The organism is Sphingomonas sp. OK281, assembly GCF_900115295.1.
Classification (GTDB): Bacteria; Pseudomonadota; Alphaproteobacteria; order Sphingomonadales; family Sphingomonadaceae; genus Sphingomonas.
Window position 1 is genome coordinate 56520 of the sequence record NZ_FOVZ01000004.1, and the last position, 55547, is coordinate 112066.

A 55547-nucleotide genomic window follows, 5' to 3' on the forward strand; every position below is an offset into this window, starting at 1 on the left:
TAACGATGCGGATTTTTCAGTCGAACGTGGAACTATCGAGATGCTATTTGGTTTCATGCTCATCTTTCGCGAGCGTCGAGCCGGATACCCGAGGGTTCGGCCGTCCTCATCGTCACTTGATTGGTTTGCGTCGTGTAGCGCGCAGGGGGAAGTTTTGAGTTTGGGCCACGATACGGAGAAGACAGTGCCTGCCACGAAGCCCGCCAAGATCCAGAACAGGGATCAGCAGATGGGCTCGGCGCTGCGCTCGGTGTATCAGAAGACCGTCGATGAGGTTGTTCCCGACGATCTGCTCGATCTTCTTGGCAAGCTAGACTGACGACGGGCCGGATGGCTTCGTCATCCGATCCAATCCCAACCCCGATCCACACATTGCAGGCGAACATCGTGGCCGAACGCCGTTTCATCTCGGCGATGGGCCGCCTGCCAACCGGCGCCAAACTGTTCCTCATCCTGAGTGCCGCGCTGTTGCCGCTGGCGCTTATCGCAGTTTTCGCGACGCTGCAGACCACGCGCCTTGCCGACGAGGAAGCTCGTGCTCGCCTGAGGGTTACGGCCAACGAAAGTGCGCGCGCGATCGCGATCGAACTCGTGGGCGACATGACGGCGTTGCGAGTTGCCGTGAACGCGCTCGGGACCGATCCGGCCGACGCGCCGAGCTGTGCTCGTGCGCAAGGCGTGTTCGCCCAGCAATCCTCGGCAGGAACGCGCTTCATCATTACGGACCGGACGGGCCACGTCCTGTGCGGCGTCCCGTTGCCGAACCCCGTGACGCTCCGACAGGACGACATGCCGATCGCTGCGGCGATCGTTCCCGAAAACGGCTTGCTGCTGGCGATTTCGGGCCCTGGCGGCGACACGTCCGCCCGCGCCTATTTCCCGCGCCCGTTCCTGGAAAAGATCGGACGGCCCTCGACCCGCGCTTCGGCCTTCAGCAGTGCGATCGTGCTCGACGAGGATTCGCTGCACCTCGAAACGATCCCGGACGAACGGCCGCTCGATCGCATGGAGACGATGCGGACTGAACTCGGCGTGGCCGGACTTGCGCTCCGCACCAGCATTCGCAGTGCTCCCGTCACGTCGTCGCTCATCGTGGCGATGTTGCTCCCCCTGCTGATGTGGATCGCCGCAGCGAGCATCGCATGGTTCGTCGTCGATCGCCTGCTGATACGCCCCTTGCAGCGCCTGCGAAGCGCGGTTGCGGCGTTCACGCCGGGCGAAGAACTTGATTTCGGCACGGTGCATACGCTGCCAGCACAGGAGATTCGCGGACTTGGCGAGACGTTCCAGGCGATCAGCCGGACCGTCGCCCTGCACGAAGCCGGCTTGGCCGAGGGATTGGTCCGCCAGACCAAGCTGACGCGCGAAGTGCATCACCGGGTCAAGAACAACCTCCAGGTCATCTCCAGCCTGATAAACTTCCATGCGCGCAGCGCGCCGAGCGCCGACGCAACCGCGGCCTATTCGTCGATCCAGCGCCGTGTCGATGCGCTGGCGGTCGTCCACCGTAATCATTTTGCCGAACTCGAGGAGAATCGCGGGCTCAATCTGCGGACGATGATCGGCGAGCTCTCTGCCAACATCCGCGCCACCGCCTCCGATCGCTCGCATGGGCTGGGCATCACGCTCGACGTCGATCCGTATCTCGTCAACCAGGACGTGGCGGTGGCAATCGCCTTCCTGGTCACGGAGACGATCGAACTGGCGATGAGCTGCGATCCGGTCGCGCAAATCCGTATCGTCGTGAAACCCGCCGACAAACTCGCTGACAAGCCCGATCGCGCGCTGCTCCGCGTCGTGTCGCGCGCGCTGGTGGAGAGCGATGCGTTTCGCGAGGCCGTGTTGCGCTACGGCCGGGTCATGGAGGGTCTATCGCGCCAGTTGCGGTCGCCGCTGCATCACGATCCGCTCGTCGGCGCCTATGAGATCGCCTTCGCGATTACCGGTCGCGACTGAGCCCGCCGTAGACCGGCGGGGATCCGGACACAAAGCGACATTCAAAACGAGAATCTTCGAAAACTTGGGAACCGACCTTGTGCAGTGCCGTTCTACACTTCGGATAGCGACTTTATGCCCCCCCGCTCTCGCTATCCAGAACACAGGCCCGGTAGCATCACCCTCCCCCCCGGTGATGCTGCCGGGCCTTTATTGTTTCGGCAGTTCAGCGATCAATCCCGCCAAATAGTAACCGGTCTGGTTTCGCGATCGGAACGAATGCGGTGCCCGAACATTTCACCTCCGGTGGCATTCAAGCCCTTCTTGGAGGAAGTATTATGCGTAAGTTGGTTGGACTGGCGATTGTTGCCGGCGCGTTGATGGTGTCGGCATGCAACACGGTCGAAGGCGCAGGCAAGGACGTGGCATCGGCAGGCAAGACCGTCGCAAAGACCGCGGACAACGCCAAGTAAGCCTTTGCGCTTATGGGAACGAAACGGGGCCCGGTGCATATGCACCGGGCCCCGTTTTCGTATCAGCGGTGTCGCGCGGTCAGCGTTAGACGATATCGGTAGCCTCGCCCTCGACCGCCTTGGCCTTCGCCCGGCTGCGTTCGGTGAACCAGATGCCGATCAGCGCGAGTTCGTACAGGATCACGAGCGGGATCGCGAGCAGCAGTTGCGACCCGATGTCCGGCGGCGTCAGTACCGCGGCGATCGCGAACGCTGCAACGATCGCATAGCGCCTTGCCCCGATCAGTTGCTTGCGCGTGACAATCCCTGCCCGCTCCAGCAGCATCAGCAGGACCGGCAGCAGGAACGAGATGCCGAAGCCGAACAGGAACTGCATCGTGAACGAGAGGTAGTTGCCGATCGCCGGCAGCGCTTCGCGATGGATACCACCGACCATCCCGTCGAACCCGAGCAGGAAGTGCAGCGCCATCGGGATCGCGACGTAATAGGCCATCGCCGCGCCCGTCAGGAACAGGACCGGCGTGGCGAGGATGAACGGCAACAGCGCGCCGCGTTCCTTCTTGTACAGGCCTGGCGCGACGAACTGCCACACCTGGTTCGCGATCACCGGGAACGACAGCATCATCGCGGCGAAGAACGCTACCTTGATCTGGACGAAGAACGCCTCGAAGATCTCGGTGTAGATGACCTTGTTCTGACCGGCCGCAAGCAGCGGGTGAACCAGGAAGCCGAAGATATTCTCGGCGAAATACATCGCCACCGCGAACGTCACGACCAGCGCGGCGATGCAATAGAGCAGCCGCCGCCGCAGCTCGATCAGATGGTCGAGCAACGGTGCCCGGCTTTCGTCGATCTCGCTCATGTCTGGCTTTCGGCGTTATGAAGAATAGTCACGGCCGCTGCGCTCATGCCCGTTTCGCTCATGCCCGTTTCGCTCACGAGGGCGCCACGTCGGACTTACCGGACTTGTCGTCAGGATGGGGCACCGTCGGAGCCGGCGTATCCAGCGGCCCGTCGAACAGGTCCGGACCGCGATCCGCAATCGGAGCGTGCTCCTGCTCGGACGGTACGGGCGAAGCATGCGCCGGAGCGGCAGCCACGACCGGCTTCTCGACCATCACCGGCTCGTCGGTATGATCGACGGACCGATAATCGCGGCGGTGCTCCTCCGTTTCCGGGGAATGCACGACCTGCGCGGTATCGGCCGACGTCGCGTCCGTATGCGGGTGCTCGCGCATGATGCGCTCGTTTTCCGACGCCCAGCGCTTTTCCATCTCTTCGAGTTCGGCCTCGCGGACCATCGAATCGAAGCCCGAGCGGAACTGCCGCGCGACGCCGCGCGCCTTGCCGACCCAATAGCCGACCACGCGCATCGCCTTGGGCAGATCCTTCGGACCGATCACGACGAGCGCGACGAAGGCCACGAGCAGAAACTCGGAGGGCGCGATATCGAACATTCAGCCGCGCCTATCTAGGGTCTTCAACTCTGCCGGCTTCAGGCAGGACGGTCGTCGCGGACGCGATTGCCATCGCGATCGAACGCGGGATCGGCAGTCTTCTGCGCTTCGATCCGGGCCGATGGCTTGGCCGGCGTCTCGTCGTCGTTCTCGGACATGCCCTTCTTGAAGTTCTTCACGCCCTTGGCGACGTCGCCCATCAGGTTCGAGAATCGGCCACCGCCGAGAAGGAGGATCGCGACGACCGCGAGAACGAGCAAGTGAATCGGGCTAAAACCGCCCATGGCAATTCTCCTGGAAACTGAACCCTATCTAAGCCTCATCCTGCCGCTTTGCCAGCGATCTCACCATCCTCGACGCCGTCGCCCTCACGATCGTCGCCATCTTCGAGGCGATCGAAGGCCAGATCGACCGGATCGAGAAGGCCAGCAGCGCGCAGATCGTCGATTCCGGGCAGGTCGCGGCGGCTCTGGAGGCCGAAATGGACGAGGAAGGCAGGGGTCGTCGCGAACATCAGCGGGCGTCCCGGCACTTCGCGCCGCCCGGCCGGCTTCACCCAGCCCGCTTCCATCAGGACGTCGAGCGTCCCCTTCGAGATCTGCACCCCGCGAATCGCCTCGATTTCCGCGCGGGTCACGGGCTCGTGGTAAGCGATGATCGCCAGCGTCTCGATCCCGGCGCGGCTGAGCTTGCGCGGTTCCTCGCGGTCGCGGCGGAGCATGTGCGCCATGTCCGGTGCGGTCTGGAACTGCCAGCGCTCGCCGCGTCGGACGATGGCGATGCCGCGACCGGCATAGTCGGCCGTTAGCTGATCGAGCGCGGCGCGGACGTCGCCGCTGCCGACATGCGCGCGAATCGCGTCGAGCGTCAGCGGAGTCTCGGCCGCGAACAGCACCGCCTCGACGGCGCGGGTGAAATCGTCGGGCGGGGTCACGCGCGGGCTCTCAGATACAGCGGCGCGAAGGGCGACGCCTGGCGCAGTTCGATCTTCCCCTGCCGCGCGAGTTCGAGTGCCGCGACGAAGCTCGACGCGAGCGCCGATCTCCGCAACCGCTCGCCCGCCTCCGGGAGGAAGCTTTCGATCACGCTCCAGTCGATCCGCTCGCCGACCAGCATCGACACGCGCTCCAGCGCCGTCTCCAGCGTCATCACCTCGCGATCGGCGACGACGTGCATCACCGGCCGCGTCCGCGCGGAAATGCGGCCGTACGCGGCGATCACGTCGAAGATCTCGGCCTGCCATGCGGCCTTGCGCACCGTCCGCAGCCCCTCAGGTGCGCCGCGCAGGAACACGTCGCGCCCGGTCCGGTCCCGCGCCATCAGCCGCGCACCGGCCTCGCGCATCGCACTCAGGCGTTCGAGCCTCAGTTGGAGCCGCAGCGCGAGTTCCTCGGGATCGGGCTCGGCGAGAGGGTCGCGCGGCAGGAGCAATGCCGACTTCAGATAGGCGAGCCATGCCGCCATCACGAGATAGTCCGCGGCGAGTTCGAGCTTCAACGCACGGGCGGAGTCGACGTACGCCAGATACTGCTCGACCAGTGCGAGGATCGAGATCTTGCGCAGATCGACCTTCTGCCCCCGCGCGAGCGAGAGCAGCAGATCGAGCGGCCCCTCCCATCCGTCGAGATCCAGGGTCAGTTGCACGTCGTCCATCGCCGGACGCTACAGCGCGCGCTGCCGGGCATCCACCCTCCACGTTTGACGACGGACCATATGAACCATATACGTTTCATATGACGAAGGTGAATGCGAAGCTTGCATGGGTATCGTGAAGATCGACGACGCGCTGCACGAGGATGCGCGGCGGGCGAGCCAGGTGCTGTGCCGGTCGATCAATGCGCAGGCGGAGTTCTGGATGAAGATCGGCATGCTCGCCGAGGCCAACCCGACGCTGTCGTTCAACGATATCGTCACCGCGCAACTCGCCGCCGCGTCGGTGCGCGTTGCCGACAAAACGGCAGCCTGAGATGGTGAAGACGCCGGCAGAGCTGGCACTGATGCGCGTATCGGGCGCCTTGCTGGCGTCGGTGTTCGAGATGCTTGACGAGCAGGAGCTGGCGGGGCTGTCGACGTTGCAGGTCAACGACATGGTCGATCGCTACATTACCGAAGACCTCGCCGCCCGGCCCGCGAGCAAGGGGCAATATGGCTTCGAATACGTCCTGAACAGCTCGATCAACCACGTCGTCTGCCACGGAGTACCCAACGCTCGCGACGTCATCCGCAACGGCGACATCGTCAATCTGGACATCACGCTGGAAAAGAACGGCTTCATCGCCGATTCGAGCAAGACGTATATGGTAGGCACCGTTCCGCCCGCTGCGAAGCGCCTCGTGCGGGTCGCGCAGGAGGCGGTGTGGCAGGGTATCCGGCAGGTCCGGGCGGGCGCGCATCTCGGCGATATCGGCTTCGCGATCGAGCGCCACGCAAAGAAGCACGGCTATGCGGTGGTACGCGACTATTGCGGGCACGGCATCGGTCGGGAGATGCACGAGGAGCCGCAGGTGCTCAATTTCGGGCGCGCGGGGACCGGCATGACGCTGCGCGAGGGGATGGTGTTCACGATCGAGCCGATGATCAACCAAGGGACGCGCAAGGTGTCGACCGAGGATGACGGGTGGACGGTGGTCACCGACGACGGCAAGCTTTCGGCGCAGTTCGAGCATACGGTGGCAGTGACGCGCGGCGGGGTCGAGGTGCTGACGTTGGGCAGGGATGAGCGGGCTCGGGGGTTGGGGTGACGGGGGAACTCGTGACCGTTCGCATCCCCATTCCGTTCGTGCTGAGTAGCGACTGAGTAGGCTCGCAGAGCCGTACCGAAGGGGCGTATCGAAGCACAGGTTCCCCGCGCCAACCTGTCCTTCGATACGCCGCTTCGACAAGCTCAGCAGCTACTCAGGACGAACGGAAGTTCGGGAGTTAAGCGCTGGCGAGTAGCGCGTCTCGCGTAGCGATCAGTTCCGCGAAGTCACCCTTGGACCCGCCGACCGACGCCATCGCCCGATCGAGCCTCGCGCGCGACGCCTCCGAGATTTCCCCCAGTCGCCCGGCGATCTCGACCATCTCGTCCATCCGCGCCCAGCAATCGAGTACCAGATCACACCCGGCAGCGATCGCGCCCGCCGCCTTGTCGCTGGCGGTGCCGGACAACGCCTTCATGTCGATGTCGTCGGTCATCAGGAGGCCGTCGAAGCCGATCCGTCGACGGATGATCTCGTCGATCACGATCGGCGACAGCGTCGCGGGGCGGTCGGCATCCCAGGCGTCGAAGACGATGTGCGACGTCATGCCCATCGGCGCGTGGTTGAGCGTGCGGAACGGTTCGATGTCGATTTCGAGGTCAGCGTCGGTCGCGGTGACGGTCGGGAGGTGGTGGTGCGTGTCGACCTTGGCGCGGCCGTGGCCGGGCATGTGCTTGACGACACCGACCACGCCGCCTTCCGCCAGCCCTTCCAGCGTTGCGCGGCCGAGGGCTGCGACGCGCATCGGATCGGAGCCGAACGTGCGTGAGGCGACGGCTTCGGTGGTATCGGGCTGCGACACGTCGAGCAGCGGGAGACAGTCGACGGTGATCCCAACCTCGCTGAGCATTACGCCAAGCGCCTGCGCATTCGCTCGTGCCGCCTGGATCGCGGTCATCGGTGCGCGTTCATAGGCTGCATCGAACACCGGGCCAGCGGGGAATGCGAGCCATTCGGGCGACCCCATCCGCGCGACGCGGCCGCCCTCCTGGTCGATCAGGATCGCCAGGTCGTCGCGTCCGGCAAGCGCACGAAGCGAATCCGTCAGCGCCCGGACTTGGGTGCGATCGACGATGTTGCGCTTGAACAGGATGTAGCCGGCGGGTTCGCACTCGGCGAAGAACGCGCATTCGGCAGGGGTGAGGACAGGGCCGGACAGGCCGAAGATGACGGGCTTCATGGGTTCTTCCTAGCGAAACCGGCGTGCGCGATCATCCTTCAATAATCTTTCGAGACACGGACGTTAGCGCTCTGCCGGCCGAGCGTGGAGATGCTCGACAGCAATGACAGCCAGCGCGTGACCTGGAACTCGACCTGCGTGGCGGAATAGCCCTGACCGTCGGTGACGATCTCCGCATACAGGCGCCGCGTGACGTATTTGCCCGCCGCGATCGAGGTGCCCTGTCCGGTCTGCGGATCGGCGGGGAGGATGCGCAGGCGGTCGAGCCCGGCGGCGCGGCGCACCGCGTTGATCGGGTTTAGGCCGCTGCCGCCGCCCTGCAACGCCGCGACTGCCGCTGCGAGTTGCAACGCTTCGGGCGCGGACAGGTTCGTAATCGAGGTGCCGAACAGCAGCCGCGAGAGCAGTTCGTCCTCGGGCAAGGCTGGCGTGCTGGTGAAGCCGATCTCGGGTTTCAGCGCGTAGCCGGTGACGCGGATCGATGCGCTCAGGCCCGTCGAGTCCGCATTCGCCTCGATATCCAAAGCCGGGTTCGCCGGGACTTGCCCGTCGAAGCGGATCACGCCGCGCGCCAACTCGAACTGCCGCCCGGCGAACTCGTAGTCGCCGCGGATCAGCGTCGCGCGGCCGGTGATCGCCGGGTTCTCGGGCTGGCCGGCGATCTGAAGGTTGGCGGACCATTCGCTGGTGAGGCCGAGGCCGCTGACCATCACCTGGTTTGGGGCGCGGGCCTTGATTGCGAGTGTCCAGGGCTTGGTTCGAGCGACGGTCTCCTCGCCGCCGTCGGGCAGGTTGATTTCGCGGATGTTGAGCTGGGGGACGGCACTGGCAGCGGTGGCCTGGCCGAGGCGGTAGCGGCTCTTGTCGAGCACGACATCGCCCGCGATCGTGCCGCCCGAGCCGTTCGACTTGAACGTCAGCGGGCCGGAGACGGTCGCGCCGATGTCGTCGCGGTTGATCATCACCGCCTTGTCGGCCTGCAGCGTGAGGTCGAGTCCGATCCCGGCGGCGGCGGCGAACTCGAACTGGCCACTACCGGTGACGCGCCCGCCCTTGCCCGCGTCCGCGCCGAACCGGTCGATCACGAGCCGCGAGCCGCCGAACCGGCCGGTCGCCTGGACGTTGGTGAGGACGGTGCCGGTGGTGGCGCTCTCGATCCGCGCGCCGTTGGCCTGGACGACGCCGCGCAAGGTCGGGTTGGCGAGCGTGCCGACGACGTCCGCACCGATCGCGACCGGGCCGGACAGGTCGAACAGCTCGACCCCGGTGAGGCGCCAGAGTGTGTCGGCCGGGCCGCTGTAGCGAAGTTGTCCGAACAGGCGTGCGTTGCTGATCCGGGCCGCCAAGTCCCCCTGCCCCAGTGGCGCAAGCTGCGCCTGAGCACGGCCGATCGTCTTGCCGGCGGAAGCAATCACCGCGCGCAGGCCGAGCTTGTCGGGCGACAGCACCGCCGCGACGCCGACGTCGATCGGGCGCGAAGACAGGACGAGGCCGGCGCGACTGAGCCCGCGGATCGTCACGTTCGCCTTGCCGGTCGGGGCTGCACCATTCGCGGTCGCGATAGTGAAGCTGCCCGAGGCGCTGCCGCTGAGACCGAGTCCGGGATAGGCGATGTCGAGGATCGCGAGCGGCATCCGGGTCAAGCTGGCGTCGATCGCGGTGCTGGCGGCGGTGAAGCGGCCGCCGACCTGGGCCTCGCCGCCCGAGAAGCTGAGCTTGGTCAGCGCGAGATGCCAACCGTCGTCTTCTTGGGTCAAAACTGCTGGAGTGAGTAGTTTCAGTGGGCGGCCGTCGAGCGTGCCTTGCGCGGAGATCGCGTAGCTGGCGGCGGTCACCTGCGTGACGCTCTGGATATCGAACGCGCGGCCGCGGGAGCCGGCGATCGACGCCTTGATCGTGCCGACGCCGCCGCGCAGCGATGCGGAGCCGTTGAACCGCGCGAGGCTGAGCGCGCCGCGACGCAAGCCGAGGCCGGTCGCGGTCGCCTCGATCGAGGTGCCGGCCGGGTCGAGCAGCGTGACGAAATCGAGCTTGCCCGAGCGCAACGCAACGGTGTCGAGCGTCGCGGCCCTGGCGGCGAGATGCCCTTCGATGCGCTGGACGGTCCCGACCGGGCGGAACAGGAGTTCGCCCAAGATACCGCCCCCCGCAACCTCCAGCCGCCCGTTAAAGCCGCCATCGACCACCGCGATGTTGCCGCTCGCCCGCGTTCCCGCGACGTTCAGCGCCGCGATCGCGATCGTCGCATCGGCGCCCGGCGGCAACAGGATCGCGCCGTTGGTGGTGAACGGCCCGAGCCGCGATCCGCCCGCCGCGGTGAACGCGAAGCCCTGCGGCGTCGGATCGAGATGCGCGCGGACGTTCGACAGCCCGAGCGTCGCGTTAGGGCTGGCGAAGACGAGGTCGAGCGTCGGCTTCTCGATCTGGCCGTCGAGTTTGAGCGTCACCGGGCCGTAAGTCTGCTGGCGCCCGCCCCCCTCGAAATGGAAAGTCCCGTCGCGCCGACGATAGCCATTGCCGGTCAACCGGATCTGCGGCGCGGTGAGCACGAGGTCGGTGAAGTGCAGCACGCCGTCGGTGGTGCGTTCGAGGTTGGTCGTGATCCGCGGCAACCCGCCCGCGAGGCTGCGGAAGAAAGCGTTGTCGAGCCGCACCATCTGCGCGCTGCCCTGCCCGATCACGCGCGTGCCCTTGCGGTTCGGGCCGGGGACGACGCGCAGCGTGGACTTGACGTCGACGATGCCGAGACCGGGGATCAGATAGCGGCCGAGCCCGCCGTTGATGCCGACCTCGAACTGGCCGTTGCGCAGATCGACCGCGAGATTGATGCTGCCGGTGAGTTTGTCGGAGCGAAGCCTGAGCGCGTCGCCGGTGAGCAGCGTCGGCGTCACGCGGAGCAGGCCGTCGACCGACAGGTTGCGCAGGATCCCGCCCGCGACGGTACCCACGCCGGTGACGCGCGCGGCGGTGAAGCGGATCGGGACGGTGACGGGCGCTGCGGATAACCGGCCCTTGCCAGCGGCGTGCGCATTCTCGAACCCGGTCTGGTCGAATGCGAACCGGCTGGCGTCGAGGCGATAATCGAACGCCGCGGTCGCGAACGGGCCGTCCAGGATCGCGCGCAATTCGACCATGTTGCCGGTCATGTTGTCGAACAACGCCGGCGGCCGCAGCAGTCGTGCCTTGATCCGGACGTCACGATACGCGTTCGCACCGAGATCGACGATCCCGGTCGTGTCGATCGCCAGCGCGGGCGTGCGCAGCGAGAGCTGACCTTCGAGACGGCGGTCGGCGAACCCGGCACTGCCGTTGACGAGGATGCGCGGCGTCGTCAGCCGCTGCAGCCGCCCCTTGAGCAGCGACGACGGCGTAAGCGTGCCGGACAGCGTGTAGCGGCCGGCGACCTGCGCGAGCGCGAGATCGACGACGCGCGTCGTCCCGACCTTGCCGTTCGCGCGGCCGTTCCACTTCGCCCAGCTGCCGTCGCCGGTAACCGCGAGCGCGACCGGGCCCTTCGCCTTCACCATCCGCGCGAGCACGCCGTTCGCGGCGCCGTTCGCGGCGACATCGATGTCGAACCGGTCGCGCGCGGGCTCGGCGTCGATCCGGAGCTTCAGATCGTCGCTGCCGGCAATGCGTGCCTTGAGGTCGACCAGCGCTCGACCCGAGCGAATATCCGCACGCCCTTCGAGCGTGCCGATCCGCTGCGTTCCCAGCACGCGCCTGGCGAGCGTCAGCCGACCGACCGAAAGCTTGCCGATATGGATGTCGAAATCGGGCAGGATCGGGCCGCGCGTCTTCGACGATCGGGTCCGCGGCGTGTGCGTCAGGATCGCGCGATCGACGATCAACCGGCGGATCTCCAGCCGGTTCGAGAACCAGTCGAACGGCGACCAGTCGAGCGTGACGTTGGGCGCCTGGAAGACGAGTCCTTCAAGATCGTACACGCGGAGATCGGTCAGCCGCGTATCACCGTACAGCGAGCCATCGATCCGACCGACCGTGAAGCGCAGGCCGTTGGCCGTCTTGATCGCCGCGATCCGGTCCGCGACGAAACGGTGGCCGATATCGGTGTCGACGATCAGCAACGCCGCGCCGACGATCGCGAGCAGCGCCATGACCGCGCCGACGATCCAGCGCCACCATGCGATACGGCGTTTGGGCAGGACGACGTCCTCGGTCAAAACGCCTGCCCCAGCGAAACGTAGACGGCGATGCGGCTATCGCCCGGCTGCGGGTTGATCGGGGTACCGACGTCGAGGCGGATCGGGCCGAAGTTCGAATAATAGCGCACGCCGATCCCGGTGCCGTATTGCAGCCCGGTGAACTTCGGCAGCGGCGACGTGTAGATATTGCCCGCGTCGAGGAACGGCACGATCCCGAAGCTGCCGAAGACGCGCACGCGGGCCTCGATCGAAAATTCGGTCAGGCTGCGGCCGCCGATCGGGTCGTTGTTGGGATCGCGCGGGCCGATCGCCTGATAGCCGTAGCCACGCACCGAGGCGCCGCCGCCTGCATAGAAGCGGCGTGATGGTGCGACCTGATCGCGCGGGGCGCCGACGATGGTGCCGAGCCGGGTTCGGGCGGCGAGCACCACCCGGTTGCCGAACGGTTGATACACGCTGCCGTCGAACTGGGTGCGGGCATAACCGAACACCGAGCCCTGCAACGAGACTTCGGGGCTGAGCCGGCCGCCGAGGCGGAAGCCCTTGGTCGGGTTGAGCAGATCGTCCGACCCGTCGTAGTTGAGGCTCGTCGGCAGCGCGCCGATGAAGAACGTCCGTCGGCGTGGTGCGCCGGTCGACAGGATCACGTCGCGCTCGTCCGACGCAAGCAGTTCGGCACCGACCGACCACGTCCAGGTTTTCTGGAAGAAGATGTTGGTCTGCCGCTCAAGGCTGCCCGCCAGCGTATAGGTCTTCGCGTCATACGCATCGCGATTGGTATGCGCGGCGGACGCCTGGAGCGTCAGCACCCGGTCGCGCGCCTCGAAATTGTTGCGACGGAAGACGATCGAGCCGAGCTGTTCCTGCGTCCCCAGCACGCCGCGCAGCGTCAGCGCGCCCTCGGGCGGAAACAGGTTGCGGTGCGTCCAGCTCAGTTCCGCGCGCGCGCCTTCGCCCGTACCGTAGCCGAGTTCGCCGGCCACGGTATGCGGCGGCGCGGGATCGAGTTTCACGGCGATGTCGACGGTATCGGGGGTCGCACCCTGCACCGGCTTGAGATCGACCGCGGAGACGAGGCTGGTCTGGATCAGCGCACGGCGGAGATCGTCCAGCTTCGCAGCATCGTAGAGGTCGCCCGGCGAAAATCGCGCAATCTCCGCGACGTGGTCCGCGCCGAACACGCGGTTGCCGGGTCGTGCGACGATCTGCCCGAACTTGCGCGCGCCGCCGGGCTGGACCGACAGGTCGAGCGTCGCGGTACGGGTGGCATGGTCGACGACGATCGCCGGATCGCCGACCTTGGCGAACGGAAAGCCTTCGCGCCCGATCTGCGTCGTCAGCTTGGCTTGCCCGGCGACGATCGCGTCGGAATTGACCGGATCCTCGGGCTTGACGCCGAACGCGGTCGTCAGCCCAGGCGCCTTGTCGCCCGCTGCCGCGATGCCATCGATCGTCACGCCCTTGAACGTGTAGAGCGTGCCGGGAGTCGCGGACAAGACGACCATCGGTTTCGCGCCGGGCTCGACTCGCGTCACCACGTTGGCGTCGTAATAGCCCTCCGCGCGGAGCAGGCTGTTGAGCAGGTCGGCATCCTCGCGGGCGCGACGATCGAGCTGGGCGGCATTGGCGGCCTGGTGATCGTTCGCATCGAGCGTCGACAGCTGGGCAAACCGTTGCCGCAACAACGCATCGTTGATGCCGTCGATACCGTCGATCCGCCAGGCGTAGCGGCTTTCGGCATTCGCATCGACGGCGGCGATGGTCGCGGCCGGGTCCATCGGCGCAGTCGCGAGATCGGGCCACGCCACGCCGATATCCGGCAACGCGGCAAGCGGCGAATTGGGATCTAGCGACATCGGCGTGTCCGTCGACGGCGCGGCGGGAGCCTGTGCAGGCGGGGGCGCGGTTTGCGCGCCTGCGGAGGACACGGTGGCACCCGCGGTCGTCAGAACGAAAAAGGCGGCGGCCGGCCCGGCTCGCCCGACGCGGAACACCATGTCCGGCTCCTAGCCGGGCTTGTCGTTGCGGAACAGTATCTAACGCCGTATTTCCGCCACGTTTCATTGGCGCGCAGGTGGTGGCCGAGCGTCGCGGACTTTCGATGGCGGCATGCCGTATCGCGACGAGGGAGCGATACTGACGCCGCGCTACGCCGAGTTGTCGGCATCGGCCAACGCCGGGCGACTGGCATCCCACGGCAGCGCGTGGCAGGACGGGGCAATGGCCGACCCGACTTCCCGCGACACCCTTCCCCCCCACAAGGACCCGAGCGCTGCGGGCGGGTTTCTCGTCGCGCTCGGCATGCTGGGTGGTGCGGGGCTCGGCTTTGCGATCGGGCAGGCCACGCCGGGGTTTCTGATCGGGACCGGCGTCGGCGTGCTCGCGGCTGTGCTGGTCTGGCTGAAGGACCGGAGGTAGCGGGCCTCCTTTCCCCCCGTTCGTCCCTAGTAGCCGTCAAATAGTCGCGACAGGCGGCGTATCGAGACGGCGTATCGAAGGAAGGGTTGGCGCGCGGAACCCAGGGTTCGATACGCGCCCTCGATCCGCTCCGGACGGACTATCCGGTGGCTGGTCGGCACGACCGGGATGCGGGGTAGCGCTTTTATCGCGCTACGCCCGTACCTGCCCGCTGGCGATTACCGACTGCCGCGCCAGACCTGCAGCGGCGCGCTTGGGTTCAGTCCGCCCTGATGCACCGGGCAACGACGATACCGGAAGCGGCGGTCAAGGCAGATCCAGACCTCGTCGAGCCAGCCCTGCTTGGTTGCGGTGACGCGCATCATGTCCGCCTTCAGGCCCGGGTTCGCACCGGCCATAGCTGCGGCGAACCGACCGGCGGTCAGCGGCGTGCGCGACAATGCGTCCATGTCCGGATAGCGGAGCTTGCCGTACAGCCCGGCCGACTGGTTGAAATACTTGGCAGGACGGTATCCGGGCATGCAGGTGCCATGCTTGGCCCATTCGTGCTGGAGCAATTGCGCGGACGGCGTGGTGCACAGGTGGGCACGGATCACCGGCGGCGGCACGAACTCCGCGTCGTGACAATATTGCGGCCAGTCCTTGCCGACGCCATCGGGCCAGAGCCCGTGCAACGTGAAGCCGAACCGGTTGCCCGCGCCGCACTGGAACGTCGACCCGGTGCGATCGCCATTGTCGCGGCAATATTGCGGCGCCCAAGTGATGGCGAGCGTGTAGCTGCCGATCGGGATATCCCGCTTCGGCTGGCTTTCCGACGGCAGGTCCGGGCGGACCCGCTCGATCGATGCCGGGGTCGAGCATTGATAGGCCTGCGCCTGCACGACGCTTGGCAGGACGATCGCCGCGGTGGCCAGGATCAGTCTGGAGATCATGCGACGTTTCCCTTGTCGGTCTTGGCAGGAGGCGCGGAATCGATAGGAGGCCCGATGTCGCGATCGGCATATGTGTCGAGGTCCGCGTCCTTCGCGAACCAGATTTTGCTACCGGGCTGGAACAAGTGGACGGCCGCCGCGACGTAGAGCGCCGTCGCGATCAACGAAAGGATCGACGTGGTGCCCAGCGTCGCACTGCCGTTGGCGAGCGCTGCCAGAGGCTGGATCGCGGTCAGCGTCGACAAGGCGGCGAGGACGACGACGACCCACTTCGCCACGACGCTCGGCGCGCGCGCGGTGAAGTACCAGAGCAGGACGGTCACCGCGATCCCGATGGCCTGGAACGTCGGCAATATCCAGGTCGCCTTGGCGAGCACCGGATAGGCGGTGACGATCGCCTCGCGCTGCGTCCAGGTCATCGCGGTGACGACCGTATCCAGCACGAACGCGGCCCAATACAGCCGCTCGTAGCGAACGATGGCATCCGGCCTGATCATGATCCTGCTCCCCGACGCGGCCGCCTGAAGACCCGCGCCGGATCTGGCGGGGCTATCCGGCGGTCGTAAAGTCCAGGCCTATATCCGCCGCGGGTGCCGACTGCGTCAAGCGGCCGACCGATACATAGGTGACGCCGGTCTCGGCGATCGCGCGGATCGTGTCGAGGGTGACGCCGCCCGACGCCTCGGTCGGCACGCGCCCGCCGACCAACGTCACCGCGCCGCGCAACGTCGCCGGCGCCATGTTGTCGAGCAGGAGGTGCGTCGCGCCCGCCGCGAGCGCAGGCTCGATCTGGTCGACGCTGTCGACCTCGACGATGATATGCGCGATCCCCGCATCCTTCGCGCGGCGCACCGCCTCCGCGACGCCGCCCGCGACCGCGACGTGATTGTCCTTGATCATCGCCGCATCCCACAGCCCCATCCGGTGATTCTGCGCGCCACCCATCCGGGTCGCGTATTTCTCCAGCACGCGCAGGCCGGGGATGGTTTTGCGCGTGTCGAGCAGGATCGCACCGGTGCCGGCGATCGCGTCGACATAGAGGCGGGTCATCGTCGCGATGCCCGACAAATGCTGGACGGTGTTGAGCGCGCTCCGTTCGGCCGTAAGCATCGCCCGCCCTGCCCCTTCGAGCCGCATCAGGTCGGTGCCGGCCGAAACGCGCTGGCCGTCCTCGACGAGACGCTCGATCCGCACGTCGGGGTCGAGCGCGCGGAAGAACGCCTCGGCGAGATCGAGCCCGGCGACGACGATCGGATCGCGGCTGTCCATCACCCCGGTGAACCGTGCGTCGGCGGGGATCACGGCCGCGGACGTGATGTCGCCGATCGTCCCGAGATCCTCGGCCAGCGTGGCCGCGACGAACGCCTCGAGGTCGAAGGATTCGGGCAATGCTGCGTTCACCTGAAGTCTCCCAGAAATTGCCGTACGGTCATGCGAGCGCCGGTGCCAAAAAACCGCTTGCGGGGACAGCGAATTACGATGCCGCCACGCGATGAAAATATTTCAGATGGGACGGAACCAATCGATCCGGCGCAAGTTGCACGACCGATACCCGAGGAAGTTTGTATGCCTGCCAAGACGATCGCCGATACCGCACGCCTGAGCGCCCTGCTGGACGAGGCCCTGATGCTCGCCGATGCGCTCCAGTTGCCGATCGCCGCGATCCATATCGATCAGGCGCGCGCCCAGCTCGGGATCGACACCGCCGCCGACTGACCGCAGCCGGCTGCGCCGGCGATCGACCAGCCTCACAGGCGAAGGGGCCGGCCATTAGCCAGCCCGGACGCGTCACTTCGGTCCGAGATCGCCTTGGCCGACGGTGTTCGACGCCATTTCCAGCATCCGGTCGAGGCTCTTCTTCGCCTGGATGCGCAATCCCTCCTCGATCTCGATCCGCGGCGACAGATCGCGCAGCGCGACATACAGCTTTTCCAGCGTGTTGAGCGCCATGTACGGGCAGATGTTGCAGTTACAGTTGCCATCCGCCCCCGGCGCCCCGATGAAGCGCTTGTTCGGGAGCGCCTTTTCCATCTGGTGGATGATGTGCGGCTCGGTCGCGACGATCAGCGTGTCGCCGGGCATCGCCAGCGCGTAATCGAGAATGCCGCGCGTCGAGCCGACATAATCCGCGTGATCGAGGATGATCGGCGGGCATTCGGGATGCGCCACGACGGGCGCACCGGGATGCTGTGCCTTCAGCTTCATCAGCTCGGTCTCGCTGAACGCCTCGTGGACGATGCACACGCCCGGCCAGAGCAGCATGTCGCGGCCGGTCTTTCGCGCGAGGTAACCACCGAGATTGCGGTCGGGCCCGAAGATGATCTTCTGCTCGGGCGGGATCTGCGCGAGGATCGCGTCCGCCGACGACGAGGTGACGATGATGTCGGAGAGCGCCTTCACCTCGGTCGAGCAGTTGATGTACGTCAGCGCGATATGATCGGGATGCTTCGCGCGGAAGGCGGCGAACTGCTCGGGCGGGCAGCTGTCTTCCAGGCTGCAGCCGGCATCCATGTCGGGCAGGACGACGATCTTGTCCGGCGACAGGATCTTGGCGGTCTCGGCCATGAAGCGCACGCCGCAGAAGGCGATGACGTCGGCGTCGGTGGCAGCGGCCTTGCGCGAGAGGTCGAGACTGTCGCCGACGAAATCGGCCAGATCCTGAAGCTCGGGCTTCTGGTAGTAATGCGCGAGGATGACGGCGTTCTTCTCCTTGCGGAGGCGCTCTATCTCGGCGCGGATGTCGATGCCGGCGAAGTTCTGGTTCAATTCCATGGTCGTATCCCGAGTGTTGCCCGTTCCCTAGGGGCGGTTCCCTAGCACGTCCTGCAGCGAGCGCGAGGTGTCCCAGCGTTCGGTATTCGCGGTCGGCTCGTCGGCGAAGCGTACCGCGACGGTCGCATCGATCCCGGCAGCGCGCAGCGGCATCGCGAAACTGCGTTCGACCGCACGGCGCGTCGCGTCTCGCGCGAGCTTGATCATCGCGGGTTCGCGCGCCTGGCGGATCAGTTCGATCTGGCCGGCGCGGCGGTTGGCGGCGTCGAGGCGCTTCTCGGCATCGGTGAACGTCGTCAGCACACCGCCCGAACCATATTCGCGGACCGCGTTGAGATCGACCTGCGGGCCATCGGCTTCGACGGCGGGCAAGCGCACGGACAGCGTCTTCGAATTGCCATCCCACGCGACGTCGGACTGGGTAAGCTTGGCCATGTCGACTTCGTACCGGACCATGCCGGGCATGATCAGCGTCTTCTCGGTCGTGAAGCCGAGCTGCGACTGTTTCGAGGTGACGACCGCGACGTAGCGCGCGGCGAACGCCGACAGGCGGTTCTGCTCGCGCAGTCCTTCGAGGCTGGCGCTGGCGATCGTCGTCGGATCGGGCGTTAGGCGGTCGCTGACGTAGCGCTGCACACCCCAGAGCACGAGCAGCCCTGCGAGGACGAGGATCAAGACGACACCGACGGCCTTTGCCAGGAACGGGGCCACGCCGCTCTTGCGGACGGGTTCGGTCACGCTGTCGTTCGCCATGTCTCGCCTTCCTCGATAACCAGTCCGCGGGTTTGCAGGTCGTACAGATGCGCCAGCACCGATCGCTCGGCGGCGGGCACGAGTTGTGGGCCGAGCCCGACATACATGCGCTCGACCATCGCCGGGATCGGCCGCGCGCCCTCGCGGAGCAGGCGAAGGATCTGCCCTTCGCGTTGCTTGCGGTGGCCGAGCATCCCGCGGACGAGCCGCTGCGGCTTGTCGATCGCCTCGCCGTGGCCCGGATAATAGATGCGGTCGTCGCGCCCCATCAGCTTTTCGAGGCTCGCCATGTACGCGGTCATATTGCCATCGGGCGGCGAGACGATCGTCGTCGACCAGCCCATGACATGATCGCCGGAGAACAGCGCCTTCGTCTCGGGGAGTGCGAAGGCGAGGTGGTTCGAGGTGTGGCCGGGCGTGGCGATCGCCTCCAGCGTCCAGCCTGTGCCGGTGACGGTATCGCCCTCCGCAAGAACGCGGTTGGGTGCGTAGGCGGCATCGAATGACGCGTCTGCTCGCGCGCCCGCGTCGGCGAGATCGAACGGTGCAGCGCCGACGATCGGGGCGCCGGTGAGCGACTGGAGCGGACGCGTGGCGGGGCTGTGATCGCGGTGATGATGCGTGACGACGATCGCCTTGACCGGGCGGCCATCGATCGCGCGCCGCAACGCGGCGAGGTGGGCGGGATCGTCGGGACCGGGATCGATAACGGCAAGATCGGTCGTGCCGACAATGTGCGTTTGCGTACCGGTATAGGTGTAGGGAGAGGGGTTGGGCGCGAGCACGCGAACGACAAGCGGCTCGAGCTGGATCGGGATACCGGTCGGATGCTCAGCCATGCATGCGAAATGGCGGCTCGACCCAGCGATGACAAGCCCCCCTTTGGCTACGACGGGCTGTCGGATATTCTTACAAACCGACATTCGGCCAAACATGGGTTAACTATCGAACTTCAACAAAACCGCCAACGCGCGGTTCTGGCACAGGCCGTGCAAATCTTGCACCGTCACCGAACGCGACCGCGTTCATAGGGTGGATCGACCGCTTTCCCTCCGGTCTCGCGACGATCCACCCACCCGGTGCCCGGATCAGTTGGCCTTCTGGGTCTCGAACAACTGCGCCAGCTCGCCGCTCTCGTACATCTCCATCATGATGTCCGAACCGCCGACGAACTCGCCGTCGACATAGAGCTGCGGGATCGTCGGCCAGTCCGAATAGCTCTTGATACCCTGCCGGATACCCTGGTCCTGCAGCACGTCGACGCTCTCGAACTCGACCTCGAGATGGTTGAGGATCGCGATCGCGCGGCTGGAAAAGCCGCACTGCGGGAACAACGGGCTGCCCTTCATGAACAGGACTACAGGGCTGGCTTTCACCAGGGCGTCGATGCGGGCGTTGGAATCGTCGGTCATGTCTTGGGTCCTCAGGAAATTGCGGTCGTAAGCTGAAGTGCGTGCAGGACGCCGCCCATCCGCCCGCCGAGCGCGGCGTAGACGGCCTGGTGCTGCTTCACCCGGCTCATCCCGGCAAAGCTGGCAGCGGTGACCTTGGCCGCATAATGATCGCCGTCGCCTGCGAGATCGGTGATCTCGACCTGGGCATCGGGGATCGCGTCCTTGATCATGGTTGCGATATCGTCGGCAGCCATCGGCATATCAATGCGCCTCCAGCAACTGGCGACGGGCCTCGATCATCTGTTGCGCGAGCGCACGACGGACCGTCGCCTCGTCGTGATCGAGACCGGCGGCAGTCAAGTCACCGACCAGTTTGCGCACCACATCGTCGTCACCGCCGCCTTCCATGTCGGCATGGACGAGAGCGGTCGCATAGGCATCGGTCTCTTCGGGCGTCAGGGCCATCTCGTGTGCAGCCCACCCCCCCAGCAGGCGATTGCGACGCGCCGTTATCCGGAAGGCCATCTCTTCCTCACGCGCGAAATTCGCCTCGCTGGCGCGTTCGCGGTCGTCGAAAGTGGTCATTGCGCGGGTCCCCGTTCAAGCTCGTAATCGTATCGGAGATAGGTCGCGGAGCGGCCTCGCGCAATAATCGACAGAAACGTACAAAAACAGCTGGAACAATGACGCGTTCGTAACGATATATAAGTCGGTCACGTGACACAGTGCATGGACAGGAGAGTGAGAATGACGACGCTATCGGCACCCCCATCCCATATCGCAACCTCTTCACGGTCGACTCCGCGCGTTGTTCACGGCCTGGTGTATGGAATTGGCGCATCGATGGCGATGTGGGGCGCCATCGCAGCGATTGCGTATAAACTGATCTGACGTATGTTGGCGTCGTAGAGGCCAGCTGATCTAGCCGACCTCGACGACAAGCTTTCCGATCGCGCCGCGAGCGGCCATCTTGGCAATCGCCTTGCCGCCGTCTTCGAACGCGAAGACCTCGGTCACACGCGGGGCGATCTTCCCCGCTTCCCAGAGTTCGAACAGCGTTTCGATATGCGCCTGGTTCGCCTTCGGATCACGCGCGGCAAACGCGCCCCAGAACACGCCGCAGACGTCGCAGCTTTTGAGCAGCGTGAGGTTTAGCGGCAGTCTAGGGATACCGGCGGGGAAGCCTACGACGAGATACTTGCCCTCCCATGCGATCGAACGCAGCGCCGGCTCGGCATAATCGCCGCCGACCGGATCGTAGATCACGTGCGCGCCATCGCGACCGACTGCGGCCTTGAACTGCTCGGCGAGCGCCTTCGACTGGCCCTTGTCGAACGGCGCGCGGGCGTAGATCAGCGTTTCGTCGGCGCCGGCGGACTTGGCGGCGGCAGCCTTTTCCTCGGACGATACCGCGGCGACCACCTTCGCGCCGAATGCCTTGCCGAGTTCGATCGCGGCGAGCCCTACCCCGCCGGCGGCCCCGAGCACGAGCAAGGTCTGCCCGGCCTTGATGTGGCCGCGGTCGAGCAGCGCGTGGATCGTCGTGCCGTAGGTGAGGATGAGCGAGGCGCCCTCGGCGAAGCTGCGGCCTTCGGGGAGGCGGTAGAGCTTGGCGGGGTCGGCGATCACCTTCTCGCACAGGCCGCCGTGGCCGAGCATCGCGATGACGCGGTCGCCGACTGCCCAGCCCGTCACGCCTTCACCGATCGAATCGATCGTACCGGCGATTTCGCCGCCCGGTGCGAACGGGCGTTGCGGCTTGAACTGGTATTTGTCCTCGATGATCAGGACGTCGGGAAAGTTGATCGCGCAGGCCTTGACCGCGACGACGACCTGTCCGGGGCCGGCTACCAGATCGGGCAGCTCGACCATTTCCAGAGTTTCAGGTCCGCCGACTGCCTTCGACACCAATGCTCGCATACCCGCTCTCCACCGTCGTCCAGGGGCGATTCGATGCGACCGCCTCCTCGAATTTCGAAATCTGGGTATCCCTTGCCAGCGTCAGGCCGACTTCGTCCAGCCCTTCCATGAGACACTGGCGACGGAATGCGTCGAGTTCGAAGGTGAAGCGATCCTGGAACGGGGTGGTGACGGTCATCGTCTCGAGATCGACGGTGACGATCTGATCCTTGGCGACCTCGAGCAAGCGGTCGATCGCCTCCTGGGGCAGCACGACGGGGACGATGCCGTTCTTGAACGCGTTGCCCGAGAAGATGTCGGAGAAGCTCGGCGCGATCACCGCGGTGATGCCCATGTCGGCGAGCGCCCACGCGGCATGCTCGCGGCTGGAGCCGCAGCCGAAATTATCGCCCGCAATGAGGATCGGCGACCCGGCGTAGCGCGGGTCGTCGAAGATGTTTCCGGGTTGCGCGCGGACCGTCTCGAACGCGCCGCGTCCGAGGCCAGTGCGCGTGATCGTCTTCAGCCAGTGCGCCGGGATGATGACGTCGGTGTCGATGTTCTTCGCGCCCCAGGGATAGGCGCGGCCCGAGACGGTCGTGACGGGAGTCATCGCTGTTCCGTGCGCTCCGGAACCACACGCGCTGATGCGACATAGGCCGCGACGCCGCTGAGCATTGCGCCAGCCGCCAGCAATACGAAAACTTTCTTCACGCTCTTTCCCCCATCAACTCTCTGACGTCGCTCAGCTTACCGGTGACCGCCGCTGCCGCCGCCATTGCGGGTGATACCAGATGCGTGCGCGCTCCGGGACCCTGTCTGCCGACGAAATTACGGTTCGACGTGGAAGCGCAACGCTCCCCCGCAGGGACTTTGTCCGGGTTCATCGCGAGGCACATCGAACAGCCCGGCTCGCGCCATTCGAAACCGGCGGCGATGAAGATCCGGTCGAGCCCCTCGGCTTCGGCTTGGCGCTTCACGAGGCCCGAGCCGGGGACGACGAGCGCGCGGACGCCGGTGGCGACATGGCGACCGTCGGCGATCGCCGCGGCGGCGCGCAGGTCCTCGATGCGGCTGTTGGTGCAGCTGCCGATGAAGACATGCTGGATCGGCACGTCGCGCATTGCCGTGCCGGCGGTAAGGCCCATGTAATCGAGCGACTTCTGTGCGGCTGCCTGCTTGGCCGGGTCGGCGAAGCTCGACGGTTCGGGGACGAATCCGGTGATCGGGACGACGTCCTCGGGGCTGGTGCCCCAGGTGAGACCGGGGGCGATATCGGCGGCGTCGAGCGTGACGGACTTGTCGTAGCGCGCGCCGGGGTCGGTCGCGAGACTGCGCCACCACGTCACCGCACGGTCCCAGTTGTCGCCGGTCGGGGCCATCGGGCGGCCCTTGAGATAGGCGAAGGTCGTGTCGTCGGGCGCGATCAGTCCGGCGCGCGCGCCTGCCTCGATCGACATGTTGGCGATCGTCAGGCGGCCCTCGATCGACATCGCGCGGATCACGCTGCCGGTGAATTCGATGACGTGGCCGGTGCCGCCCGCCGCGCCGATCTTGCCGATGATCGCGAGGATGACGTCCTTCGGGCTGACGCCGAAGCCGAGTTCGCCGTCGACGCGGACTTCCATCGTCTTGGCCTGCGACAACAGCAACGTCTGCGTGGCGAGGACGTGCTCGACCTCGCTGGTGCCGATCCCGAACGCGAGCGCGCCGAGTGCGCCGTGCGCGGAGGTGTGGCTGTCGCCGCAGACGAGCGTGGTGCCTGGGAGCGTGAAGCCCTGTTCGGGGCCGACGACGTGGACGATGCCCTGCTCGATCGCGGTCGCGTCGATATAGTCGATGCCGAACTCGCTGGTGTTGCGGCGGAGTGCGTCGAGCTGTTGCGCGCTTTCGGGATCGGCGATCGGCAGGACGCGACCGGCGGCATCTTTGCGCGCGGTGGTCGGGAGGTTGTGATCGGGGACGGCGAGCGTCAGATCGGGGCGGCGCACCTTGCGGCCTGCCACGCGGAGACCTTCGAAGGCTTGCGGGCTAGTGACTTCGTGGACGAGGTGGCGGTCGATATAGATCAGGCAGGTGCCGTCGTCGCGGCGTTCGACGACGTGCGCCGCCCAGATCTTTTCGTACAGCGTTTGGGGAGTGGCCATGATGGGCGGGCGTTAACCGAAAAGGGGTGCTGCGCCAAGGTTGTATGTAATTTTCGGTCGTTGGGATGAGCCGAAGTCACGCTCGGAGGAAGTTTGTTCTCCCGCAAAGGCGGGAGCCCAGACTGGGTCCCCGCCTTCGCGGGGAAACATGATGGATTACCGCGCGGGCATCGCCTTGTTCAGGAACGCGACGCTGTCGGCCAGCACCGGCGCCTTGCCGCGGAACGGTTTCGACAATGCCATCGCGACGTTCTCGTGGCTCAAACCGGGGTAATCGATGTGCGTCACTGGCGCGCCGAGTGCCTTCAGCCGCGCGGTGAGGTTGATCGCGTTGTGCGGCTTGACCTGCGTGTCGTCGCCGGCGGTGATCACCAGCATCGGCGGGGCGTCCGCCCGCGCGAAGTGGATCGGCTGGGTCATCACCGGGTCGGCGGCGCCTTGCATTGCGTCGATCGCGCGCTTGGCGGTGAAGGGGTAGAAGTCGTACGGCCCGCACAGGCCGACCGCGGCCTTGATGATGTGGGGGTCGACGCCCTCCGCCTTCAGCCAGCGCTGGTCGAGCGTCAGCATCGCCACGGTGTAGGCGCCGGCGGAATGGCCAGCGACGGCGATCCGGTTCGGGTCGCCGCCGGACTCTGCGATGTGGTCGCGCGTCCATTTCACCGCTTCTGCACCGTCCTGGAGGAAGGCGGGGAAGCGGACGTCGGGCACTTTGCGGTAGTCGGGCATGACGACGACGTAGCCCGCCTTCGCATAGGCGCGCGCGGCGAACGCGTAGGCGCCGCGTGAGCCGTGGACCCAGCCGCCGCCGTACCAGAAGATCAGCACCGGCAGGCCGGTCTTGGCGCCACCGGACGGGCGCCAGACGTCGAGCTTCTGGCCGTGCGTGCCGAACGGGACGCCTTCGCGGATACGGGCGGTGCCGCGTCCGCCGCCCATGATGCCGTCGAGGACGCTGAGGGTACCCGGCCCTGCGGTGAACGCCGTGCCTGCGATCAGGATCACGATCAGCGCTATGACGATGGCGGCGCGGCGCATCAGCGGCGGAAGTCCGCGGTGATCGTTCCGCATATCGCGAGGTCGGCCTCGTGGCTTTCCTCGCGCCATGTCTCGGCGAGCGCGGTCGCTTCCCATTCGCGCATCGCCGGGTGCGCGATGATCCGCTCGACCCAGGCGAGCCCAGCCGCACCGACGTCGATCCCGTAGGTCCGGACGCGGAACGCGACCGGCGCGTAGAAAGCGTCAACGGCAGTGAGCTCTGCGCCTGCGAGCCAAGGTCCACCGAACCGGTCGAGCCCTTCGCTCCAGAGTTCGGCGATCCGCGCGACGTCGCGGTCGAGCGCGTCGCTGCCGGGGGCGGCATTCACGCGGACGCCGACGTTCATCGTCCGCTCGTTCCGCAGCGCGGAGAACCCGCCATGCATTTCGGCGGTTGCGCAGATCGCCCACGCGCGTGCCTCGGCATCGACCGGCCAGACGCCGTCGTGGCGCTCGGCGAGATAGAGGACGATGCCGAGCGAATCCCATATCGTCCGCGTACCGTCGATCAGCACCGGCACCTGCCCGGTCGGTGAGAAGGCGCGGAACGCCGCGTAATTGACAGGCGCCAAGAACGGCTCGATCCGGTCCTCGAAGTCGATGCCGAGCGCCTTCATCAGGACCCAGGGGCGCAGCGACCAGCTCGAGTAATTGCGGTTCGCGGTGACGAGGGTGTAGCGCATCAGGCGGTGTAGCGCGCGGTGGTCTTCGCGGCGATCTCGTCCGCGGTGACGCCCGGCGCCATCTCGACCAGCTTGAACGGGCTGTCGTGATCGGGGCGCTGGAACACGGCGAGGTCGGTGACGATCATGTCGACGACGTTCTTGCCGGTCAGCGGCAGCGTGCAGGACGGGATGAACTTCGGGGTGCCGTCCTTGGCATTGTGGTCCATCACGACGATGATCTGCTTGACGCCCGCGACGAGATCCATCGCGCCGCCCATGCCCTTGATCATCTTGCCCGGGATCATCCAGTTGGCGATGTCGCCGCCTTCGCTGACCTCCATCGCGCCGAGCACCGTGAGATCGATATGGCCGCCGCGGATCATCGCGAAGCTGTCCGACGAGCTGAAATAGACCGACGAGGGGAGTTCGCTGATCGTCTGCTTGCCGGCGTTGATCAGGTCGGCGTCTTCCTCGCCCGCATAGGGAAACGGGCCGATCCCGAGCATGCCGTTCTCGGACTGGAGCGTGACGGTCATCCCCTCGGGAATGTTGTTCGCGACCAGCGTCGGTATGCCGATGCCGAGATTGACGTAATAGCCGTCCTTCAGTTCCTGCGCCGCGCGCGCGGCCATCTGGTTACGGTCCCAGGGCATCAGTGCATTCCTTCCTGGATGGTGGTGATGGTCGTGAATTGTTCGCGGAGCTCGGTGCCGACGCCGTCGACGATCGCCTGCAACGCGGCATCCTCGTCGAGGCCCCAGGTGCCCGCATAGGCGCGCGCGGCGTGGCGGATCGTGTCGGCGAGGAGGTAGCCGAACACGGTCGGATCCTCGAGGATGCCCGCGTCGATCAGCACGTTGCTGCCCGCGCCGTTGGTGATCCAGATGCGCGCGACCTCGACCGATTCGCTAGTGAGTTGCGCGCCCTTGTCGAGTGTGATCGCGTTGGGATGATCGGCCATCAGCGTACGCCTCCAGTTGGGGCCCAGCGGGCTGCTGGCGGGAATACCTCGTCGCGGTTGCCCTTCAGCGCGGTGCCGTAGACGGGGTTGGGGAGGACGAACCACCCTGCTCCCCATTTCGCGGCAATCGCGGGCGACTGGACTGTGGCGCGGCGCGCGGCGGGGGTTTGGCCGGCGTTGAAGAGGTCGCTGAAGTCGCCGAGCTGGTCGCCGCCCATCGCGACGACGCAGTATTTCGCGGCGATCGTCGCGCGGCGGCCGTCCTTCTTCGAGCCCATCGCGTCGTCGCCGGCGAGGAACAGCGTCTCGCCGTGGCGGGCTGGGCCGAGGCCGGCGGCTTCGATCGTGGCCTCGGTCTGTGCGGCGTTGGCGGCGGAGCGGTTGGTGTTGAAGATCACCGTGACGCCCATCGCGCGGAGTTGGGTGAGCGCGGCGAGCGCGCCGGGGACGGGGGCGACCTGCTTGACGCCGGTGCGCTCCCAGTCCTGCCAGCGTGGGTCGGACCATGCTTGGCCGGAGGACGCGTCGTATTCGAATCCGAGGTTGAGGAGGACGGTTTCGTCGACGTCGAACACCGCGGCTTTTGGCTTGGTGCCGCAGGTGGTCCAGTTGGGGGCGGCTAGCGATGCGCCTTGGGCGAGGACGACGGATGTTGGCGTGCGTTGTGTGCGGACGTAGCCGACGAGCGCGTTCCAGGCCTGGATGCTGACCGCGGCGGCTTCGCCCGAGGCGTAGAGATATTGCATCCCGGCTGGGACGCCATCGACGGTGACGGGTGCGGCGATGGTCGGCGTGGCTGCGATCGAGGTCGGCGCGGACACGCTTACGCATCCCTGCAGCGCGAGTGCCCCTGCGAACGCAGGGGTCCAGGATACCAAGCGCCACGCCTGCGACCCTGGGCTCCTGCGTTCGCAGAAGAACGGGGAGCGTTTGCGATCAACCATCAGGCCTTGCTTCACGCGGAAACCCGCTCGCGGACGGTGCGGAATTCGATCTGCTTGTCGTACGGCGCACCGACGATCATCCGCTTCACGTAGATGCCGGGCAGGTGGATCATGTCGGGGTCGAGGCTGCCGACGGGGACGATCTCCTCGACCTCGGCGACGCAGATTTTCCCCGCAGTCGCCATCGGCTGGTTGAAGTTGCGTGCGGTCTTGCGGAAGATGAGGTTGCCGCTTTCGTCCGCCTTCCACCCCTTGATGATCGCGAGGTCGGCGCGGATGCCGCGTTCGAGGATGTATTCCTGGCCGTCGAAGACCTTCGTTTCCTTGCCCTCGGCGACCTGCGTGCCGACGCCGGTCTTGGTGTAGAAGCCGGGGATGCCAGCCCCCCCTGCCCGGCAGCGTTCGGCGAGCGTGCCCTGCGGGCAGAACTCGACCTCGAGCTCGCCGCTGAGATATTGCCGCTCGAATTCCTTGTTCTCGCCGACATAGGACGAGATCATCTTCTTCACCTGGCGCGAGCGGAGCAGTTTGCCGAGGCCCTGCCCGTCGATCCCGGCGTTGTTGCTGGCGATCGTCAGGTCCTTGACGCCGGACGCCTCGATCGCGTCGATCAGCCGCTCGGGGATGCCGCACAACCCGAACCCGCCCGCGCAGATCGTCATGCCGTCGAACAGCACGCCTTCGAGTGCGGTTGCCGCGTCGGTGTAGCGCTTGTTCGCCATGCATCCTCCTATGGTCTTTCGCCTCGCATAAGGCGCTGGCGGTCGGTCGGCAACGTACGTCGAGCGACACGCCGCATCTCTCCGTCATCCCCGCGAAGGCGGGGATTCATATCCTCGAGGGATCGCGGTCATGAGGCGAGGTCAGCCATTATGGGTTCCCGCCTCCGCGGGAATGACGGTTGGGGTTGGAATGACGGTTGGGGAGGAAATGCCGAGCCCTCCTCCCGACGCCTTCAATACGCCAACTTCAGGCCCGGCCGCGTCCACCGGGTCTTCACCAGCCGGCCGCTGCCCGAGCAGGTGATGTAGGCGTCCATACCGTCCGCGCCGCCCCAGCAGATGTTGGTCGTGAACACGTCGTCGGTGGCGACGAACTCGACCAGTTCCCCGGAGGGCGAGATCACGCTGATCCCGCATTCGCCGATCGTTGCGACGCAGATGTTGCCGCATGCCTCGACACCGAGCGAGTCGAAGAACTTGTAGCCAGCGGGGCGATAGAGCGGCGTGCCCGAGGTGCTGGCGACCTTGCCGGGGGCGACGATGTCGAACGCCATCAGGCGGCAGGTGAACGTCTCCGCCGCGTAGAGCCGCGTGCCGTCGGGCGAGAGGCCGATGCCGTTGGGGTTTTCGCTCGGGAAGATCACTTCCTCGAGGTGGCTGCCGTCCGCCTTCGCGTAGAAGATGCCGGTGATGTCGCGGGCGCGGTCGCGCGATTTGCCGTGGTCGGTGAACCAGAAGCCGCCGTGCGAATCGAAGACGATGTCGTTGGGTCCTCGCAGCGAACAGCCGAAATCGCCGTCCTTGTAGAGGATCTCGACCGCGCCGGTGGCGATGTCGATCCGCTCGATCCGGCCGCCGGAATAGTCGTCCGGCTGACCGTGCGGGGTGAGGAAGCCGTTCGTCTCGCGCCACGCGAACCCGCCATTGTTGCAGCAATAGAGCTTGCCGTCCGGGCCGATCGCGAGGCCGTTGGGACCGCCGCCGGGTTCGGCGATGGTCGTCTTCGTACCGTCCGGGGCGACGCGCGTAATCCGGCCGGCTTCGATCTCGACGAGGATTATGCTGCCGTCGGGTATCGCTACGGGACCTTCGGGGAAGCGCAAGCCACTGGCGACGGTGGTGAATTCGGTCATGATCCTCTCCGGGCGAGTCGGGTTGGTCCCGACTTCTCGGCGAAGGTAGCCGTGTTGCCGGCTGGCGCACGACGTTTCTCGACTTCGCGCGCTACCGGCGGCAGGATGCGCCGATGATCACACCACGCACCGGCGGCCGTATCCTGGTCGACCAACTCGTCGCACAGGGCTGCGACCGGATCTTCACCGTGCCGGGGGAGAGCTTCCTCGCCGTGCTCGACGCGCTGCACGATACGCCCGCGATCGACCTCGTGGTGTGTCGGCAGGAGGGCGGCGTCGGGTTCATGGCGTGCGCGGACGGGACGCTGACGCATCGGCCGGGGGTGGCGTTCGTGACCCGCGGGCCGGGCGCGACCAACGCGTCGATCGGCGTGCACGTCGCGATGCAGGATTCGCAGCCGATGATCCTGTTCGTGGGCGATATCGACCGCGGCACGCGCGACCGCGAGGCGTTCCAGGAGATCGATTTCCAGGCGATGTTCGCACCGATCGCCAAGTGGGCGGCGCGGATCGACGATGCTCGGCGGATCCCGGAATATGTCGCGCGGGCCTATGCGACGGCGATGTCGGGGCGGCCGGGGCCGGTGGTGCTCGCGCTGCCCGAGGACATGCTGCTGGACGTGGTCGACGCGGTCGATCGGCCGCGGGTCGAGCGGGTGGCGCAGGCTTGCGACGCGGATACGATGGATTTGCTGGCCGATCTACTGACCACCGCCGAGCGGCCGGTCGCGATCGTTGGCGGCGCGGGTTGGGATGTGGCGGCGTCGGGGGCGTTCTCGACCTGGGCGGATCGCAACGGGATTCCGGTGGCGGCGGCGTTTCGGCGGCAGGATGCTATTCCGAACGACTGCCCGGTCTGGGCGGGAAATTTGGGGTATGGGCCCAATCCGAAGCTGGTCGAGCGGGTGAAGGCGGCGGATCTGCTGCTCGTTGTCGGACCGCGGCTTGGGGAGGCTACGACCGATGGCTATGCGCTGATCACGCCGGATCATCCGGGGCAGCGGCTGATCCATGTGCATCCCGATCCGGATGAGCTGCACCGAGCGTACCGCGCGGATGTGGCGGTTTGCGCGGGGATGGCGGAGTTTGCGGAGGCGTTGCTGGCGGTCGACCTGCCGCCGCGCACTGCAGGGTCGGAGGCGCATGCGGAGTGGCTTGCGTGGTCAACGCCGGCGCCGCGGGATTTGGTGATGGATCTCGGGCCTTGCGTCGCAGCGATGCGCGAGCGGCTACCGGCGGATGCGATCATCTGCAACGGGGCGGGGAATTACTCGGGCTGGTGGCATCGGTACTGGGCGTATGCCGGGCCGGGGACGCAGCTTGCGCCGACTGCTGGGGCTATGGGGTACGGGGTACCGGCGGCGGTTGCGGCGTCTTTGCGGCATCCGGAGCGGACCGTCGTGGCGCTCGCGGGGGACGGGTGTTTCCTGATGAACGGTCAGGAACTGGCGACTGCCGTCGCGCACGGGGCGGACATGCTGGTGATCGTCGTTGATAATGGCGGGTACGGGACGATCCGCATGCATCAGGAGCGCGAGTATCCGGGGCGGGTGTCGGGGACGACGCTACGCAATCCCGACTTCGCGGCGCTCGGGCGGGCTTATGGGTGTTGGGCGGAAACCGTCGAGCGAACCGAGGATTTCGCTAGGGCGCTGGACCGAGCGATGACCCGGTTGGGCGTGCGGTTGCTGCATGTGAGAACGGATATCGAAGCAATCACCGCCGGTACGACGCTGGCGAAGGTGCGGGGCTAACCTTGGCCCTCAGGGTCGGCGGTGAAGTTTGACGACCAGCCCGCCGTCCCCCTTCATCGTCACCGTCTCACCAGCCTTCAATCTGACCGCGTCGTTCATTTCAACCGTTCGTGTGCTGGCCTGGACCGGGCATTGCCCGGCTCCAGGGCGGGTCCAGCGCAACGTGACGGCGACGCCGCTATCGGCTTCGTCGAACCTGGTCGGTCGCAATTGCAGCGAGAAGCCCGTCTGTACGCCGCTGCGATATCCCGCCCGGAAGCCGCAATCACTCTCCTCTGCTTCGGTCTGATCGCGGCGGAAGCTTGCCGCCGCATTCGATGCCACCCGCAGTGATCCCGTCCAGACGACCGCACCGTCCGCTCTAACGTCGACATCGACGACGTAGCGTTCGGCGACCGCCGCGCCGCCGAAACCGCGCTGCACGATGTTCGACGTCATGATCGGCGGTGCGGGCGGTGCCGGAGGCGCCATGGGGAGCATGGCAGACGCCGTCTGGATCAGGGTCGTGATGATCATGATACTCTCCTGGAAAGCACCACCCTACGCGTGGACCGTTAGCGCAACGACAGGATTATGCGTTAACGGCCTCGAGCGCGGCGCGAACCGCAGCGACGGCTTCCGCGGCCTTGTCGCCATCGGGACCACCGCCCTGCGCCATGTCGGGACGGCCGCCGCCGCCCTGACCGCCCAGCGTGGCGACCGCGATCTTGAGCAGGTCGACCGCGTTGTGGCTGGCGATCAGGTCCGCCGTCACGCCGACCGCGACCGAGGCACGGCCGTCGTTGATCGCGACCATCACCGCGATGCCGGAACCGAGGCGTTGCTTGGCTTCATCGACTGCGCCGCGCAGGCCCTTCGCTTCGAAGTCGTTGAGCACCTGGCCGATGAACGCGACGCCGCCGACCTGTTCCGGCCCCGCCGCTTCGCCCGAGCCACCGCCACCCAGCGCGAGCGCCTTCTTCGCGTCGGCAAGTTCGCGTTCGAGGCGGCGGCGGTCTTCGATTAACGATGCGACGCGCGCCGGGACCTCGTCTGGCGTCGACTTCAGGACTGCTGCGGCCTCGCGGAGGCGGTCGTCACGGCTGGTCAAATAGGCGCGCGCCGCTTCGCCGGTGAGCGCTTCGACACGGCGGATGCCGCTGGAGACCGCACCTTCGCCAACGACCTTGAACAGGCCGATGTCGCCGAGCGCGTTGACATGCGTGCCGCCGCACAGCTCGATCGAATAGGTGCCGTCCTCCGTCGAGCCCATCGACACGACGCGGACTTCGTCGCCGTATTTCTCGCCGAACAGCGCCATCGCGCCCATCGCGATCGCGTCGTCGGGGGTCATCAGCAGCGTCGTCACCGCGCCGTTGCCGCGGACCTGCGCGTTCACGTCGGCCTCGACCTGCGCGATGTCGGCGGGGGTCATCGCGACCGGCTGCGAGAAGTCGAAGCGCAGGCGGTCGGGCGCGACGAGACTCCCCTTCTGCGCGACGTGCGTGCCGAGGCGCTCGCGGAGAGCCTCGTGCAGGAGGTGGGTCGCGGAGTGGTTGGCGCGGATCTGCGCGCGGCGGGCGACGTCGATCTGGAGCTTGACCGGGTCGCCGACCTTGATCTCGCCGGTACTGACGATCGCGTGGTGGACGAACACGCGGCCGAGCTGCTTCGACGTCTCGGTGACGTTCGCGCGCAGGCCGCTGTCGTTCGAGATGTGGCCGGCGTCGCCGACCTGGCCGCCGCTCTCGCCATAGAAGGGCGTCTGGTTGACGACGATCGCGACCGTATCGCCGGCGGTGGCGTGGTCGACGCGCGCGCCGTCCTTGACCAATGCGACGACCTCACCCTCGCCGGTGTCGGATGCGTAGCCGAGGAATTCGGTGCCGCCGGTCTGCTCGACGATGTCGAACCAGATGTCGTCCGAGGCCTTTGCGCCCGAGCCCTTCCAGGCGGCGCGGGCGGCGCGCTTCTGCTCGGCCATCGCGGTGTCGAAACCGGCGCGGTCGACCGCGATGTTGCGTTCGCGCAGTGCGTCCTCGGTCAGGTCGTACGGGAAGCCGTAGGTGTCGTAGAGCTTGAACGCGACGTCGCCCGCCAGCGTGCCGTCGGTCATCCCGGTGGTCGCTTCGTCGAGCAGCTTCAGCCCCTTGTCGAGCGTCTGGCGGAAGCGCGTCTCCTCCTGCTGCAACGTCGCCTCGATCAGCGGGCGCGCGCGCGACAGCTCGGGGTACGCGGCGCCCATCTCGGTGACGAGCGCGGGGACCAGACGGTGCATCAGCGGCTGCTTGGCGCCGAGGATGTGGGCGTGGCGCATCGCGCGGCGCATGATCCGGCGCAGGACGTAGCCGCGGCCCTCGCTCGCGGGCAGCACGCCGTCCGCGATCAGGAAGCCAGCGGTGCGCAGGTGATCGGCGATCACGCGGTGGCTCGCGGTGTTGGCGCCGTCGGTCGCGGTGTGCGTCAGCGCTCCGCTCGCGGCGATCAGCGCCTTGAACGTGTCGGTGTCGTAATTGTCGGTGACGCCCTGCATAACCGCGGCGATGCGCTCGAGCCCCATGCCGGTGTCGATCGACGGCTTGGGCAAGTTGCCGACGATCTCGGCATTCTCCTGTTCATACTGCATGAACACGAGGTTCCAGATCTCGACGAAGCGATCGCCGTCCTCGTCGGGGCTGCCGGGAGGGCCGCCGAAGATGTGCTCGCCGTGGTCGTAGAAGATTTCCGAGCACGGCCCGCACGGCCCGTTGTCGCCCATCGACCAGAAATTGTCCTTGGTCGGGATGCGGATGATGCGGTGATCGGGGAGGCCGGCGATCTTCTTCCAGAGGTCGAACGCCTCGTCATCGGTGTGGTAGACGGTGGCGGTTAGCTTGTCGGGCGACAGGCCCCATTCGCGCGTGAGCAGCGTCCAGGCGTGGACGATCGCCTGTTCCTTGAAATAGTCGCCGAACGAGAAATTGCCGAGCATTTCGAAGAAGGTGTGATGGCGCGCAGTGTAGCCGACATTGTCGAGATCGTTGTGTTTGCCGCCGGCGCGGACGCACTTCTGCGACGAGGTGGCGGTGGTGTAGGGGCGCGATTCGAGGCCGGTGAAGACGTTCTTGAACGGCACCATGCCCGCGTTGACGAACATCAGCGTCGGGTCGTTCTGCGGCACGAGCGGCGCGCTGGGCACGATCTGGTGCCCCTGCGATCCGAAATAGTCGAGGAAGCCGCGGCGGATGTCGTTCGTCGATGTCATGCCGGGGACTTAGGCGAGCGGGGCGGTTCGCTCAAGTCGGGTGTGTGAAGCGCCGTGCAGTAGAGAAGGGTGTCGGCGAACGCCTGCGCTGCACGCATCCGATTGAAACGAAGAGAGCTTGTTTCCCCGCGAAGGCGGGGATCCAGACTGGGCTCCCGCCTTCGCGGGAGAACAAGGAGGCGTGGGCTGCGGTTCGTTGAAGGCCGCCGTTTGCCCCGATGCACCACCCCGGCGAAGGCCGGGGCCCAATTGGAGAGGTGGAAATAATGGAGAGCAGCGCTTCGTTATCGCCGTCCCCCAATTGGGCCCCGGCCTCCGCCGGGGTGGTGGTGTTGGTGGGGGGGGGTGGCGTTCCTTGGGCGTTCACTACCCCAACGGTGCGTCGATCGACTTGGGCGGCTCGCTGAACCATTTCGGCCCCGCATCCGTCATGTGGAAGCAATCCTCGATCCGCACGCCGTACTTGCCGGGAATGTAGATCCCCGGCTCGTCGGAGAAGCACATCCTCGCCGCCAGTCTGGTCGCCTCACCGCGGACGAGGTTGACGGGTTCGTGGCCGTCCATGCCGATGCCGTGCCCGGTGCGGTGCGACAGGCCGGGGAGCTTGTAACCGGGGCCATAGCCGAGCGTTTCGTAATGCCGGCGGACCGCGTCGTCGATGCTGCCGGCGGGTGCGCCGATCTTGGCCGCGGCGAACGCGATCTGCTGGCCGCGGGCGACCTGGTCCCACGTCTTGCGCTGGTCCGCGGTCGCGGTGCCGTGGACCCAGGTGCGCGAGATGTCGGACTGGTAGCCCTGCACGGTGCAGCCGCAGTCCATCAGCACGACCTGGCCGTCGGCGACGCGGTGGATCTCTCGGCTGCCGTGCGGATAGGCGGACGCCTCGCCGATCAGCGCGAGCGCGAACTCGGGCGCGCCGCCCAGCTTCTTGGTCGCGGCGTTCATGAGCGCGCCGATCTCGGGGCCGGTCATGCCCTTCTCGACGCGCGGCTTCGTCCAGCGATACGCGGCGAGCGTGACGTCGGTCGCAGCCTGCATCAGCGCGATCTCGGCCGGAGTCTTGATCATCCGGCAGGCGCGGACGACCGGGTCGGCAGAGACAATCCTCGCCTCGGGCAGCACGCGCGCGAGTCCGGCATAGGCGAAATAGCGCACCTCCGCCTCCAGCCCGATCGGCCGCGTGGCAAGCTTCCGGTCGCGCAGGAACCCGGCGACCACGGCGAGCGGGTTCTCGTCCTCCTGCCACACGCGCACCTCGGCGGGGACGGCGAGCGTCTCGCGTACCGACGGCTCCTCGAAGAACGGCGTGACGATGCACGGCTCGCCCTCGACCGGCAGGATCGCCAGCGTCAGCCGCTCGCTCGTGTGCCAGCGGACTCCGGTGAAGTAGATCATCGACGATCCGGGCTCGATCAGCACCGCGCCGATGCCCGCCGCCTTCATCAGCGATTGCGCGCGGGCCAGCCGCGCGGCGCGTTCGGTGGCGTCGATCGGCCTGGTCGCGCCGGTGATGTCGGACAGCGCCGACAGGTCCGGCTCGGCGGCGCGGAGGATCGCGGTGGTCGACAGCAACGGCGCCGCGAGGGCGAGGCTCAGCAGGTCGCGGCGCGAGGGGCTGAAGGCGGGCTTGTGGGGGGCGGTCGACATCGCAGGACGATAGGGTCCTTGACCCGGGCGCCGCAATCCCCTTCCCTGTCGGCAATTCTCGGGAGCGATTAATGGCCAAGCGGCTAACCTATTACATCTTGTTCGGCCTCGTCGCGGGGATGGTCGTCGGCTGGATCCTGAACGCGTCGATCGATAACGGCACGGCCGAGTCCGCCGAACGGCTGAAGGACATCGCGGGCTATTTCTCGATCGTGACGACGCTGTTCCTGCGGCTGATCAAGATGATCATCGCGCCGCTGGTGTTCTCGACGCTGGTCGTGGGCATCGCGCATATGGGCGATACCGGCGCGCTCGGGCGGGTCGGATTGCGCAGCCTCGGCTGGTTTATCTGCGCGAGCCTGTTGTCGCTTACTTTGGGCTTGATCCTGGTCAACGTGTTGCAGCCGGGCGTCGGCCTCGCACTTGCGATACCGCCGGCCACCGCGTCGAGTGGCGTCGACCGTGCGGCGTTCGATCTGGCCAAGTTCATCACGCATATCGTCCCCGATTCGATGATCGCGGCGATGGCGGGGAACGAGATCCTCCAGATCGTCGTGTTCTCGGTGTTCGTCGGCGTTGCGATCACCGCGGTCGGCGAGAAGGCCGCGCCGCTGGTCAAGGCGATCGAGGCGCTGGTCGCGGTGATGCTTCAGATCACCAACTATGTGATGCGGTTCGCGCCGTTCGCGGTGTTCGCGGCGGTGACCGCGACGCTGGCCGAGCGGGGGCCGGCCATCCTCGGCCAACTCGGCTATTTCATGTTGAGCTTCTACATCGGCTTGGCGCTGCTGTGGGCGGTGCTGATCGGGATCGCGTTCCTGCTGATCGGGCCGCGGACGCGGTTGCTGGTGCGGTATATCCGCGATCCGCTGATCCTCGCCTTCTCGGCGGCATCGTCGGAAGCGGCGTATCCGCGGACGCTGGAGGCGCTCGACCGGTTCGGCGTGCCGCCCCGGATCGCGAGCTTCGTGCTGCCGCTGGGCTATTCGTTCAACCTCGACGGGTCGATGATGTACATGACGTTCGCGTCGCTGTTCATCGCGCAGGCGTACGGCATCCACATGCCGATCGGACAGCAGATCGCGATGCTGCTGGTGCTGATGGTGACGTCGAAGGGGATTGCGGGGGTGCCTCGCGCATCGCTGGTGGTGATCGCGGGGACGCTGTCGATGTTCAAGATCCCGGAGGCGGGGATTTTGCTGATCCTGGCGGTGGATCATTTCCTCGACATGGGGCGATCGGCGACGAACGTGATCGGGAATGCGGTGGCGGCGACCGTTGTGGCGAAGTGGGAGGGCGGGCTTGATGAGCGCGAGCCGGCGGATCGGGACTTTCCGCATGCGCCGACCGGGCATGGGCCTAAGGTGGATGTGGATAGCTACGAGAAGATCGGGCCGGGGCAGGTTTGAGGCGATTGGCGATGTCGAGCCGATGACGTCTCGAAGATGCGCTTATACGCTAGCGGTCAACTGAAGAAGTACCTCCCCGGCGAAGGCCGGGTCCAGTTGGGGGACGCTAATGGTGACCGCCGCCCCTCGTTAGTCCAACCTTGCCAACTGGGCCCCGGCCTTCGCCGGGGTGGTGTTTATAGGAAGGTTGCGTCTCAGCCTCGATGCAGTTCCCGATCTGCAGCCCTCAGGCGTAGGCGTAAGGCCCACCCTTCTTGAGCCCCGCCTGATACGCTGGCCGCGCATGGACCTTCGCCAGCCACGCGATCGTCGCCGGGCGGGACTCGTTCAGGCCACCGCGGCTGCGGGCGGCTTCGAGGGGGAAGCTCATCATGATGTCAGCGGCGGTCATCTCGGCGCCGGCGAACCAGGGGCGCTGCGACAGTTCGGCTTCGACATAGTCGAGATGGACGTCGATCATCGGCTGGATCTTCTTGGTCGCCGCCTTGCCTAGGATCGGGATGCGCGCGAGGACCAGCTTCAGCAGCAGCGGGGGCATCATCGAGCCCTCCGCATAGTGGAGCCAGAAGCGGTAGCGTAGCGCGTCGGCGCGGTTGGCGGGGGCGCCGAGCTTGCCGTCCGCCTTGTCGACGAGATATTCGACGATCGCGCCGGTTTCGGCAACGACTTGGCCGTCATCCTCGATCACCGGCGACTTGCCGAGCGGGTGGACCTTTTTGAGCTCGGGCGGGGCGAGCATCGTTGCCTTGTTCCGCTCGTAGCGCTTGATTGCGTAGGGGAGGCCGAGTTCTTCGAGCATCCACAGAATCCGCTGCGATCGCGAGTTTTCGAGGTGGTGGACGATGATCATGCTGAGCCCCCTGTGTTTTATTCGGACGATTTGCGCGCGGTCCAGATCCAGGCGGCGGCGGGGAATTCCACCGCGTCGCCGCTTCGGTACCGGTCGCAGACCTGGGTGAGACGCGCGATGTGGCGCTGGCGTTCCTCGGGGGCGGCGTCGCGGATGGCCGAGGCGGCTGGCCCGATGCGGCGGAAATAGTCGACGGCGTCGGCTACAGGGTCGGCACCCTCCCCTGCCCGGTAGGCGAATTCGACACGCTGGGGTGATTCGACGTGCCAGCCTGATTTTTCGAGGATGCTCGCGACGTAGGTCGGGTCGGCGAAGGCGAAGGGGCCGGGTGCGGTGGTTGCTGGAGCGTCTGCATTGCCACCGGTCGCGGTGATGATTTCGGTGGCCCAGCGGTTGGCGGCGCGGTCGGCGAAACAGGAGAAGACTAGCGTTGCGTCTGAAGCGGCGGCTTCAGCCAATGCCGTGAAGGCAGCGACGGGGTCTGCGAAGAACATGACGCCGTGGCGCGAGATGTAGAGGTCGATCGGGGCGTGGTTCGGGGCGGCGGCGGTGATGTCCGCGCATTCGAAGCTCGCGTTGGCTTGGGTTTTGGCGCGGTGTTTGGCGATCTCGATCAGGTTTGGTGAGAGATCTATGCCGGTTATTTGCGCGGTCGGGAGCGCTTGCGCGGTGGCGAGTGAGGTTGCTCCGGCGCCGCAGCCTATGTCGATGATCTTGCAGGTTTGGGGTCTGGCGGCGGACAGGATCGCGGCGTTCAAATGCGGTGTCAGGTTGGTGAAGCTGCGGTCGGTTCGGCGCCATTCCTCGGCCCAGACATCGCCTATTCTGCCGGTCCAGTCGTAGGCGGTGGTCATGGGCTGGGGTGCTTTTTCGGTTGCGGTCGGGGGCGGTGGTTTGGAGTAAAGTATAGGAAGTATAGACGCTGGCGCAGGTTTTGTGTTGCGGGATTTCGAGGCTTTCCCGAGCCTGTGGCGCTGCTCTTCCTTGTTTCCCCGCGAAGGCGGGGATCCAGACTGGGCTCCCGCCTTCGCGGGAGAACAAGGAGGGGGTCGGCTCTTTTTGAGTATGCCGGGTCAATAGCGCTAAAGAGCTTGGTTTAGCGCGGATTTTATTTGCAGGGTCATGCCAATTGGGCCCCGGCCTTCGCCGGGGTGGTGTTGGGAGATGGATTGGCGCGGTGTCAGTTCACCATGTGTTTGAACCACTCGCCGTGCGCATCTTTGGCGCAATGAGCCATGAGCGAAGCAGCGTGCAGCGACCGCGTGCCCTCACCCTCCCATTGCGAAGGCAATGGGTCCCTCCCTCTCCCCTAAGGGAGAGGGAAAGTGGGGTCAGGCGTCGTCGCCTTCTTCGGGGCCGGCCATCATTTCCTCGGCGACCTTGTCGGTGCGCGCGCGGATCTGCTTTTCGAGGCGGTCGGCGGTTTCGGGGTTGTCCTTGAGGAAGGTCTTCGAGTTCTCGCGGCCTTGGCCGAGACGAACGCTGTCGTAGCTGAACCACGCGCCCGACTTTTCGACGAGCCCGGCCTTCACGCCGAGATCGAGGATCTCGCCGAGCTTGGAGACGCCCTGCCCGTACATGATGTCGAATTCGACCTGCTTGAACGGCGGGGCGACCTTGTTCTTGACGACCTTCACGCGCGTCTGGTTGCCCGTCACCTCTTCGCCCGCCTTGATCGCACCGATGCGGCGGATGTCGAGGCGGACCGAAGCGTAGAACTTCAGCGCGTTGCCGCCGGTCGTCGTCTCGGGGTTGCCGTACATGACGCCGATCTTCATGCGGAGCTGGTTGATGAAGATCACCATGCAGCGCGAGCGGCTGATCGAGCCGGTCAGCTTGCGCAAGGACTGCGACATGAGGCGGGCCTGGAGGCCGACATGACTGTCGCCCATCTCGCCTTCGATTTCGGCCCGCGGCACGAGTGCTGCAACCGAGTCGACGACAAGCACGTCGATCGCATTCGAGCGGACCAGCGTGTCGACGATCTCGAGCGCCTGCTCGCCGGTGTCAGGCTGCGAAACGATCAGCTCGTCGATGTTGACGCCGAGCTTCTTCGCATAGACCGGGTCGAGCGCGTGCTCGGCATCGACGAACGCGGCGGTGCCGCCGCCCTTCTGCGCTTCGGCGATCACGTGGAGCGCGAGCGTGGTCTTGCCCGAGCTTTCCGGACCGTAGATCTCGATCACGCGGCCGCGTGGCAGGCCGCCGACGCCGAGCGCGATGTCGAGCCCGAGCGAGCCGGTCGAGATCACCTCGACCTGCATGGTTTCCTTGGAGCCCAGGCGCATTGCCGAGCCCTTGCCGAAGGCGCGGTCGATCTGCGCAAGCGCGGCGTCGAGCGCCTTCTGCCGGTCGTTGGTTGCGGTTGCCATGCCGGTGTCGATCACTTTCAGATTAGCGGCCATCGAATATGCTCCCATCGCTAAAGCAAGCGCGCGTGCCATTCAACGCGTCAAACACCATGTATTCTCTTTGTTCTTTTGGAACAAGTGGGGAACGGAGGTTTTCCGGAAAAGGTGTACGTTGGTAACGGCCGCGGGTGGTTGCCGAGCCTGGGCATGCGGGCTTGGTTCAGCATTCACTGTTCCGCGCTCGTCGATCATTGAGTCCGCGGAGCGCTGGCCCCGTGAACACGTCGGCTGCTGTCCCTTGCGCGCGCGTAAGGCATGTTTCCCCGCGAAGGCGGGGATCCAGACTGGGCTCCCGCCTTCGCGGGAGAACAAGGCGAGGGCGTGGTGCCGTATGACTGCGGACTTACACGTGTTCGAAGGGGATAAGCGCCGTACACGTTCGGGGTAAGGAGATGGGCCGGGCAGAGTTTGGTCGAGAACGGTTCTGGTTGTTCGAGCGCGGGTTTGGCGGCGATCGACTCGCTCGATGGTCTCGAGAACTGATTGTTACCAGCGGTGGCGTTGGCCGCTCTGGATCCTGACTTTCGTCAGGATGACGGGCGGTGGCGGCGGACGGGCGTGGGCGACCGTCCGATGCCGGGACGCGGGCCGATCGATCAGGCGAGGGTTGTTGCGAGGGCCCACCAGCCTTTGGCTTGCGCGGCGGTAGCGGCGGCGTCTCTGGTTTCGGGGGTTTTGAACAGCGCGAAGCAGGTGGCGCCGGAGCCGGACATTCTGGACAGGAGGACGCCTTGTGCTGCGTCGAGAAGCGCGCGGACTTCGGCGATTTCGGGGGCGAGGGCAAGCGCGGGGGGTTCTAGGTCGTTGCGGCCGGCTCTTGCGCGGTCGAGGAGATTGCCTTCGGGGATCGGGCCTCGGTCGTGGCCGTCCCAAGTCTTGAAGACCGCGGCGGTGGAGACCGCGACGCCGGGGTTCACGAGCAGGAGGGGGGTGCCGGACAGGCCTTCGAGATTGGTGAGGGTGTCGCCTTTGCCGGTGCCTAGCGTGGTGCGGTTGGCGAGGCAGGCGGGGACGTCGGCGCCGAGCGTGGCGGCGATTTCGTGGAGGCGGGGGTCGGTTGGGGCTATGCCGTGGAGGCGGGCTAGCGCGCGGAGCGTGGCGGCGGCGTCGGCTGAGCCTCCGCCTATGCCCGAGGCTATGGGGAGGTGCTTTTCTAGGGTTATCGCGTGGTGGGCCTCGGGGGCGAAGGCCGTGGTGAAGGCGTCTGCTGCGGCGGTTACCAGGTTGCCTTGCCAGGGGGCGGCGCCTGGGGCGACGTTGGACGATCGGTCCGCGTCTTCATTATCCGTCCCCAATTGGGCCCCGGCCTTCGCCGGGGAGGTGCTGGGGGTCGGGGTGGGGCTGGAGGTTTGGGTGGCGCTGGAGGTCGGGGTGGTGTTCTGGGCGGGGAGGAGTGCTGCGGCGAAGGGGCCGGTTATGGTGAAGCTGTTGGTTTGGGCGTGTTCTACCGTGACCAGGTCGCCGTCGGTGGCGAAGGCGAAGAGGGTTTCGAGATCGTGGTAGCCGTCGGGGCGACGGCGGCGGACATGGAGGGCGAGGTTGATCTTGGCGGGGGCGGGTTCGGTGATGGCGGGCATTGTCGGTCTCGGGGTTTGGCGGCGAAGGGTCGAACGCGGCTTAGCGTAATACGCGTGATGTCTGCGGGTTTAAGCGCGTCATCCTGACGAAAGTCAGGATCCAGGGGAACGAATGGTGCCGTCCTTGGCTCTGGATCCTGACTTTCGTCAGGATGACGGGAGGGGATGCCGCATACCTCGCGAGTTGCTGACGCGGTCGATCACTTCCGCGGATGCTCGGAATTAGTGGCGATCTCGCGAAACGGCGCTTCCGCCGTCAACTCGCCTTGCCCTCGCCCTCCCCCTAGCCTGCGGGGCCCTTCCCTACCTCGGTGGGAGGACTTTTAGCGGCGGGCTTTTGGCGGGAGGCCGTTGGCGATCTTGGCGGTTATGCGCGCCGTGTCTGCGGGTTCGGCGGTCAGCAAGGCGGCGCGCCAGGCGTAGCGTGCTTCGTAGTTTCGGCCGGTGCTCCAATAGGCGTCGCCGAGGTGGTCGGCGATTTCGGCGTTGGTGGGCTCGGCCTGCGCGGCGGTTTCGAGCAGGGGGAGCGCTCGGGTGGTGTCGCCGGAGAGGTGATAGGCCCAGCCCAGCGAGTCGGTGATCGAGGCGTTGGTTGGGTCGATCCGACTGGCGCGTTCGAGCAGCTTGATCGAGGCGGGGATGTCGTCGCCGTGCTCGACCTGCGCAAAGCCGAGATAGTTGAGCGCGAGCGGTTGCGCGGGGCCGCGGGCGACGGCTTTTTCCAGTGCGTCGCGCGCTTCGGGCCAGCGGCCGGCCTGGTCGAGCGCGCCGCCATATTGCAGCCAGTTGCCCCAGCTGCCGCCCTTCGCGCCGTCGGCGGCGATGATGCGCTGGTACCAGGTCGCGGCTTCGGCCGGGTTGCCGGTGGTCAGCAGCAGGTCGGCGTAGCGTTGCCAGTCTGTAGGCTCCGAACCCTTCTGGTCGACGCGGTTCTTGGCGGCGGCGAGCGCTTCGCCGTCGCGGTCGGCGGCGGCGAGGATGTCGATGCGTTCGGCGGCGGCGGCCGGCGCGGACGGGCTCTTGGCGTCGACGCCGTCGAGCACGACGAGCGCGCGATCGACGAGCTTGTTGCGGGCGAGCGCGTCGGCGAGGAGGACGCGCGCTGCGTCGTAAGTCGGGTCGGCGCGCAGGGCTGCCTGGGTGAGCGCGATCGACAGTGGCGAGGGTTCGCCCGCGCTGAGATCGCTGGCGAGGCGGGCGAGCAGGCGCGACACGCCGGTCGACAGCGGCTGCTTGCGCGGTGCCGCGGCGATGAGAGCGCGCGTTTCGGTGGCGAAGCGGTTGGCGACGGGGTCCTTCGCTGCGGTCGCCAGCGACGGTTCGGGGTCGCGGCCCTCGGCATGCGCGACCCACGCATAAAGCGAGGGTGCCAGGACCACGAGGGGACCGCTGGACAACGTGGCGATCGCTGCGCTCGCGGCCTTCGCATCGCCCCGTCGTGCGGCATCGGCCAACGGAATCAGCGCGGCGTCGGCGGGCGCTACGCCGGCCTTGTCGAGCACGGCGACGGCGCGGGTGGCGAGCGGCATGTCCCCGGCCTCCAGCGCCTCGCGATAGGCGCGGATCGCGACGACGGGATCGTCGGGCGATGCCGCCAGCACCTTGGCGTAACTGGCGGCGGCGAGGCCCGTCTCGCCCGCAGCATCGGCGGCGCGGGCCTTCAGATAGGCGGAAAGGTCAGCCGGGGCCGCGGTGGCGGGCGCCGCCACGGCGAGACCAAGTGCTAGAAACAGACGCTTACATGTTGGGATAATTGGGGCCTCCGCCGCCCTCGGGTACGACCCAGTTGATGTTCTGGGTGGGGTCCTTGATGTCGCAGGTCTTGCAGTGGACGCAGTTCTGCGCGTTGATGACGAACTTCGGATCGCCCTCTTCGACGCCGACCACCTCGTAAACGCCGGCCGGGCAATAGCGTTGCGCGGGCTCGTCGTACATCGGCAGGTTGTAGGCGATCGGCACGCTCGGATCCTTGAGCGTCAGGTGGACCGGCTGGTCTTCCTCGTGGTTGGTGTTCGAGATGAAGACGGAGGACAGGCGGTCGAATGTGAGGACGCCATCGGCCTTCGGATAGACGATCGGCTTGACGAGATCCTTGCGCCACAGGCTCTCGTGGTCGGGATGGTGGTGCATCGTGAAAGGCACCTTGATGCCGAGATGCTCCATCCACATCGTGATGCCGGCGAGGCCCGAGCCGACGAGGTCGCCGAACTTCTTGACCAGCGGTACGACGTTGCGGACGACCGACAGCTCCTTCTTGACCCACGACTTTTCGAAAGCCTCGGGATAGGCGGCGAGTTCGTCATGGCCGCGTTGCGAGACGATCGCCTCGACCGCGGCCTCGGCGGCCATCATGCCGGACTTCATCGCGGTATGCGTGCCCTTGATCCGCGGCACGTTGAGGAAGCCCGCGCTGTCGCCGATGAGCGCCGCGCCGGGCATGACGAGCTTGGGGATCGACTGGAGCCCGCCGTCGCTGATCGCGCGCGCGCCGTAGCTTACCCGCTTGGCGCCCTTGAGCAGCGCGGCGATCTCGGGATGCGTCTTCCAGCGCTGCATCTCGTGGAACGGCGAGAGATGCGGGTTGGTGTAGTTCAGCCATGTGACGAAGCCGATCGAGACCTGGCCGTTCGCCTGGTGATAAATCCAGCCGCCGCCGTTCGAGCCGTCGGTTTCTGACAGCGGCCAGCCCTGCGTGTGGATGACGCGACCGGGGACGTGGAGTTCGGGATCGATGTCCCACAGCTCCTTGATGCCGAGGCCGTAGACCTGCGGATCGCTGTCCTTGTCGAGCGCGAACGTCCGGATCAGTTCCTTGGTGAGGTGACCGCGGCACCCTTCGGAGAAGAAGGTGTATTTGGCGTGGAGTTCGAGGCCGGGGGTGTAGTCGCCCTTGTGCGTGCCGTCGCGCGCGACGCCCATGTCGCCGGTCGCGACGCCCTTCACCGAGCCGTCGTCGTTGAACAGGATTTCCGCCGCGGCGAAGCCTGGGAAGATCTCGACACCGAGTTCCTCCGCCTTGCCCGCGAGCCAGCGGCAGAGGTTGCCGAGCGAGCCTGTGTACGTGCCCTTGTTGTGCATGAACGACGGCGTGACGAAGTGCGGCATTTCGCTCTTCTTCGTCTTGGTGAGGATCCAGTGATGGTTCTCGGTCACCGGCACCTCGGCGAGCGGGCAGCCGTCCTCGCGCCAGTTCGGCAGCAATTCGTCGAGGCTCTTGGGATCGATGACCGCGCCGGACAGGATGTGCGCGCCGACTTCCGAGCCCTTTTCGAGCACGCAGACGCTGATTTCGGCGTCCTTCTCGGCCGCCAACTGTTTCAGGCGGATCGCTGCCGAGAGACCGGCCGGGCCAGCGCCGACGATCACCACGTCGTACGGCATCGATTCACGTGTCGTCATCATCGTCTCCCGGGGGATGTCCCCTCTTGCCTCAACATTGCGCCCCACCCTTCGTTCGGGCTCGGGCGGGCACCATCTTGTCCAATATGGCGATTGCGCGAGTTGACCGCCACGTCAACCGTGCAGCATAGGTTACATTGTGGGGGCGGACCAAACCATCGACTGGCGAAATACAGCGGCGAGTGCGCTCGACTGGTGGCACGAGGCTGGCGTCGACACGCTGGTCGACGACGTCCCGCGCGACTGGTTTGCGGCGTCTGAGCCGCTGGTCGTACCCGCCGCAGTGCCTGCTGCGCCGGTCTTGGCACCCTCCGCGATGCCGCATTTGCTGGCCGATTTCCTGGCCTGGCGGAGCAGTGCGGAGGTTCCCGAGGCGGACTGGAGCGGGGTTTCGCTGGCCGCGGTTGGTCCCGCTGACGCTACGGTCATGGTGCTTGTCGATTGCCCGGACCGGGACGATGGCGATGCGGGGGCGCTGCTGAGTGGCGCATCGGGACGGCTGCTCGACAAGATGCTCGCGGCGATCGGTCTGACACGCGACGAAGTGCATCTCGCGGCGGTCTGCGCGAAGCGGCCGACCGCGGGGCGGATCCAGAGCGAGGTCGAGGCGCGGCTGTCTGAAATCGCCAAGCATCACATCGGGTTGGTTGCCCCCAAGCGGTTGCTGCTGCTGGGCAATGCGGCGAGCCGTGCGATCCTTGGGATGGAATTACAGGCAGCCCGCGGGCGTTTACACGAATTTAACCATAAGACCGGAGAAACGGGGTCCGGTTCGGCGTCTGGCGAAGCCTACAGCGAGACCGGCGTGGTCGCGAGCTTTCACCCGCGGTTTCTGATCGAGAAGCCCGCGGCCAAGGCCGAGGCCTGGAAGGATTTGCAGATGCTGATGCGCGGACTGACGTCGCAAGAGGGTGTGAGATGATTCGGACTCTAGCTATCGTTCTGGGGCTCAGCGCCCTCCCCTTTCCAGCGCTCGCGGCGACCGTTGCCGGTGAGTCCGCTGGCGATGCGCGGCTCGGCACGACGCAGTTGATCGGCGCACCGACGATCGAACAGATCCCCGACCAGCTCGATGCCAGCCAGCGCGAGGCTTACAGGACCGTGTTCGCGGCGATCCGCGACGGCAAGTGGACCGACGCGCAGATCGGGCTCGACACGATGAAGCCCGGCCCGCTGCACGCGATCGCGCGCGCCGAGATGTATACGGCGAAGGGTTCGCCCCGCGTCGAGATGGAGCCGCTGGTCGCGCTGCTCAACGAAGCGCCCGAACTGCCCGAAGCCGCGCAGATCTCGCGCCTCGCCTTGACTCGCGGCGCGGTCGACCTTCCTCCCCTGCCCGCGGCTCAGCGGCTGATCTGGCAGGACGGCGCGCCGCGTCGGGTGCGCGCCAAGAGCCTGCAGGGCGACATGATCGCCGCCGATCTGGCGCTGAAGATGCAGCCTTATGTGAAGGCGGACATGGGTCGCGAGGCGCAGTCCCTGCTGGAGAGCACGCCAGGGCTTACTCCGGAAGCGCTGACCGAGTGGCAGCAGAAGATCGCGTGGATCTATTTCCTCCAGGGCGACGATGTGAACGCGCGCGTAATGGCGGCGAAGGCACAGGACGGCGTCGGCGACTGGGCGGTCCAGGGTCGCTGGGTCGGGGCGCTGTCGGCGTGGCGGCAGAATGACTGCGCGAATGCCGAGACCGGGTTCGAGGGTGTCGCGGCACGCGCCGGCGACGTCGATCTTCGGGCGGCGGCGCTGTACTGGGCGTCGCGCGCCGACATGGTGTGCTCGCGCCCCGACAAGATCGAGGGTCGGCTGAAGGCGGCGGCGCAGTTCGGCGAGAGCTTCTACGGCCAGCTCGCGCGCCAGCAGCTTGCGATGAAGGACAAGGGCACGTCGGTCGGCGGGCTCGTGGCCAGCGACTGGAAGGTCGTCGGCAAGCGTCCGAACGTGCGCGTCGCCGCTGCCCTGGTCGAGGTCGGCGAGACCGACCTGGCCGATACCGTGATCCGCCAGCAGGCCAAGATCGGCGACCCGCGCGAGTTCGGCAACCTGGTCCGCGTGGCGGAAGCGCTGAGCCTGCCCGCGACGACCGTCTGGCTCGCGCACAATTGTCCGCAGGGAGTCACGTCGACCGCCGAGGCGCGTTACCCGACGCCGAACTGGACGCCCGACAGCGGCTGGCACATCGACAAGGCGCTGGTCTATGCGCACACACTCGAGGAATCGCGGTTCCGTAACACGGTGAAGAGCCCGGCGGGCGCGTATGGCCTGATGCAGATCATGCCCGCCGCCGCGACCGATTTCGCACGCGAGCGTGGCACATCGATCGACATGAAGGCGCTGACCAAGCCGTCGACGAACATGGATATCGGCCAGCGTCATCTGGAGCGGCTGCGCGACATGGCGGGCGTCACCGGTGGGCTGCTGCCCAAGGTGATCGCGGCGTATAATGCGGGTCCGCGCCCGGTCGGCGACTGGAACGCGATCGTCCACGATAACGGCGATCCGCTGATGTATATCGAGAGCATCCCGTATTGGGAGACGCGCGGCTACGTGACCACCGTGCTGCGCAACTACTGGATGTACGAGGCGCAGGGCGGCAAGAAGGCATCGACCAGCCGCAACGCGCTCGCGCAGGGCATGTGGCCGCGCTTCCCCGGCCTGCCGGGTGCGACCGCGGTGCGGATGGCGGCCAAGCCCTATACGCAATACCGGGCCAGCACGGTGCCCTTGAACGCCACCGTCGCCGTCAATGCCAGCGTCGGTCCGCAGTCGACCACCGTCACGCGCGCGGACTGAGTATATGCCGATCGATGAGAGCCGGACGTTCCTGCCGGTACGCATTGCCGTACTGACGGTATCGGATACGCGTGGCCTTGCCGAGGATCGCTCGGGCGATACGTTGGTCGCACGACTGACCGAGGCGGGCCATGTCCTCGCCGACCGAAAGATCGAGAAGGACGACGTCGAGACGATCGTCTCGCGGCTGCACGCGTGGATCGGCGATCCGGAAATCGACTGCATCATCACCACCGGCGGCACCGGCGTCACCGGGCGCGACGTGACTCCCGAGGCGGTCGAGCAGGTTGCCGAGAAGATGATTCCCGGCTTCGGCGAACTCTTCCGGATGCTCAGCTACCAGACGATCGGTACCTCGACGGTCCAGTCGCGCGCGTGCGCCTGCGTCTCGCACGGGACGTACATCTTCGCGCTGCCCGGTTCGACCGGCGCAGTGAAGGACGGCTGGGACGGCATCCTGCGCGATCAGCTCGACAGCCGCCACCGGCCCTGCAACTTTGTCGAGCTGATGCCGCGTTTGCTGGAGCGCTAAGAGCGACGGCCGTTGCCGGATGTGAGGTGCGTCTACGGCGACGGCCTCGCCCTGCCGCCAGACAATTGGGCGTAGCCGCTTCCCCTTGGCGGGGGGAGCGAACGAGAAATGGCAACTGCGGACGCCGTCTTGCCAATTTGCCGCGGTTTATCCCAGATCTTGGCGTATCTCGAGATCCGGAATTTGCGTGAGGCCGATAGTGAAGCGGCCAGAAAATCGTGCCGTTAAAGCGACTTCGTCGGCGTGTAGTAGTGTATTATGAAACTGGCACGCTGGATGCATTGGTCGAGATGTCGCCCCACCGGGCGCCTGACACCAACCATCACAAGGACGCTGCCATGACCACCATCTTCCTGAAAAGCCTCGTCGCCGTCGCTGTCCTCACGGCCAGCGCACCGATCCTCGCCGCACCCTCGGGCTCAACGCAGAAGACGGTCCTGAAGTACGACGCCAAGACCCAGAAATATTGCCTGAACGAACCCGCGATGACGGGATCGCGGATCCGTCAGACGACCTGCAAGACCGCCGTGGAATGGTCTGCCGCCGGATTGAACATGCCGAAGACGGTGATGCTGGCGCAAAAATGATGCTGTACGGTTCGATCGGACGATGCCCAGCACGCCGATCGAACCGCCGCCGCGTTACGCGAGCGCGGAGCCGCCGCGTGCCGCGTGGATCAGGTCGACGAGTTGCTTGTTGATCGACGCGCCATGAAGGTGAAGGTGAACGGCGTCATACCCCTCACGCCGCAACCGCTGGCGCAATGCGTTGACCGACTCGCATTCGCCCGAGCGCGCCAGTTCGAACGCTCGTTCCACCGTGGTAATCTGTCCCGTCATCGCCCTGCCCTACGCGCTCTCGCAGCGAGCGGCGAGAACTCTTTCGTGCTAGACGCAAGTGACTAAAAATCAGCCTTATTTTTCCTAGATATAGATCAAGAAATTTCGGTGCCGACGCACGGACGGCGTATTTATGTTCTGTATTTGTTCCCATATTCCGTGTATCGTCGATCGATGAAGACCGATCGACCCGTTCGTGGCGCCACGCGGAACGACGAAAGCCGCCGGTTCAACCTGTCGCAGACCGAGGCGGACGGCGATTGGCTCGACATGCGCGAGGGGATCGACGGAATCGCGCCGAAGCTGCGGACGACGGTGACGGTCGAGACGCCGCGGACGATCATCAGCCGCAACGCGTCGCCCGACGTGCCGTTCGACCGCTCGATCAATCCGTATCGGGGGTGCGAGCATGGCTGCATCTATTGTTTCGCGCGACCGAGCCATGCGTTTCACGATCTGTCGCCGGGGCTGGATTTCGAGAGCAAGCTGTTTGCGAAGCCCTCCGCGGCGGCGCTGCTCCGGGCTGAACTGTCGAAACCGGGCTATGCCGTGGCACCGATGGCGCTGGGGACGAACACCGATCCCTACCAGCCGATCGAGAGCGACTGGCGGATCACGCGTGGCATCATCGAGGTTCTGGCGGAGACCGACCATCCATTGACGATCACCACGAAGTCGGACCGGGTGGTGCGCGATATCGATCTGTTGGCACCAATGGCGGCGAAGGGGCTGGCGGCGGTGGCGATGTCGATCACCTCGCTCGATCCGAAGATCGCGGCGACCGTCGAACCGCGCGCGCCGCATCCAGAGCGACGACTGGCGGCGGTGCGGAAGCTCGCGGACGCAGGCGTGCCCGTGTATGTTTCGATCGCGCCGGTCATCCCGGCGATCACCGATCATGAGATCGAGCATCTGATCGCGCGGGCGGCGGAGGCCGGGGCGACACGGGCGTTCTTCATCCCGGTGCGATTGCCGCATGAGGTGGCACCGCTGTTCCGGGCGTGGCTCGACGAGCATTTTCCCGATCGTGCGGGGAAAGTGATGGCGACGATCGCGTCCTTGCGCGGGGGGAAGGATAACGACCCGAACTTCTTTACGCGGATGAAAGGGCAAGGGCCTTGGGCCGACCTGCTGGGGACGCGGTTCCGGATTGCGTGTGCGAAGCACGGGTTGAACCGGGAGCGGGTTGCCTTGCGGAACGATCTGTTCCGGGCGCCAAGGGGGCCGCAGGGGGAATTGTTCTAGACAGGACCGTGGCGGTTCCAAGCTCGGCTAAAGCCCCGTAGCAACCTGCCGGTTAGAGAGGACTGGCCAACCCGTTCCCCCCTCCCTGGAAGGGAGGGGTTGGGGGTGGGTCGGCTTCCGCACGTCCGAACCTGCGCGGCTTGAGCAGGCCAACCCACCCCCGGCCCCTCCCTTTCAGGGAGGGGGGAAGATTTCCGCGTTGGCAAAGGTCGAGACCGAAGGCACCTTCTCCCGCACTACCGCTGATCTTCAAACCAAGCTGGGGTGCGTCCTCAAGCTTCCGATTCTTCAGGCTCCCACAGTTCGATAGGATTGCCTTCCGGATCGTGGATGCGCGCGAAGCGGCCGAAACCGGGCATGTCCCATTCGGGATCGGTCGTCACCGCGATCCCCGCCGCGCGGAGGGTGGCGATCAGGCCTTCGATGTCGTCGACGCGCAGATTGAGCATCCAGGGGCGATCCGCGGGGAAATAGTCGGCGTCGACGGCGAACGGCGCAAAGACGCTGGGTCCAGCGAGCGTCTCCCACGATCCATACGGCACCGACCCGACGCCGAGATGCTCGACATACCAAGCGCGTACCGCCTCCGGGTCCTTTGCCCGGAAGAAGAACCCGCCGATCCCCGTCACGCCCATGCCTGCCCCCTAAGGTCGCACTGCCAAAGCCGATGCGACGATACCAGACGAGCGGCGAAGATGCAGCCGACAGACCGGACGGTTTTGGTAGCTCCCAGCCTGGGGTATCCCGGCGGTCGCCACGCCCCGCCCCGATGATCGGCCTTGGACGCGACCCGGCAGCGGCCAATCGGCGCGCCTAGTAGGCGCGGCCGATCAGGATGCGTTCGACCGCAGGTTCGCCGGTGAATATGCAGGCGCCGTCATCGCAACCGGTCTGGCCCATCGGCGCGTTGCGGATGGTGAGTTTCAGCGCCTTCAGGCGTTCGACGACCTTGTCGAGTGCCGCCCCCGTCGGCTTCGACCAGCGGACGTCGACCCAGCCCGGGTTCTTCACGCCGTCGGCGAAATGCGCTTCGACTGCGGCGAAGTCGTTGGCGGGGACGATGTTGCCCTTCACGCGGTTCATCGACTCGACGTGGAGCGTCGCCTGGATGTCGTGCAGGATGCCCGAAACCTCGCCGACGAACGTGTCGCGCGGCGTTGCGACGCTGTTTAGCTTGCCGTCCTCGCGGTAGAGGCGATCGCGGCGGATGACCGTGACGTTGCCGCCGGCCATGTCGCGACCGCCGACCTCGATCACGATTGGGGCGCCCTTCTTGACCCAGCCCCAGCGCTTGGTCGCGGCCTTGGCGGGCTTGAGGTCGAGCAGTGCGCGGACCGGCTCACCGAGCGCGGACTGCTTGGCGAGTTCGGCCTGGAGCGACTTGCAGTATTCGACGATCGCCGCGTCCTCGGGGACGTCGCGCAGCATCGGCACGATCACGACCTGCCACGGTGCGATCATCGGCGGCACGCGCAGGCCGTCGTCGTCGCCGTGGACCATGATGACCGCGCCGATCATCCGCGTCGACACGCCCCAGCTGGTGGTGTTGCACAGCTCGAATTCGCCGCCCGCATTCTGGAACCGGATGTTCTGTGCCGACGCGAAATTGGTTCCGAGGAAATGCGAAGTGCCGGCTTGCAAAGCCTTGCCGTCCTGCATCATCGCCTCGATCGAATAGGTCGCGACGGCGCCGGGGAAGCGCTCGTTCTCGGGCTTCTCGCCGGCGATGACGTGGACGCCGAGGCATTCCTCCGCAAAGTCGCGATAGACTTCGAGCATCTTGAGCGTCTCGTCGCGCGCTTCGTCTGCGGTCGCGTGCGCGGTGTGGCCTTCCTGCCAGAGGAACTCGCTGGTGCGCAGAAACATGCGCGTGCGCATCTCCCAGCGGACGACGTTGGCCCATTGGTTGATCAAGACGGGCAGGTCGCGCCACGACTGGACCCAGCGCGCGAAGGCGGCGCCGATGACCATCTCGGAAGTCGGGCGGACGACGAGCGGCTCCTCGAGCTTGGCGTCGGGATCGGGGATCAGCCGGCCATAGCCATCGGCCTTGAGGCGGTGGTGCGTGACCACGGCCATTTCCTTGGCGAACCCGTCGACGTGCTCGGCCTCCTTCTCGAAGTAGGAGAGCGGGATGAAGAGCGGGAAATAGCAGTTCTCGTGACCGGTCGCCTTGATCCGATCGTCGAGCAAGCGCTGGATGCGCTCCCAGATGCCATAGCCCCAGGGGCGGATGACCATGCAGCCGCGGACGCCGGATTCCTCGGCGAGATCGGCCTCGGAGATGACGGCCTGGTACCAGGCGGAGAAATCCGCCTCGCGGGTGACGGGGAGTGCGCGCTTTATCATGAGGTGCGGATAGCGGGTGCGCGGTGGTTCGTCACGTGTGAGTTGCGGGGTGGCGACGCGGCGGTGGTTTGCGTAGGGGTCGCGCATGCCCACCGACCGCATCCTTCCCGCCATCGGCATGCGGTTGCTGTCGGTCGTGATCTTCGCGCTGATGAACACCGCGATCAAGCTGGCCGAGCGGCATGGCGCGAGCGTGTCGGAAATCCTGTTCTTCCGCCAGTTTGGCGCGTGTATGCTCGTGTCAGGGGTTATCCTTGCCGGGCCGGGCCTGCCTTCGGTGGCTACCAAGCGATTGCCGGCGCATATCGTTCGCGCGGTGGTCGGGCTGTCGGCGATGGCATTTACCTTCAACGGGATCGTCGCGTTACCGCTGGCAGAGGCGACGACGATTGGGTTCACGGTGCCGGTGTTCGCGACGATCCTGGGGGCGCTGGTGTTGCGCGAGCCGACCGGGTGGCATCGCTGGGCGGCGGTCGCGACCGGGTTCGCGGGCGTATTGATCGTCGCACAGCCCGGAAGCGGCGATCACTTTCCGTTATGGGGTGCGGGGTGTGCGCTGGCGGGGGCGTTCGGGACGGCTAGCGTGTCGATCCTGTTGCGGCAGATCGGCAAGACCGAGAGTGCGCTGACGACGGTGTTCTGGTTCTCGGCGCTGTCGCTGATCCCGTTGTCGGTGTTCTATGCGCAGGCGGCACAGTCGCATGATCTGGTCGCGTGGATTTGCCTGGCGAGCGTCGGGATCTTCGGCGGGCTGGCGCAGATCGCGATGACGACGTCGTTGCGGCTCGGGCCGGTGTCGGTGGTGGTGCCGATGGATTATTCCAGTCTGTTGTGGGCTACGCTGCTGGGGTGGCTGGTGTTCGACACGCTGCCGGCGGAGGCCACTTGGGTCGGAGCGCCGGTCATCGTCGCGAGCGGGTTGTATATCGTGTGGCGCGAGCATGTCCGGCGGCGGGAGGAGACGGAGCAGGCGATCGCTTGAGCCCACTCTTGTCATTCCCGCGGAGGCGGGAACCCAGACTGACTGACCTGGCGTTCGGATTACCGACGGTTGCCAGTATGGGTCCCCGCCTTCGCGGGGATGACGGTTCGGATTAGCGGACGCGGGCCGTTTCGAGCATCCGCTTGGCGCGGAGGTACATTTCGACGCGTTGGGTGGTGAACAGGCCCAGCGCCAGCGCGACCAGCATGTCGGTGATGGCGAAGGCGTCGAGGTGGAGGGCTTGGCCGTCGCCGATTACGGCGCGCGCGCCGGTGCGGACTGCGACGATCGCCACGATGAACAGGACCGCCGCCGGGGAGGACGTCGTGTTGAGCGCGTGGCTGTCGGGATCGATCGTGATCCGCATGAGCTTGCCGCGCTGCCAGCCTAGTGCTCCGCCCATCACTATGGCTAGCGCGCAGAACAGCCAGGCGAGGCCGTGGGGCGGGTACATCGTGAACATGTAGAGCGTGACGGCGGCGTAGAGTGCGGGGAAGATCCAGAGACGTTCGAGCTTGAGCGGCTTCACGATACTCATGCGGCGCCAGCGGACCGCGAAGACGATGCCGATGACGACCGCGGTGATCGCGTAGCTGATCCAGCCTTGTGCTTCGTGCGCCTGCATTGCGTGCCCCTACGTCGTCATCAGACGATGGTGTAGTACGGCAACAATACAGCAGACGTAAAGATGCAAGTAGACATACGTAGCGCCACCCCGGCGGAGGCCGGGGCCCAATTGGAAAGGTCGCGGTAACGGAGCACACCCTCCGTTAGCAACGTCTCCCAATTGGACCCCGGCCTTCGCCGGGG

Annotated in this window: 55 protein-coding genes; 15 read left to right on the forward strand and 40 right to left on the reverse strand. The window is 66.3% G+C overall.

Features of this window, described 5'->3' with window-relative positions:
• Positions 1-184: 184 nt before the first annotated feature.
• From BM244_RS23595 to BM244_RS14525, 3 genes are all read left to right on the forward strand, one after another.
• The gene (locus tag BM244_RS23595) at positions 185-319 is read left to right on the forward strand and encodes a NepR family anti-sigma factor (RefSeq protein ID WP_254784463.1); all 135 of its coding nucleotides are present in this window, start codon (positions 185-187) and stop codon (positions 317-319) included.
• A 95-nt stretch (positions 320-414) separates the two neighbouring features.
• Positions 415-1956, forward strand: coding sequence for a sensor histidine kinase (locus BM244_RS14520; RefSeq protein WP_175518252.1), 1542 nt, complete (start codon positions 415-417; stop codon positions 1954-1956).
• Positions 1957-2273: 317 nt separating this feature from the next.
• Positions 2274-2408 carry an entericidin A/B family lipoprotein gene (locus BM244_RS14525; protein ID WP_093399643.1) on the forward strand — a complete coding sequence of 45 codons (135 nt, stop codon included), beginning with the start codon at positions 2274-2276 and terminating at the stop codon, positions 2406-2408.
• 85 nt (positions 2409-2493) lie between these two features.
• Here BM244_RS14525 and tatC read toward each other — a convergent pair whose 3' ends face one another.
• From tatC to BM244_RS14550, 5 genes are all read right to left on the reverse strand, one after another.
• On the reverse strand, positions 2494-3270 hold the full coding sequence (tatC, locus tag BM244_RS14530) for a twin-arginine translocase subunit TatC (RefSeq protein ID WP_093399644.1): 777 nt from the start codon (positions 3268-3270) through the stop codon (positions 2494-2496).
• Between the two features lie 73 nt (positions 3271-3343).
• Positions 3344-3865: a Sec-independent protein translocase protein TatB gene (gene tatB, locus BM244_RS14535; protein ID WP_093399645.1), complete on the reverse strand. Its 522-nt coding sequence runs from the start codon at positions 3863-3865 to the stop codon at positions 3344-3346.
• Between the two features lie 38 nt (positions 3866-3903).
• A complete protein-coding gene (locus BM244_RS14540) occupies positions 3904-4149 on the reverse strand; it encodes a Sec-independent protein translocase subunit TatA (RefSeq protein WP_056055794.1) in 246 nt (81 codons plus the stop codon).
• Positions 4150-4184: 35 nt separating this feature from the next.
• Positions 4185-4799, reverse strand: coding sequence for an SMC-Scp complex subunit ScpB (gene scpB, locus BM244_RS14545; protein WP_093399646.1), 615 nt, complete (start codon positions 4797-4799; stop codon positions 4185-4187).
• The gene (locus BM244_RS14550; RefSeq protein WP_093399647.1) at positions 4796-5518 is read right to left on the reverse strand and encodes a segregation and condensation protein A; all 723 of its coding nucleotides are present in this window, start codon (positions 5516-5518) and stop codon (positions 4796-4798) included. Before BM244_RS14550 ends, scpB begins: the two co-directional genes overlap by 4 nt.
• Before the next feature lie 106 nt (positions 5519-5624).
• Between BM244_RS14550 and BM244_RS14555 the strand changes: the two genes are divergently transcribed.
• A complete protein-coding gene (locus BM244_RS14555) occupies positions 5625-5831 on the forward strand; it encodes a ParD-like family protein (protein ID WP_056055789.1) in 207 nt (68 codons plus the stop codon).
• Between the two features lies 1 nt (position 5832).
• On the forward strand, positions 5833-6606 hold the full coding sequence (gene map, locus BM244_RS14560) for a type I methionyl aminopeptidase (RefSeq protein WP_093399648.1): 774 nt from the start codon (positions 5833-5835) through the stop codon (positions 6604-6606).
• 178 nt (positions 6607-6784) lie between these two features.
• On the opposite strand, the gene BM244_RS14565 is transcribed toward map, so the two are convergent.
• The 3 genes from BM244_RS14565 to BM244_RS14575 form a co-directional block, all read right to left on the reverse strand.
• A complete protein-coding gene (locus BM244_RS14565; protein ID WP_093399649.1) occupies positions 6785-7786 on the reverse strand; it encodes a glycoside hydrolase family 3 N-terminal domain-containing protein in 1002 nt (333 codons plus the stop codon).
• Positions 7787-7824: 38 nt separating this feature from the next.
• The gene (locus tag BM244_RS14570; RefSeq protein WP_093400033.1) at positions 7825-11904 is read right to left on the reverse strand and encodes a translocation/assembly module TamB domain-containing protein; all 4080 of its coding nucleotides are present in this window, start codon (positions 11902-11904) and stop codon (positions 7825-7827) included.
• Positions 11905-11966: 62 nt separating this feature from the next.
• Positions 11967-13949: an autotransporter assembly complex protein TamA gene (locus tag BM244_RS14575; protein WP_093399650.1), complete on the reverse strand. Its 1983-nt coding sequence runs from the start codon at positions 13947-13949 to the stop codon at positions 11967-11969.
• Between the two features lie 112 nt (positions 13950-14061).
• Here BM244_RS14575 and BM244_RS23600 point away from each other — a divergent pair, with 112 nt between their 5' ends.
• A complete protein-coding gene (locus BM244_RS23600) occupies positions 14062-14370 on the forward strand; it encodes a hypothetical protein (RefSeq protein WP_139226943.1) in 309 nt (102 codons plus the stop codon).
• A 218-nt stretch (positions 14371-14588) separates the two neighbouring features.
• Here the strand turns inward: BM244_RS23600 and BM244_RS14585 are convergent, their stop codons facing one another.
• From BM244_RS14585 to nadC, 3 genes are read right to left on the reverse strand one after another with little or no spacing between them, the layout of a single operon-like run.
• Positions 14589-15302, reverse strand: coding sequence for a ribonuclease T2 family protein (locus BM244_RS14585; protein ID WP_093399651.1), 714 nt, complete (start codon positions 15300-15302; stop codon positions 14589-14591).
• Entirely contained in the window at positions 15299-15799 is a 501-nt protein-coding gene (locus tag BM244_RS14590; protein ID WP_093399652.1) for a hypothetical protein, read from the reverse strand. The genes BM244_RS14585 and BM244_RS14590 overlap by 4 nt, the downstream gene beginning before the upstream one ends.
• Before the next feature lie 52 nt (positions 15800-15851).
• Positions 15852-16703, reverse strand: coding sequence for a carboxylating nicotinate-nucleotide diphosphorylase (nadC, locus tag BM244_RS14595; protein ID WP_093399653.1), 852 nt, complete (start codon positions 16701-16703; stop codon positions 15852-15854).
• Positions 16704-16868: 165 nt separating this feature from the next.
• Between nadC and BM244_RS23140 the strand changes: the two genes are divergently transcribed.
• Positions 16869-17018: a hypothetical protein gene (locus tag BM244_RS23140; RefSeq protein ID WP_175518218.1), complete on the forward strand. Its 150-nt coding sequence runs from the start codon at positions 16869-16871 to the stop codon at positions 17016-17018.
• A gap of 72 nt (positions 17019-17090) precedes the next feature.
• On the opposite strand, the gene nadA is transcribed toward BM244_RS23140, so the two are convergent.
• The 16 genes from nadA to BM244_RS14675 all read right to left on the reverse strand — a co-directional run bounded on the left by nadA (position 17091) and on the right by BM244_RS14675 (position 29730).
• Positions 17091-18074: a quinolinate synthase NadA gene (gene nadA, locus BM244_RS14600; protein WP_093399654.1), complete on the reverse strand. Its 984-nt coding sequence runs from the start codon at positions 18072-18074 to the stop codon at positions 17091-17093.
• 27 nt (positions 18075-18101) lie between these two features.
• Positions 18102-18827 carry a DUF4230 domain-containing protein gene (locus tag BM244_RS14605; RefSeq protein ID WP_093399655.1) on the reverse strand — a complete coding sequence of 242 codons (726 nt, stop codon included), beginning with the start codon at positions 18825-18827 and terminating at the stop codon, positions 18102-18104.
• Positions 18809-19666, reverse strand: coding sequence for an MBL fold metallo-hydrolase (locus tag BM244_RS14610; protein WP_093399656.1), 858 nt, complete (start codon positions 19664-19666; stop codon positions 18809-18811). The genes BM244_RS14605 and BM244_RS14610 overlap by 19 nt, the downstream gene beginning before the upstream one ends.
• Before the next feature lie 249 nt (positions 19667-19915).
• Positions 19916-20239, reverse strand: a complete 324-nt coding sequence (grxD, locus tag BM244_RS14615; RefSeq protein ID WP_056057434.1) for a Grx4 family monothiol glutaredoxin — start codon at positions 20237-20239, stop codon at positions 19916-19918.
• Between the two features lie 11 nt (positions 20240-20250).
• Positions 20251-20481 (reverse strand): BolA/IbaG family iron-sulfur metabolism protein, encoded by a 231-nt coding sequence (locus BM244_RS14620; RefSeq protein ID WP_056057430.1) that lies wholly within the window; start codon positions 20479-20481, stop codon positions 20251-20253.
• 1 nt (position 20482) lies between these two features.
• Complete coding sequence (locus BM244_RS14625) at positions 20483-20806, reverse strand: DUF1476 domain-containing protein (protein WP_093399657.1); 324 nt, start codon at positions 20804-20806, stop codon at positions 20483-20485.
• Between the two features lie 336 nt (positions 20807-21142).
• Positions 21143-22141 carry an NADPH:quinone oxidoreductase family protein gene (locus BM244_RS14630; RefSeq protein ID WP_175518219.1) on the reverse strand — a complete coding sequence of 333 codons (999 nt, stop codon included), beginning with the start codon at positions 22139-22141 and terminating at the stop codon, positions 21143-21145.
• The gene (gene leuD, locus BM244_RS14635) at positions 22104-22733 is read right to left on the reverse strand and encodes a 3-isopropylmalate dehydratase small subunit (protein WP_093399659.1); all 630 of its coding nucleotides are present in this window, start codon (positions 22731-22733) and stop codon (positions 22104-22106) included. The genes BM244_RS14630 and leuD overlap by 38 nt, the downstream gene beginning before the upstream one ends.
• A gap of 97 nt (positions 22734-22830) precedes the next feature.
• A complete protein-coding gene (leuC, locus tag BM244_RS14640) occupies positions 22831-24270 on the reverse strand; it encodes a 3-isopropylmalate dehydratase large subunit (RefSeq protein WP_093399660.1) in 1440 nt (479 codons plus the stop codon).
• 153 nt (positions 24271-24423) lie between these two features.
• On the reverse strand, positions 24424-25305 hold the full coding sequence (locus BM244_RS14645; RefSeq protein ID WP_093400035.1) for an alpha/beta hydrolase: 882 nt from the start codon (positions 25303-25305) through the stop codon (positions 24424-24426).
• Positions 25305-25988, reverse strand: coding sequence for a glutathione S-transferase family protein (locus BM244_RS14650; protein WP_093399661.1), 684 nt, complete (start codon positions 25986-25988; stop codon positions 25305-25307). The genes BM244_RS14645 and BM244_RS14650 overlap by 1 nt, the downstream gene beginning before the upstream one ends.
• A complete protein-coding gene (locus BM244_RS14655; RefSeq protein WP_093399662.1) occupies positions 25988-26623 on the reverse strand; it encodes a 3-oxoacid CoA-transferase subunit B in 636 nt (211 codons plus the stop codon). The genes BM244_RS14650 and BM244_RS14655 overlap by 1 nt, the downstream gene beginning before the upstream one ends.
• Positions 26623-26931 (reverse strand): DUF5076 domain-containing protein, encoded by a 309-nt coding sequence (locus tag BM244_RS14660; protein WP_093399663.1) that lies wholly within the window; start codon positions 26929-26931, stop codon positions 26623-26625. The genes BM244_RS14655 and BM244_RS14660 overlap by 1 nt, the downstream gene beginning before the upstream one ends.
• Entirely contained in the window at positions 26931-27677 is a 747-nt protein-coding gene (locus BM244_RS14665; protein WP_254784504.1) for an HAD family acid phosphatase, read from the reverse strand. Before BM244_RS14665 ends, BM244_RS14660 begins: the two co-directional genes overlap by 1 nt.
• A 209-nt stretch (positions 27678-27886) precedes the next feature.
• A complete protein-coding gene (locus tag BM244_RS14670; protein ID WP_093399664.1) occupies positions 27887-28597 on the reverse strand; it encodes a CoA transferase subunit A in 711 nt (236 codons plus the stop codon).
• A 233-nt stretch (positions 28598-28830) separates the two neighbouring features.
• On the reverse strand, positions 28831-29730 hold the full coding sequence (locus BM244_RS14675) for an SMP-30/gluconolactonase/LRE family protein (RefSeq protein ID WP_093399665.1): 900 nt from the start codon (positions 29728-29730) through the stop codon (positions 28831-28833).
• Positions 29731-29843: 113 nt separating this feature from the next.
• On the opposite strand from BM244_RS14675, the gene BM244_RS14680 reads away from it, so the two are divergent.
• Positions 29844-31484: a thiamine pyrophosphate-binding protein gene (locus BM244_RS14680; RefSeq protein ID WP_093399666.1), complete on the forward strand. Its 1641-nt coding sequence runs from the start codon at positions 29844-29846 to the stop codon at positions 31482-31484.
• Between the two features lie 9 nt (positions 31485-31493).
• On the opposite strand, the gene BM244_RS14685 is transcribed toward BM244_RS14680, so the two are convergent.
• The 3 genes from BM244_RS14685 to BM244_RS14695 all read right to left on the reverse strand — a co-directional run bounded on the left by BM244_RS14685 (position 31494) and on the right by BM244_RS14695 (position 36354).
• A complete protein-coding gene (locus BM244_RS14685; protein WP_093399667.1) occupies positions 31494-32000 on the reverse strand; it encodes a hypothetical protein in 507 nt (168 codons plus the stop codon).
• 55 nt (positions 32001-32055) lie between these two features.
• Positions 32056-34707, reverse strand: a complete 2652-nt coding sequence (alaS, locus tag BM244_RS14690) for an alanine--tRNA ligase (RefSeq protein ID WP_093399668.1) — start codon at positions 34705-34707, stop codon at positions 32056-32058.
• 366 nt (positions 34708-35073) lie between these two features.
• Positions 35074-36354, reverse strand: a complete 1281-nt coding sequence (locus BM244_RS14695; protein WP_093399669.1) for a M24 family metallopeptidase — start codon at positions 36352-36354, stop codon at positions 35074-35076.
• A 71-nt stretch (positions 36355-36425) separates the two neighbouring features.
• Between BM244_RS14695 and BM244_RS14700 the strand changes: the two genes are divergently transcribed.
• The gene (locus BM244_RS14700) at positions 36426-37763 is read left to right on the forward strand and encodes a dicarboxylate/amino acid:cation symporter (RefSeq protein WP_093399670.1); all 1338 of its coding nucleotides are present in this window, start codon (positions 36426-36428) and stop codon (positions 37761-37763) included.
• Between the two features lie 226 nt (positions 37764-37989).
• Here the strand turns inward: BM244_RS14700 and BM244_RS14705 are convergent, their stop codons facing one another.
• The 6 genes from BM244_RS14705 to BM244_RS14730 all read right to left on the reverse strand — a co-directional run bounded on the left by BM244_RS14705 (position 37990) and on the right by BM244_RS14730 (position 46000).
• Positions 37990-38613, reverse strand: a complete 624-nt coding sequence (locus tag BM244_RS14705) for a glutathione S-transferase family protein (RefSeq protein WP_093399671.1) — start codon at positions 38611-38613, stop codon at positions 37990-37992.
• 17 nt (positions 38614-38630) lie between these two features.
• Positions 38631-39467 carry a class I SAM-dependent methyltransferase gene (locus BM244_RS14710; protein WP_093399672.1) on the reverse strand — a complete coding sequence of 279 codons (837 nt, stop codon included), beginning with the start codon at positions 39465-39467 and terminating at the stop codon, positions 38631-38633.
• Positions 39468-39944: 477 nt separating this feature from the next.
• A complete protein-coding gene (recA, locus tag BM244_RS14715; protein ID WP_056047175.1) occupies positions 39945-41018 on the reverse strand; it encodes a recombinase RecA in 1074 nt (357 codons plus the stop codon).
• A gap of 602 nt (positions 41019-41620) precedes the next feature.
• Positions 41621-42601: a 4-(cytidine 5'-diphospho)-2-C-methyl-D-erythritol kinase gene (locus BM244_RS14720; protein WP_093399673.1), complete on the reverse strand. Its 981-nt coding sequence runs from the start codon at positions 42599-42601 to the stop codon at positions 41621-41623.
• Positions 42602-42924: 323 nt separating this feature from the next.
• The gene (locus BM244_RS14725; protein WP_093399674.1) at positions 42925-44310 is read right to left on the reverse strand and encodes a tetratricopeptide repeat protein; all 1386 of its coding nucleotides are present in this window, start codon (positions 44308-44310) and stop codon (positions 42925-42927) included.
• Between the two features lie 28 nt (positions 44311-44338).
• Positions 44339-46000 carry an electron transfer flavoprotein-ubiquinone oxidoreductase gene (locus tag BM244_RS14730; protein WP_093400037.1) on the reverse strand — a complete coding sequence of 554 codons (1662 nt, stop codon included), beginning with the start codon at positions 45998-46000 and terminating at the stop codon, positions 44339-44341.
• 139 nt (positions 46001-46139) lie between these two features.
• On the opposite strand from BM244_RS14730, the gene BM244_RS14735 reads away from it, so the two are divergent.
• The 4 genes from BM244_RS14735 (at position 46140) to BM244_RS14750 (ending at position 49909) form a co-directional block, all read left to right on the forward strand.
• Positions 46140-46922: a uracil-DNA glycosylase gene (locus tag BM244_RS14735; protein ID WP_093399675.1), complete on the forward strand. Its 783-nt coding sequence runs from the start codon at positions 46140-46142 to the stop codon at positions 46920-46922.
• On the forward strand, positions 46919-48790 hold the full coding sequence (locus BM244_RS14740) for a lytic transglycosylase domain-containing protein (RefSeq protein WP_093399676.1): 1872 nt from the start codon (positions 46919-46921) through the stop codon (positions 48788-48790). Before BM244_RS14735 ends, BM244_RS14740 begins: the two co-directional genes overlap by 4 nt.
• A gap of 4 nt (positions 48791-48794) precedes the next feature.
• A complete protein-coding gene (gene moaB, locus BM244_RS14745; protein ID WP_093399677.1) occupies positions 48795-49322 on the forward strand; it encodes a molybdenum cofactor biosynthesis protein B in 528 nt (175 codons plus the stop codon).
• 338 nt (positions 49323-49660) lie between these two features.
• Complete coding sequence (locus tag BM244_RS14750; protein WP_139226945.1) at positions 49661-49909, forward strand: hypothetical protein; 249 nt, start codon at positions 49661-49663, stop codon at positions 49907-49909.
• A 54-nt stretch (positions 49910-49963) separates the two neighbouring features.
• Here the strand turns inward: BM244_RS14750 and BM244_RS14755 are convergent, their stop codons facing one another.
• Entirely contained in the window at positions 49964-50161 is a 198-nt protein-coding gene (locus tag BM244_RS14755) for a hypothetical protein (RefSeq protein WP_082445022.1), read from the reverse strand.
• 174 nt (positions 50162-50335) lie between these two features.
• On the opposite strand from BM244_RS14755, the gene BM244_RS14760 reads away from it, so the two are divergent.
• The gene (locus tag BM244_RS14760; RefSeq protein WP_093399679.1) at positions 50336-51406 is read left to right on the forward strand and encodes a PA0069 family radical SAM protein; all 1071 of its coding nucleotides are present in this window, start codon (positions 50336-50338) and stop codon (positions 51404-51406) included.
• A gap of 272 nt (positions 51407-51678) precedes the next feature.
• On the opposite strand, the gene BM244_RS14765 is transcribed toward BM244_RS14760, so the two are convergent.
• Entirely contained in the window at positions 51679-52041 is a 363-nt protein-coding gene (locus BM244_RS14765; RefSeq protein ID WP_093399680.1) for a VOC family protein, read from the reverse strand.
• A gap of 178 nt (positions 52042-52219) precedes the next feature.
• Positions 52220-53755, reverse strand: a complete 1536-nt coding sequence (locus tag BM244_RS14770; RefSeq protein ID WP_093400038.1) for an aminoacyl--tRNA ligase-related protein — start codon at positions 53753-53755, stop codon at positions 52220-52222.
• Positions 53756-53840: 85 nt separating this feature from the next.
• Here BM244_RS14770 and BM244_RS14775 point away from each other — a divergent pair, with 85 nt between their 5' ends.
• A complete protein-coding gene (locus tag BM244_RS14775; RefSeq protein WP_093399681.1) occupies positions 53841-54737 on the forward strand; it encodes a DMT family transporter in 897 nt (298 codons plus the stop codon).
• A 112-nt stretch (positions 54738-54849) separates the two neighbouring features.
• On the opposite strand, the gene BM244_RS14780 is transcribed toward BM244_RS14775, so the two are convergent.
• On the reverse strand, positions 54850-55362 hold the full coding sequence (locus BM244_RS14780; RefSeq protein WP_093399682.1) for a CcdC protein domain-containing protein: 513 nt from the start codon (positions 55360-55362) through the stop codon (positions 54850-54852).
• Positions 55363-55547 lie beyond the last annotated feature (185 nt).

What these genes read in the sequence shown, in the direction of transcription:
- BM244_RS14520 (WP_175518252.1), top strand. Translation starts at nt 415, where the DNA reads ATGGGCCGCCTGCCAACCGGCGCCAAACTGTTCCTCATCCTGAGTGCC.
- BM244_RS14525 (WP_093399643.1), top strand. Translation starts at nt 2,274, where the DNA reads ATGCGTAAGTTGGTTGGACTGGCGATTGTTGCCGGCGCGTTGATGGTG.
- tatC (WP_093399644.1), bottom strand. Translation starts at nt 3,270, where the DNA reads ATGAGCGAGATCGACGAAAGCCGGGCACCGTTGCTCGACCATCTGATC.
- tatB (WP_093399645.1), bottom strand. Translation starts at nt 3,865, where the DNA reads ATGTTCGATATCGCGCCCTCCGAGTTTCTGCTCGTGGCCTTCGTCGCG.
- BM244_RS14540 (WP_056055794.1), bottom strand. Translation starts at nt 4,149, where the DNA reads ATGGGCGGTTTTAGCCCGATTCACTTGCTCGTTCTCGCGGTCGTCGCG.
- BM244_RS14550 (WP_093399647.1), bottom strand. Translation starts at nt 5,518, where the DNA reads ATGGACGACGTGCAACTGACCCTGGATCTCGACGGATGGGAGGGGCCG.
- BM244_RS14555 (WP_056055789.1), top strand. Translation starts at nt 5,625, where the DNA reads ATGGGTATCGTGAAGATCGACGACGCGCTGCACGAGGATGCGCGGCGG.
- map (WP_093399648.1), top strand. Translation starts at nt 5,833, where the DNA reads ATGGTGAAGACGCCGGCAGAGCTGGCACTGATGCGCGTATCGGGCGCC.
- BM244_RS14565 (WP_093399649.1), bottom strand. Translation starts at nt 7,786, where the DNA reads ATGAAGCCCGTCATCTTCGGCCTGTCCGGCCCTGTCCTCACCCCTGCC.
- BM244_RS14570 (WP_093400033.1), bottom strand. Translation starts at nt 11,904, where the DNA reads ATGGCGCTGCTCGCGATCGTCGGCGCGGCGTTGCTGATCGTCGACACC.
- BM244_RS14575 (WP_093399650.1), bottom strand. Translation starts at nt 13,949, where the DNA reads ATGGTGTTCCGCGTCGGGCGAGCCGGGCCGGCCGCCGCCTTTTTCGTT.
- BM244_RS23600 (WP_139226943.1), top strand. Translation starts at nt 14,062, where the DNA reads ATGCCGTATCGCGACGAGGGAGCGATACTGACGCCGCGCTACGCCGAG.
- BM244_RS14585 (WP_093399651.1), bottom strand. Translation starts at nt 15,302, where the DNA reads ATGATCTCCAGACTGATCCTGGCCACCGCGGCGATCGTCCTGCCAAGC.
- BM244_RS14590 (WP_093399652.1), bottom strand. Translation starts at nt 15,799, where the DNA reads ATGATCAGGCCGGATGCCATCGTTCGCTACGAGCGGCTGTATTGGGCC.
- BM244_RS23140 (WP_175518218.1), top strand. Translation starts at nt 16,869, where the DNA reads ATGCCTGCCAAGACGATCGCCGATACCGCACGCCTGAGCGCCCTGCTG.
- nadA (WP_093399654.1), bottom strand. Translation starts at nt 18,074, where the DNA reads ATGGAATTGAACCAGAACTTCGCCGGCATCGACATCCGCGCCGAGATA.
- BM244_RS14605 (WP_093399655.1), bottom strand. Translation starts at nt 18,827, where the DNA reads ATGGCGAACGACAGCGTGACCGAACCCGTCCGCAAGAGCGGCGTGGCC.
- BM244_RS14610 (WP_093399656.1), bottom strand. Translation starts at nt 19,666, where the DNA reads ATGGCTGAGCATCCGACCGGTATCCCGATCCAGCTCGAGCCGCTTGTC.
- grxD (WP_056057434.1), bottom strand. Translation starts at nt 20,239, where the DNA reads ATGACCGACGATTCCAACGCCCGCATCGACGCCCTGGTGAAAGCCAGC.
- BM244_RS14620 (WP_056057430.1), bottom strand. Translation starts at nt 20,481, where the DNA reads ATGCCGATGGCTGCCGACGATATCGCAACCATGATCAAGGACGCGATC.
- BM244_RS14625 (WP_093399657.1), bottom strand. Translation starts at nt 20,806, where the DNA reads ATGACCACTTTCGACGACCGCGAACGCGCCAGCGAGGCGAATTTCGCG.
- BM244_RS14630 (WP_175518219.1), bottom strand. Translation starts at nt 22,141, where the DNA reads ATGCGAGCATTGGTGTCGAAGGCAGTCGGCGGACCTGAAACTCTGGAA.
- leuD (WP_093399659.1), bottom strand. Translation starts at nt 22,733, where the DNA reads ATGACTCCCGTCACGACCGTCTCGGGCCGCGCCTATCCCTGGGGCGCG.
- BM244_RS14645 (WP_093400035.1), bottom strand. Translation starts at nt 25,305, where the DNA reads ATGCGCCGCGCCGCCATCGTCATAGCGCTGATCGTGATCCTGATCGCA.
- BM244_RS14650 (WP_093399661.1), bottom strand. Translation starts at nt 25,988, where the DNA reads ATGCGCTACACCCTCGTCACCGCGAACCGCAATTACTCGAGCTGGTCG.
- BM244_RS14655 (WP_093399662.1), bottom strand. Translation starts at nt 26,623, where the DNA reads ATGCCCTGGGACCGTAACCAGATGGCCGCGCGCGCGGCGCAGGAACTG.
- BM244_RS14660 (WP_093399663.1), bottom strand. Translation starts at nt 26,931, where the DNA reads ATGGCCGATCATCCCAACGCGATCACACTCGACAAGGGCGCGCAACTC.
- BM244_RS14665 (WP_254784504.1), bottom strand. Translation starts at nt 27,677, where the DNA reads ATGCAATATCTCTACGCCTCGGGCGAAGCCGCCGCGGTCAGCATCCAG.
- BM244_RS14670 (WP_093399664.1), bottom strand. Translation starts at nt 28,597, where the DNA reads ATGGCGAACAAGCGCTACACCGACGCGGCAACCGCACTCGAAGGCGTG.
- BM244_RS14675 (WP_093399665.1), bottom strand. Translation starts at nt 29,730, where the DNA reads ATGACCGAATTCACCACCGTCGCCAGTGGCTTGCGCTTCCCCGAAGGT.
- BM244_RS14680 (WP_093399666.1), top strand. Translation starts at nt 29,844, where the DNA reads ATGATCACACCACGCACCGGCGGCCGTATCCTGGTCGACCAACTCGTC.
- BM244_RS14685 (WP_093399667.1), bottom strand. Translation starts at nt 32,000, where the DNA reads ATGATCATCACGACCCTGATCCAGACGGCGTCTGCCATGCTCCCCATG.
- alaS (WP_093399668.1), bottom strand. Translation starts at nt 34,707, where the DNA reads ATGACATCGACGAACGACATCCGCCGCGGCTTCCTCGACTATTTCGGA.
- BM244_RS14695 (WP_093399669.1), bottom strand. Translation starts at nt 36,354, where the DNA reads ATGTCGACCGCCCCCCACAAGCCCGCCTTCAGCCCCTCGCGCCGCGAC.
- BM244_RS14700 (WP_093399670.1), top strand. Translation starts at nt 36,426, where the DNA reads ATGGCCAAGCGGCTAACCTATTACATCTTGTTCGGCCTCGTCGCGGGG.
- BM244_RS14705 (WP_093399671.1), bottom strand. Translation starts at nt 38,613, where the DNA reads ATGATCATCGTCCACCACCTCGAAAACTCGCGATCGCAGCGGATTCTG.
- BM244_RS14710 (WP_093399672.1), bottom strand. Translation starts at nt 39,467, where the DNA reads ATGACCACCGCCTACGACTGGACCGGCAGAATAGGCGATGTCTGGGCC.
- recA (WP_056047175.1), bottom strand. Translation starts at nt 41,018, where the DNA reads ATGGCCGCTAATCTGAAAGTGATCGACACCGGCATGGCAACCGCAACC.
- BM244_RS14720 (WP_093399673.1), bottom strand. Translation starts at nt 42,601, where the DNA reads ATGCCCGCCATCACCGAACCCGCCCCCGCCAAGATCAACCTCGCCCTC.
- BM244_RS14730 (WP_093400037.1), bottom strand. Translation starts at nt 46,000, where the DNA reads ATGACGACACGTGAATCGATGCCGTACGACGTGGTGATCGTCGGCGCT.
- BM244_RS14740 (WP_093399676.1), top strand. Translation starts at nt 46,919, where the DNA reads ATGATTCGGACTCTAGCTATCGTTCTGGGGCTCAGCGCCCTCCCCTTT.
- moaB (WP_093399677.1), top strand. Translation starts at nt 48,795, where the DNA reads ATGCCGATCGATGAGAGCCGGACGTTCCTGCCGGTACGCATTGCCGTA.
- BM244_RS14750 (WP_139226945.1), top strand. Translation starts at nt 49,661, where the DNA reads ATGACCACCATCTTCCTGAAAAGCCTCGTCGCCGTCGCTGTCCTCACG.
- BM244_RS14755 (WP_082445022.1), bottom strand. Translation starts at nt 50,161, where the DNA reads ATGACGGGACAGATTACCACGGTGGAACGAGCGTTCGAACTGGCGCGC.
- BM244_RS14760 (WP_093399679.1), top strand. Translation starts at nt 50,336, where the DNA reads ATGAAGACCGATCGACCCGTTCGTGGCGCCACGCGGAACGACGAAAGC.
- BM244_RS14765 (WP_093399680.1), bottom strand. Translation starts at nt 52,041, where the DNA reads ATGGGCGTGACGGGGATCGGCGGGTTCTTCTTCCGGGCAAAGGACCCG.
- BM244_RS14770 (WP_093400038.1), bottom strand. Translation starts at nt 53,755, where the DNA reads ATGATAAAGCGCGCACTCCCCGTCACCCGCGAGGCGGATTTCTCCGCC.
- BM244_RS14775 (WP_093399681.1), top strand. Translation starts at nt 53,841, where the DNA reads ATGCCCACCGACCGCATCCTTCCCGCCATCGGCATGCGGTTGCTGTCG.
- BM244_RS14780 (WP_093399682.1), bottom strand. Translation starts at nt 55,362, where the DNA reads ATGCAGGCGCACGAAGCACAAGGCTGGATCAGCTACGCGATCACCGCG.